The 57,671-nt window shown below is 72.4% G+C and carries 40 protein-coding genes and 1 pseudogene (1 of these 41 running past the window's edge); 22 read left to right on the top strand and 19 right to left on the bottom strand.

The window, feature by feature from the left end:
• From ABT053_RS18825 to ABT053_RS18800, 6 genes are all read right to left on the bottom strand, one after another.
• A protein-coding gene (locus ABT053_RS18825) for a hypothetical protein (protein ID WP_350970366.1) crosses the window boundary here: on the bottom strand, positions 1-611 show its beginning. Its footprint begins 1,702 nt before the window's first position; the window shows 611 of its 2,313 coding nt (coding positions 1-611); the start codon lies at positions 609-611; its stop codon lies off the left edge, out of view.
• A gap of 314 nt (positions 612-925) precedes the next feature.
• Positions 926-1,774 carry a class I SAM-dependent methyltransferase gene (locus ABT053_RS18820; RefSeq protein ID WP_350970365.1) on the bottom strand — a complete coding sequence of 283 codons (849 nt, stop codon included), beginning with the start codon at positions 1,772-1,774 and terminating at the stop codon, positions 926-928.
• 315 nt (positions 1,775-2,089) lie between these two features.
• Complete coding sequence (locus ABT053_RS18815; protein ID WP_350970364.1) at positions 2,090-2,794, bottom strand: class I SAM-dependent methyltransferase; 705 nt, start codon at positions 2,792-2,794, stop codon at positions 2,090-2,092.
• Positions 2,795-3,005: 211 nt separating this feature from the next.
• Positions 3,006-3,983, bottom strand: a complete 978-nt coding sequence (rfbB, locus tag ABT053_RS18810; RefSeq protein ID WP_350970363.1) for a dTDP-glucose 4,6-dehydratase — start codon at positions 3,981-3,983, stop codon at positions 3,006-3,008.
• Positions 3,980-5,047: a glucose-1-phosphate thymidylyltransferase gene (locus tag ABT053_RS18805; protein WP_350970362.1), complete on the bottom strand. Its 1,068-nt coding sequence runs from the start codon at positions 5,045-5,047 to the stop codon at positions 3,980-3,982. Before ABT053_RS18805 ends, rfbB begins: the two co-directional genes overlap by 4 nt.
• A gap of 120 nt (positions 5,048-5,167) precedes the next feature.
• Positions 5,168-5,542 (bottom strand): GtrA family protein, encoded by a 375-nt coding sequence (locus ABT053_RS18800; protein WP_350970361.1) that lies wholly within the window; start codon positions 5,540-5,542, stop codon positions 5,168-5,170.
• Positions 5,543-5,658: 116 nt separating this feature from the next.
• Here ABT053_RS18800 and ABT053_RS18795 point away from each other — a divergent pair, with 116 nt between their 5' ends.
• The gene (locus tag ABT053_RS18795; RefSeq protein WP_350970360.1) at positions 5,659-6,726 is read left to right on the top strand and encodes a glycosyltransferase family 2 protein; all 1,068 of its coding nucleotides are present in this window, start codon (positions 5,659-5,661) and stop codon (positions 6,724-6,726) included.
• On the opposite strand, the gene ABT053_RS18790 is transcribed toward ABT053_RS18795, so the two are convergent.
• Entirely contained in the window at positions 6,677-7,663 is a 987-nt protein-coding gene (locus ABT053_RS18790) for a GNAT family N-acetyltransferase (RefSeq protein ID WP_350970359.1), read from the bottom strand. The two genes, ABT053_RS18795 and ABT053_RS18790, sit on opposite strands and share 50 nt — an antisense overlap.
• Positions 7,645-8,820: a dTDP-4-amino-4,6-dideoxygalactose transaminase gene (gene rffA / locus ABT053_RS18785; RefSeq protein ID WP_350970358.1), complete on the bottom strand. Its 1,176-nt coding sequence runs from the start codon at positions 8,818-8,820 to the stop codon at positions 7,645-7,647. The genes ABT053_RS18790 and rffA overlap by 19 nt, the downstream gene beginning before the upstream one ends.
• Positions 8,821-9,298: 478 nt before the next feature.
• On the opposite strand from rffA, the gene ABT053_RS18780 reads away from it, so the two are divergent.
• Positions 9,299-10,558 (top strand): nucleotide sugar dehydrogenase, encoded by a 1,260-nt coding sequence (locus ABT053_RS18780; protein WP_350970357.1) that lies wholly within the window; start codon positions 9,299-9,301, stop codon positions 10,556-10,558.
• Positions 10,559-10,753: 195 nt separating this feature from the next.
• Here the strand turns inward: ABT053_RS18780 and ABT053_RS18775 are convergent, their stop codons facing one another.
• Positions 10,754-11,080 (bottom strand): carboxymuconolactone decarboxylase family protein, encoded by a 327-nt coding sequence (locus tag ABT053_RS18775; RefSeq protein WP_350970356.1) that lies wholly within the window; start codon positions 11,078-11,080, stop codon positions 10,754-10,756.
• 349 nt (positions 11,081-11,429) lie between these two features.
• Between ABT053_RS18775 and ABT053_RS18770 the strand changes: the two genes are divergently transcribed.
• From ABT053_RS18770 to ABT053_RS18750, 5 genes are all read left to right on the top strand, one after another.
• Complete coding sequence (locus tag ABT053_RS18770) at positions 11,430-14,846, top strand: AfsR/SARP family transcriptional regulator (RefSeq protein ID WP_350970355.1); 3,417 nt, start codon at positions 11,430-11,432, stop codon at positions 14,844-14,846.
• A gap of 303 nt (positions 14,847-15,149) precedes the next feature.
• Positions 15,150-16,727 (top strand): MFS transporter, encoded by a 1,578-nt coding sequence (locus ABT053_RS18765; RefSeq protein WP_350970354.1) that lies wholly within the window; start codon positions 15,150-15,152, stop codon positions 16,725-16,727.
• Between the two features lie 270 nt (positions 16,728-16,997).
• A complete protein-coding gene (locus tag ABT053_RS18760; RefSeq protein WP_350970353.1) occupies positions 16,998-19,280 on the top strand; it encodes a glycoside hydrolase family 3 protein in 2,283 nt (760 codons plus the stop codon).
• 581 nt (positions 19,281-19,861) lie between these two features.
• Complete coding sequence (locus ABT053_RS18755; protein WP_350970352.1) at positions 19,862-20,554, top strand: hypothetical protein; 693 nt, start codon at positions 19,862-19,864, stop codon at positions 20,552-20,554.
• A gap of 176 nt (positions 20,555-20,730) precedes the next feature.
• The gene (locus ABT053_RS18750; RefSeq protein ID WP_350970351.1) at positions 20,731-23,541 is read left to right on the top strand and encodes an AAA family ATPase; all 2,811 of its coding nucleotides are present in this window, start codon (positions 20,731-20,733) and stop codon (positions 23,539-23,541) included.
• Positions 23,542-23,770: 229 nt separating this feature from the next.
• Here the strand turns inward: ABT053_RS18750 and ABT053_RS18745 are convergent, their stop codons facing one another.
• Together ABT053_RS18745 and ABT053_RS18740 are read right to left on the bottom strand one after the other, a co-directional pair.
• Positions 23,771-24,001, bottom strand: coding sequence for a DUF397 domain-containing protein (locus ABT053_RS18745; RefSeq protein ID WP_350970350.1), 231 nt, complete (start codon positions 23,999-24,001; stop codon positions 23,771-23,773).
• Between the two features lie 33 nt (positions 24,002-24,034).
• Positions 24,035-24,859, bottom strand: a complete 825-nt coding sequence (locus tag ABT053_RS18740; RefSeq protein WP_350970349.1) for a helix-turn-helix domain-containing protein — start codon at positions 24,857-24,859, stop codon at positions 24,035-24,037.
• Between the two features lie 231 nt (positions 24,860-25,090).
• On the opposite strand from ABT053_RS18740, the gene ABT053_RS18735 reads away from it, so the two are divergent.
• On the top strand, positions 25,091-25,459 hold the full coding sequence (locus ABT053_RS18735; RefSeq protein WP_350970348.1) for an ATP-binding protein: 369 nt from the start codon (positions 25,091-25,093) through the stop codon (positions 25,457-25,459).
• A gap of 152 nt (positions 25,460-25,611) precedes the next feature.
• Complete coding sequence (locus ABT053_RS18730; RefSeq protein ID WP_350970347.1) at positions 25,612-27,441, top strand: M14 family metallopeptidase; 1,830 nt, start codon at positions 25,612-25,614, stop codon at positions 27,439-27,441.
• Positions 27,442-27,727: 286 nt separating this feature from the next.
• Here ABT053_RS18730 and ABT053_RS18725 read toward each other — a convergent pair whose 3' ends face one another.
• Positions 27,728-28,537, bottom strand: coding sequence for a class I SAM-dependent methyltransferase (locus ABT053_RS18725; protein WP_350970572.1), 810 nt, complete (start codon positions 28,535-28,537; stop codon positions 27,728-27,730).
• Positions 28,538-28,698: 161 nt separating this feature from the next.
• Between ABT053_RS18725 and ABT053_RS18720 the strand changes: the two genes are divergently transcribed.
• The gene (locus ABT053_RS18720) at positions 28,699-29,166 is read left to right on the top strand and encodes a hypothetical protein (RefSeq protein ID WP_350970346.1); all 468 of its coding nucleotides are present in this window, start codon (positions 28,699-28,701) and stop codon (positions 29,164-29,166) included.
• A 181-nt stretch (positions 29,167-29,347) separates the two neighbouring features.
• Here ABT053_RS18720 and ABT053_RS18715 read toward each other — a convergent pair whose 3' ends face one another.
• Positions 29,348-30,883 carry an aldehyde dehydrogenase family protein gene (locus tag ABT053_RS18715; protein WP_350970345.1) on the bottom strand — a complete coding sequence of 512 codons (1,536 nt, stop codon included), beginning with the start codon at positions 30,881-30,883 and terminating at the stop codon, positions 29,348-29,350.
• A gap of 190 nt (positions 30,884-31,073) precedes the next feature.
• Positions 31,074-31,505, bottom strand: coding sequence for a cupin domain-containing protein (locus tag ABT053_RS18710; RefSeq protein WP_350970344.1), 432 nt, complete (start codon positions 31,503-31,505; stop codon positions 31,074-31,076).
• A gap of 98 nt (positions 31,506-31,603) precedes the next feature.
• Here ABT053_RS18710 and ABT053_RS18705 point away from each other — a divergent pair, with 98 nt between their 5' ends.
• From ABT053_RS18705 to ABT053_RS18685, 6 genes and pseudogenes are all read left to right on the top strand, one after another.
• Positions 31,604-33,526, top strand: a complete 1,923-nt coding sequence (locus ABT053_RS18705) for an SWIM zinc finger family protein (RefSeq protein WP_350970343.1) — start codon at positions 31,604-31,606, stop codon at positions 33,524-33,526.
• Entirely contained in the window at positions 33,523-34,962 is a 1,440-nt protein-coding gene (locus ABT053_RS18700) for a DUF5691 domain-containing protein (protein WP_350970342.1), read from the top strand. Before ABT053_RS18705 ends, ABT053_RS18700 begins: the two co-directional genes overlap by 4 nt.
• Entirely contained in the window at positions 34,962-36,029 is a 1,068-nt protein-coding gene (locus tag ABT053_RS18695) for an ATP-binding protein (RefSeq protein WP_350970341.1), read from the top strand. The genes ABT053_RS18700 and ABT053_RS18695 overlap by 1 nt, the downstream gene beginning before the upstream one ends.
• A gap of 318 nt (positions 36,030-36,347) precedes the next feature.
• Positions 36,348-38,453 (top strand): annotated as a pseudogene (locus ABT053_RS18690) (DUF5682 family protein); the annotation flags it as partial.
• Between the two features lie 78 nt (positions 38,454-38,531).
• The gene (locus tag ABT053_RS43470; protein ID WP_502991807.1) at positions 38,532-39,416 is read left to right on the top strand and encodes a DUF5682 family protein; all 885 of its coding nucleotides are present in this window, start codon (positions 38,532-38,534) and stop codon (positions 39,414-39,416) included.
• Complete coding sequence (locus ABT053_RS18685; protein WP_350970339.1) at positions 39,409-40,560, top strand: VWA domain-containing protein; 1,152 nt, start codon at positions 39,409-39,411, stop codon at positions 40,558-40,560. The genes ABT053_RS43470 and ABT053_RS18685 overlap by 8 nt, the downstream gene beginning before the upstream one ends.
• A gap of 445 nt (positions 40,561-41,005) precedes the next feature.
• On the opposite strand, the gene ABT053_RS18680 is transcribed toward ABT053_RS18685, so the two are convergent.
• From ABT053_RS18680 to ABT053_RS18670, 3 genes are all read right to left on the bottom strand, one after another.
• Entirely contained in the window at positions 41,006-41,446 is a 441-nt protein-coding gene (locus ABT053_RS18680; protein WP_350970338.1) for an acyl-CoA thioesterase, read from the bottom strand.
• A gap of 1 nt (position 41,447) precedes the next feature.
• Complete coding sequence (locus ABT053_RS18675; protein WP_350970337.1) at positions 41,448-42,077, bottom strand: TetR/AcrR family transcriptional regulator; 630 nt, start codon at positions 42,075-42,077, stop codon at positions 41,448-41,450.
• A gap of 265 nt (positions 42,078-42,342) precedes the next feature.
• A complete protein-coding gene (locus ABT053_RS18670; RefSeq protein WP_350970336.1) occupies positions 42,343-43,800 on the bottom strand; it encodes an MFS transporter in 1,458 nt (485 codons plus the stop codon).
• A 172-nt stretch (positions 43,801-43,972) separates the two neighbouring features.
• Here ABT053_RS18670 and ABT053_RS18665 point away from each other — a divergent pair, with 172 nt between their 5' ends.
• The 3 genes from ABT053_RS18665 (at position 43,973) to ABT053_RS18655 (ending at position 47,558) form a co-directional block, all read left to right on the top strand.
• Positions 43,973-44,710 (top strand): TetR/AcrR family transcriptional regulator C-terminal domain-containing protein, encoded by a 738-nt coding sequence (locus ABT053_RS18665; RefSeq protein ID WP_350970335.1) that lies wholly within the window; start codon positions 43,973-43,975, stop codon positions 44,708-44,710.
• Between the two features lie 48 nt (positions 44,711-44,758).
• Positions 44,759-46,318 carry an MFS transporter gene (locus ABT053_RS18660; protein ID WP_350970334.1) on the top strand — a complete coding sequence of 520 codons (1,560 nt, stop codon included), beginning with the start codon at positions 44,759-44,761 and terminating at the stop codon, positions 46,316-46,318.
• A 226-nt stretch (positions 46,319-46,544) separates the two neighbouring features.
• On the top strand, positions 46,545-47,558 hold the full coding sequence (locus tag ABT053_RS18655) for an enolase C-terminal domain-like protein (RefSeq protein WP_350970333.1): 1,014 nt from the start codon (positions 46,545-46,547) through the stop codon (positions 47,556-47,558).
• Positions 47,559-47,643: 85 nt separating this feature from the next.
• On the opposite strand, the gene ABT053_RS18650 is transcribed toward ABT053_RS18655, so the two are convergent.
• Positions 47,644-49,116 carry an LCP family protein gene (locus ABT053_RS18650; protein WP_350970332.1) on the bottom strand — a complete coding sequence of 491 codons (1,473 nt, stop codon included), beginning with the start codon at positions 49,114-49,116 and terminating at the stop codon, positions 47,644-47,646.
• A gap of 200 nt (positions 49,117-49,316) precedes the next feature.
• Here ABT053_RS18650 and ABT053_RS18645 point away from each other — a divergent pair, with 200 nt between their 5' ends.
• Positions 49,317-50,255, top strand: coding sequence for an alpha/beta hydrolase (locus tag ABT053_RS18645; RefSeq protein WP_350970331.1), 939 nt, complete (start codon positions 49,317-49,319; stop codon positions 50,253-50,255).
• Positions 50,256-50,380: 125 nt separating this feature from the next.
• Here the strand turns inward: ABT053_RS18645 and ABT053_RS18640 are convergent, their stop codons facing one another.
• Positions 50,381-51,898 carry an alpha/beta hydrolase family protein gene (locus ABT053_RS18640; RefSeq protein WP_350970330.1) on the bottom strand — a complete coding sequence of 506 codons (1,518 nt, stop codon included), beginning with the start codon at positions 51,896-51,898 and terminating at the stop codon, positions 50,381-50,383.
• Positions 51,899-52,040: 142 nt separating this feature from the next.
• Between ABT053_RS18640 and ABT053_RS18635 the strand changes: the two genes are divergently transcribed.
• Both ABT053_RS18635 and ABT053_RS18630 read left to right on the top strand, forming a co-directional pair.
• Positions 52,041-53,168 (top strand): exonuclease SbcCD subunit D, encoded by a 1,128-nt coding sequence (locus ABT053_RS18635; protein ID WP_350970328.1) that lies wholly within the window; start codon positions 52,041-52,043, stop codon positions 53,166-53,168.
• On the top strand, positions 53,169-57,524 hold the full coding sequence (locus ABT053_RS18630) for an AAA family ATPase (RefSeq protein ID WP_350970327.1): 4,356 nt from the start codon (positions 53,169-53,171) through the stop codon (positions 57,522-57,524).
• The last annotated feature ends 147 nt before the right edge of the window (positions 57,525-57,671 follow it).

Below are 57,671 nucleotides of genomic sequence, written 5' to 3'. Positions count from 1 at the left end.
GCCGTGGGGGGCACGTGGTGCCTCAGCTCGCCGACCAGGGCCAGGTGGAACGGCATGTCGGGGGAGGACGTCCCGAACGCGGGCCAGGTCAGGCCGTTGAGCCCGAAGAACGCCCCCGCGCTCCAGGCGAGCAGGTACCCCAGCACCAGGGTGAGGGACCAGGACCACCACGCGGGTGCCTCGATCCTGCGGGACGGGGCACCCGTCCAGTGCCGGCGCAGCCGCGGGACGACGAGGAAGAGCAGGTAGGTGCATACCGGCCAGGCCAGGACGAGCAGCGGCAGGCCGAGGGCACGGGCGCCGACGTAGGCGAACACCTCCACGGCGTAGCCGAGCGCCGTCCCGAGCGCGACCTCCTCCGCGAGGGTGCGCCTGCCCCGGTACAGGGCCCTGAGCAGCAGCACGCCCGGCGCCCCCACGCCCAGCACGACGTAGAGGAAGAAAACGATCATGTCCGGTACGGAGACGCCGTAGCGGGCGAGCACGGTTCCGGTGAGGACGGCCGTCAGCACGGCGGGCGCCCACCGCCACAGGGCTCTCACCCCCCGGGAAGGGGCGGCGGGCACCTCACCGACCGGGAGGTCGTCCGTCGCGCCGTCTCCGGCGGTCATGAGCGAACCCAGTGCGGGAGATCGGCGGGGCGGGGTTTCTGCCATGCGCCCGAGCCTGATGAGACGAGCGACCCCGGCCGTCCCCGGCACTCACGCCCGGCGATGTCTTTCCCGGCCTTTTGCCAGGTGTTCGCGGTCGCCCGGGGGTCGTCGGGTCGCCCAGGGGCGTCAGGTCGTCCGGGAGGTCGGCCGGGGCATCTGGGTCGGCCGGGAGGTCCGCCGAGAGGGGCACCGCTACTCCTGGCCCCCCGGGGGCCACCGCTACTCTCGGGGCGTCGATGTGACGCTGTTACCCCGGGTCCCCGGGGATCCCGCTACCCCGGGTCGGCCGGGAGAGGGGCCGCCCCCGGGTCGCCGAGGGTGACGTCGTCGTCCCGGGCCGCCCGTTCGACGGCCGCAAGTCCCGGTCCCGTGACACCGATGAACTTTCCCCCGTACGGGAAGACGCGGTAAAGGTCCTGGGTCTCCGCGTACTCCTGGAAGACCAGGTTGTCCTGGATGTCGTCCATGACGACGACGTGGTTCCCGCTCAGGTGGGGGCTCACCCGCAGCAGGAAGGACTCCCGTCCCCGCCGGGTCTTGTCGGAGTCGTAGTGGACCAGGTCCACCCTCGTCCCGGGGAGCAGGATCTCCTCCAGGTTCCTGCGGTCACCCCTGACGCGCAGCGTCCAGGGACCCTTCAGCGCGTCGGGGACGACCCACCCGACGTACCGCTCGGGCTCCGGAAGCCGGAAGAAGGGGAAGTCGCTCGAATGGAGATGGCCGGTCCCGTTCGCGCGCACCGCCGCGAGCACGGCCGACGTGGACCACCCGGCGGCGACGCCCGTCTCCAGCACGGTGTCCGGCCGCAGGATCCTGGTGAGGAAGTACAGCAGCTCGACGCCGCCGGGACCGCCCAGGTCGACACCGGCCGCGACGAGCTCCTCGACCCTCGGCCGGGCCGACTCGGCGAGGGAACGGGCGGCGTCCGCGCTCTCCCGCCACAGAGCCCCGTCGACGCGGCAGCCCCAGGCGCCGATGTCCTCGGCCCGCGCCGCCGCCCACGCGTGGGCGGCCTCCCTCTCCCGGCCGTGCCCCGAGCCGACCCGCGACCACACCTTGCGCGCCATGACCGGGAGGTAGCCCGGCCGGACGGCGTTGCGCACGACAGCGGAGATCGTCATGGCAGGAATCGTACGGAGCCCGCCGGGCCGGGCCGGGGATCCTGCGGGCACGCGACGGGAATGTCTGCGAAAAGTTCGGCCATCCAGGTGACTGGCCATGCCACTTGGCACCGCCACGGCGCAGGTCACCGCCACGGCACAGGTCACCGCCACGGCGCAGGTCACCGCCACGGCACGGAGCACCGCCACGGCACGGAGCACCGCCACGGCACGGAGCACCGCCACGGCACGGGCCGGTGCCACGGCACGGAGCACCACCACGGCACAGGTCACCGCGACGGCACAGGTCACCGCCACGGCATCGAGTGCTGCGGATCAGGGACGATGCGCCCGTACGACCAGGGAGACCCCGGGTAGCGAGCCGACGGGCAGGTATCTCTCGGCCACGACCACGGCGGTGAGGGCCGCGTTCACCAGGCGCGGCGTCTCCGTGACGTCCGAGCCGGAGATGCGCCTCCTGCGGAGGGCGACGACCGGCCGCAGCAGGACGTTCCAGCTCCACAGGCGGTCGACGACCAGGCCCGCGCCGGTCAGCAGGGCGGACAGCCCCTCCCGCGTGTACCGGCGGACGTGGCCGGACGCCACGTCGTGCGCCGACCACAGCGCCATGTCGCAGGGGACCGTGATGAGCGCCGTCCCTCCCGGCCGGAGCACGCGCACCAGCTCGCCGGCCGCCCTGTCGTCCTCCCCGATGTGTTCCAGCACGTCGAACGCGGTGACGAGGTCGAAGCCCGCGTCCGGCAGGGGCAGGTCCCGCGCGTCGGCGTGGATCGCCCGCAGGCCGCGCTCCCTGGCGAGCTCCACCGCGGTCTCCGAGAAGTCCGCGACCAGCGCGTCCCACCCGTGCGCGACGAGTACGCGCGTGTTGCCGCCCCCGGCCGCGCCGATGTCGAGCGCCCTGCCGGGCGGCCCGATCCGGCGCAGCTCGCGGAGCTCGCGGGCGAGGAGGGCGCGCCGCTCGCGGTACCACCAGTGGCGGTCCTCCACCTCGACGGTGCGGAGAATCTCCGTGGCCTCCATGTGTCCTCCCAGACGTGTGCGCCCGTACGCGTGTGCGGACGCCCGCATGCGCGGATGCTCGTGCGTGTGGACGCCCGCGTGCGTGTGAACGCTCGTGCGTGTCCGTGCGCTCGTGGACGGGGGGACGTTTCGTGGCTTCGGGGAGCTTGGCGGATGGGAAACGCTCCCGGGTCCGGGACGCCCGCCGCGCGGCGGGCGTCCCGGACCACGGTCAGCGGCCGGTGCGTCTCACGGGGCGCCACCAGCTCTCGTGGTCGCGGTACCAGCGCACGACGCCCTCCAGCCCCTCGTCGAAGCCCACCCGGGGTTCGTACCCGATCGCGCGGATCTTGCCGCTGTCCACCGAGTAGCGCCGGTCGTGCCCCAGTCTGTCCGGCACGGTCTCCACCATGTCCCAGCCCGCGCCGAAGGCCGCCAGCAGCCGTCCGGTGAGCTCCCGGTTGGTCAGCTCGGCCCCGCCGCCGATGTTGTAGACCTCGCCGGGCCGCCCCTTGTCCAGTACGAGCTGGATGGCCGCGCAGTGGTCGTCGACGTGCAGCCACTCGCGGACGTGCTCGCCGTCCCCGTACAGGGGGACGCGGCGCCCGTCGATCAGGTTGGTGACGAAGAGCGGGATGATCTTCTCGGGGTGCTGGTACGGGCCGTAGTTGTTGGCGCAGCGGGTGACCCGCACGTCGAGCCCGTAGGTCTGGTGGTAGGCCCGGCACAGCAGGTCGGATCCCGCCTTGGCCGCAGAATAGGGTGAGTTGGGCAGCAGCGGACGCGACTCGTCCCACGAGCCCGTCTCGATGGACCCGTACACCTCGTCCGTCGACACCTGCACGACCGTGCGCACACCGGCCTCCAGCGCCGCCTGGAGCAGGCACTGCGTGCCGTGCACGTTCGTGAGGACGAAGTCCCCGGGGCCGGTGATCGAGCGGTCGACGTGCGTCTCGGCGGCGAAGTTCACCACGACGTCGTGGCCCGGCAGCAGGTCGGCGAGGAGCCGGGCGTCGGTGATGTCGCCCCTGACGAAGGTGTGCCGGGGATGGCCGGAGACCGGGCCGAGGTTGGCGATGTTGCCCGCGTAGGTGAGCTTGTCGAGCACCGTCACGCGGGCGTCCTCCCATCCGGGGTAGAGCCCGGACAGCAGCGAGCGCGCGTAGTGGGAACCGATGAAGCCGGCGCCGCCGGCGACCAGGACCCTCATGCGCGCACCTGGACCCTGCTGTGGTCACCGATCATGAGCTGATGCGTGTTGGGCAGTCCCACGGCCCTCGTCACCTCCACGTTCCGGCCGATCAGGGAGTACGTGAGCCCGGAGACACCTCTGATGGCGGAGTCGCCGAGGACGATGCTGTACTCGACCCCGGCCTCCTCCAGCACGCACCCCTCGCCGATCGAGGTGTAGGGGCCGATGTACGAGCCGTCGATCCTGGTGCCGGCGCCGATGATGGCCGGGCCCCGGATCACCGACCGCTCGACGGTCGCGCCCGGCCCGAGGTCGACGCGCCCGGTTATCTCGGAGTGCGTGTCCACCGTCCCCCTGACGTCGGGCTCAAGCGCCTCCAGGACCATACGGTTGCATTCCAGCATATCCTGCAGCCGTCCGGTGTCCCTCCAGTAGCCGGTGACCAGATGCGAGTGCACCCGGTGGCCGTTGCGGATGAGCCAGGTGATCGCGTCGGTGATCTCCAGCTCGCCGCGGGCGGAGGGCATGATCGACCGGACCGCCTCGTGGACGACGGGGGAGAAGGTGTAGACGCCGACGATCGCGAGGTCGCTGCGCGGGTTCCGCGGCTTCTCCTCCAGTCCGACGATCTCCCCGTCGGGTCCCAGCTCGGCGACCCCGTAGAACTGGGGTTCGGCGACCTTCGTGAGCAGGATCTGCGCGTCGTGACCGGCCCCGTGGAAAGCGTTCACCAGGTCGGCGATGCCGCCCAGCAGGAAGTTGTCGCCCAGGTACATCACGAACGGCTCGTCGCCCAGGAACTCGCGGGCGATCAGCACGCAGTGGGCCAGGCCGAGCGGGGCCTCCTGCCGGATGTAGGTGACGTCGAGGCCGAACCGCGAACCGTCGCCGACGGCCGCCCGGACCTCGGGGCCCGTGTCGCCGACGATGACGCCGACACTCGTGATCCCCGCGTCCCTGATCGCCTCCAGCCCGTAGTAGAGGACCGGTTTGTTGGCGACGGGGACGAGCTGTTTCGCGGACGTGTGGGTGAGCGGGCGCAGCCTCGTCCCTTTACCACCCGCCAGAACAAGTGCCTTCATCGCTCTATCCCTCCACGAGGAACGCGTGGTCACGGCGGCCGGTCGTCCGTTGAAAGCTATGGGGAGACCCGGCCGGCCGCCGTTCGCCGCCATCGTTTTGGCGGGGAAATGGAAAAGGCGTTACCGGGGCCGGGCGTTCGTGTTCTCCCGGAACGTCCAGGCCCGGTGTATCGCGTAGCTGACCGCCGGGCTGACGGCCAGCAGCAGCGCCTGAGCCGCCATGACGGGAAGGCCGAACAGCTCCACCAGCACCGGGAGCCCGGCGAGCGAGGTCGCGAGGAACCCGAGCCCGACCGCGTAGAACCGCAGGTAACCGGCGAGCCACGACCGGCCGCGCGCCCGGAAGACCACCAGCCTGTACCAGGGGTAGACGATCACCACGGTCGTCAGATGGGCCGCCATGGCGAGCAGAAGGTACGGGACCGCATCGTTGGCGGCGAGCAATCCCAGGCCCAGGAGAGAGCAATAGAGCAGGGCCGTCGTGGCGCTCGCCACCAGGTATGTGATGCGCTGTCCCCCAAGAGCGGGGATAAAACCTCGCCGCCGGTCATGTGTGTGCTTCCGGTGATTGTTCCGATTTCTGACGTACACCATGCCGGGCCTTTTTCGGAATGCGTCGCGCGATGATCAAATGGATTTTATCCCGCGGCGGGAAACAATTCGGGGGACTGATGTCCGTGTCGGTGGTCATTCCGTGTTACCGCTCCGCGCGGACCCTTCCGGTGCTGGTGACCAGGCTCACGGCGGTCCTCCGCGAGCTGTCCGTCCCCCACGAGGTGATCCTCGTCGTCGACGGGAGCCCGGACGACACCTGGAGGACGGCCGCCGAGCTCGCGCGGCGCGTCGACGGCGTGCGCGCCCTGCGCCTGTCCCGCAACTACGGCCAGCACAACGCGCTGGTCGCCGGGATCAGGGAGGCGGAGTTCGAGGTCGTCGTCACCATGGACGACGACCTGCAGCACCCGCCGGAGCAGATCCCCCTCCTGCTGGCCGCCCTGGAGGGCGACCGCCTCGACCTCGTGTACGGCGTCCCGCGCCGCGAGGAGCACGGGCTGGTCCGCAGCCTCGCCTCCCGGTCGGTCAAGGCCGCGATGGCCGGTGGGCTGGGCATCCGCGCCGCGCGGACGATCAGCGCCTTCCGCGCCTTCCGTACGCGCCTGCGCGACGGCTTCCAGGGACTGTCCGGCCCGCACACCTGCGTCGACGTGGCCCTGTCGTGGGTGACCACCCGGGTGGGGTCGGTCCCGGTGGACATGGACGAGCGCGACCACGGGCGTTCGAACTACACGCCGGGCCTGTTGCTGCGGCACGCGGCGAACATGCTTTTCGGCTACAGCACGGCCCCGCTCCGCGCGGCCAGCTATCTCGGGTTCCTCACCGGTGTCGTCGGCCTCCTGCTGGGCTGCGCCGTCCTGTGGCGCTTCGCCGCGGGCGACACCACGGTGGCCGGGTTCACCACCATCGCGTCGATGATCGCGATCTTCTCGTCCGCCCAGCTGCTGTCCGTCGGCGTGCTCGGCGAGTACGTCGGGCGCGTCCACGGCAACGGCATGGGGCGGCCCGCCTACGTCGTGTGCGAGCGCACCGGGTCCCCGGCCGCCCCGGGGGTGCCCCGGCAGCCGGGCGGCACTACCGTCGCCGTCCACGCAGCAGCCGGCTCCGGACCAGGTGAACGGTGAGGAAGGTGAGGGCGGGCTCGAACCCGTACCTCGCCCAGGCCCGCTGCACGCCGGTGTTGTGCCCCTGGGTGGAGATGACGACCTCCCGCGCGCCGCGCGCCAGGGCGCGTCCCTCCACGGCCGCGAGCAGGTGGGCGTACAGGCCGCGCCCCCGGGCCCTGGAGGCCACACCGGCGAGCAGGATCTCCGTCCGCTCGTCGTCGTCCGCGAGCGTGGCCAGCGCGAGGATCCCGTCCCCGGCCGTGGCGGGGTGAGGACCGCCTTCCGGGGACGTGGCAGGCGAAAACGCGGCGGACGGAAGCTCTTCCGCGGGTGCGGTGCGCGAGAGCGTTTCCAGAGGCGCGGCGGAACCGTAACCGGAGTCGGGGTCGGGGGCTGAATCGGAGCGAGAGCCGGAGTCGGGACCGGGGGCGGAGCTGGAGTCGGAGCCGGAGCGGGCAGGCGGGTTCCACTTCAGCAGTGCCACGCACCCTCCCTCCGAGGCCGACCGCAGCGCCCACTCCCGGTAGCCCGCCAGCGCCTCGGCGGTGCCGAACAGCGGGTTGGCCACGTAGTGGTTCCGGTAGGCGGCGAAGATGTCGGAGATCGACTCGCGTACCGCCGCCGGGGTGACCCGCTGCGTCGGCTGGAGGTCCCCCGGCGGCTCCGGCGCGCGCCCGCGGCCCGCGCGCAGGCGCCAGTACGCCAGCGAGTCCGCGAACACGGCGGTGCGGCCGAGCGCGGTCAGCTCGGCGAACCAGCCGACGTGCTCGGCCGGGTAGCGGAGCACGACGACGTCCGCCCGCGACCCCAGGACGGCCTCGCGGACCGCGGGGAACGGCGACCCGGCCCCCGCCGGGACGGTGAGGCGTTCCACCGGACGGCCGAACCTGGCCGAGTCGAGCGGGGACTCCGCGATGCGCGGGACCCCGCTCCCCGTCACCTCCCGCCAGGACATCGGTTCACCTCGTGGCTCAGGACGGCGTCGATCACGCGCGTCACGCCGGACGCGCCCAGGTCGGCGAAGAGCGGCAGCCGCACCAGGCGGTCGGCGACGCTCTCGGTGACCGGGCACCCGCCCGGGGCCACCCGGCCGTACCGCAGCCCGGCCGGGGCGGCGTGCAGGGGCTGGTAGTGGAACGTCGCCTGCACCCCCCTGTCGCCGAGGTGGGCGATGAGGGCGCGGCGGCTCTCCAGGTCGGGGAGCAGCAGGTAGTACAGGTGCGCGGGGTGCTCGCACCCGTCGGGGACCGTCGGCAGCGAGACGCCGTTCGCGGCAGCCCACCCGGCCAGGCCCTCGTGGTAGCTCCGCCAGACGGCGAGGCGCCGGGCCTGGGTCTCGGCGAACGACTCCAGCTGGGAGGTGAGCTGCGAGGCGAGGATGTCCGACAGCAGGTAGCTGGAGCCGATGTCGACCCACCGGTACTTGTCCACCTGGCCGCGGAAGAAGCGGCTGCGGTCGGTGCCCTTCTCCCTGACGACCTCGGCGCGCGCCATCAGGGCGGCGTCGTTGAGCAGCAGCGCGCCGCCCTCCCCGCACTGCACGTTCTTGGTCTCGTGGAAGCTCTGCGCGGCCAGGCCGCCGAACGCCCCCAGCGGACGCCCCCGGTAGGAGCCTCCCAGCCCGTGGGCGTTGTCCTCGACGAGGGGGAGGCCGTACCGGTCGCAGATCTCGCCGATCTCCTCCATCGCGCACGCGACCCCGGCGTAGTGGACGACCACCACGGCCCGCGTACGGGCGGTGATCGCGGCCTCGATCAGCCGTTCGTCCATGTTGAGGGTGTCGGGCCTGCAGTCGACGAAGACCGGCACCGCGCCGCGCAGGGCGTAGGCGTTCGCCGTCGAGACGAAGGTGAACGACGGCATGATCACCTCGTCGCCGGGCCGGAGGTCGAGCAGGATCGCCGACATCTCCAGGGCGTGCGTGCAGGAGGTGGTCAGCAGGACCTGCCCGGCCCCGGTCATCTCCTTGAGCAGCCCGGCCGCCCGCCTGGTGAACGGCCCGTCCCCGGAGGTGGACCCCCGGCGCACGGCCTCCGCGAGGTAGTCGAGCTCGTTCGCGGACAGATGCGTCCTGTTGAAGGGGATCCTCGCCGGGGCGTCCAAGGCGTCCAAGGTGTCCAAGGTCTCCAGGGCGTCCGCGGGGGTGCCGGGAGGAGCCGGGGGCGGGGCGGGGACGGGATTTCGCGGAAGGACGCGAGGACGCGTGCCGCCCGCCATCAACCGACCCTCTTCTCTGGTTCGGCATCGATGCCGCAGGTCGAATGCACGGATGAATGTTACTGATGATCCTTACCGCTCGCGCGGACCGACATGCGGGCGGACGGGCCTCTTCCGTTCGATGGCCGGATGCGCTCCGGAGGGCGCCCTGAGCTGGGAAGACGATTTAAGTATTAGAAATATGAGGTATTTTCCTCTTTGCTTGGAGATGTTACTGGATATTACGCTTTGAATGACGCTGGTCGCGGGCGTCTCGTTTCGGGGAAACCGGTTCGCGACACACCCGGATTGTCGTTGAATCGGCCTGGCGATACTACCTTCTCCTAAAGTCGGGTCGTATTCTCTTTTTTTCCGAGGTGGTGGAGGTCCTGCCGTGGGAGAGAAACTGGTCGTGGTCGGTCAGGGGTACGTCGGCCTGCCCCTGGCGATGCGGGCCGTCGCGGCGGGGTTCGACGTGGTGGGCGTCGACGTCGACCGCCGCAGGATCAAGCGGCTCGACGCCGCAGAGTCCTACGTCGAGGACGTCGGCGACGAGACGCTGGCCGCCGCCCACCGCACCGGCCGCTATCTGGCCGCCGCCGACTACGCCGCCGCCGAGGGGTTCGACGTCTGCGTGGTGACCGTGCCGACCCCGCTCCGCGAGGGCGTTCCCGACCTGCGCCACATCGGCGCGGCGGGGGAGTCGCTCGCTCCCATGCTGCGACGGGGCGCCGCGGTGGTGCTGGAGTCCACCACCTATCCGGGGACCACGGAGGAATACCTGCAGCCCCTGCTGGAGGAGGGGTCAGGGCTGTGCGCGCCGAGGGACTTCCACCTCGGCTACAGCCCGGAGCGGATCGACCCGGGCAACGGGCGCTGGCGCCTGGAGAACACCCCCAAGGTGGTCTCCGGCGTCGACGGGGCGTCCCTGGAGCGGATCCGGGCCTTCTACGCGCGGATCGTGGACGAGGTCGTGCCCGTCTCCTCGCCGAGGGTGGCCGAGCTGTGCAAGCTCCTGGAGAACACCTTCAGGCACGTCAACATCGCCCTGGTGAACGAGCTGTCGATCTTCGCGCAGCAGCTCGGCATCGACGTCTGGGAGGCCATCGACGCCGCCTCCACCAAGCCGTTCGGCTACATGCGCTTCACCCCGGGGCCCGGCGTCGGCGGGCACTGCCTGCCGATCGACCCGTCGTACCTGTCGTGGAAGGTCAAGCGCAGCCTGGGGCACAACTTCCAGTTCGTGGAGCTGGCCAACGACATCAACGACCACATGCCGGACCACGTCGTGCACCGGGTCGGTCTCGCGCTGAACCGGCTGCGCAAGCCGGTCAACGGCAGCCGGGTGCTCGCGCTCGGCCTCGCGTACAAGAAGAACGCCGGAGACTGCCGCGAGTCACCCGCGATCGACGTGGTCAGGGGCCTTCGCAAGCTGGGCGCGGACGTACGGGCCGCCGACCCGCACGTGGACTGCTTCCTGCTGCCGCAGGGCGTCGAGGTCGTCACCTTCTCGGAACGGGAGCTGGCGGCGGCGGACGTGGTGGTGGTCCTCGCCGACCACGACTGCTTCGACTACGAGCTGGTCCAGCGGGCGAGCGCCCTCGTCTTCGACACCAGGAACCGCTGCCGGGGCCCCAACGTCGAGAGACTCTGACCCCACATCACGATCGCCCGGCTGTGTACGCGGGACGCCACGACCTCGAAGGCGGACGGTAGGCCGGTCGCGTGGGGCGTCCTCGAAGGTGGACGGCCGTCGCGTGGGGCGTCAGGACCTCGGAGGCAGGCGGTAGGCCGGTCGTGTGGGACGTCACGACTTCGAAGGCGGACGATCGGCCGGTCGCGTGGGGTGTCAGGACCTCATGACGCGGGCGATCAGTTCCTCGACCTGGCCGTTGATCCTGGCGCCCCGGGGCCATCCGGCGTAGTGGGTGAGGAAGACGACGATCTCGCGGAGCTCGTCGGGGGTGAGGTCGCCGGTCCGCAGCGCCGCGTCCAGCTGGAGGCCGAGCTCCTCGTGCATGCCCTGTCCGAGGAGCAGGCCGACCAGCAGCACGCGCCGGTCGCGGTTCGAGATCCCCTCCCTGGACCACACCTCGGCGAACAGGTTCTCGACGGTCGCCCCGAAGAGGTCCCCGGGCTCGTTCTCGCCCTGGTCCCAGCCGTAGACCTGTTTCATCGAACACCTCCGTGTGGAGCCCCCCGGCAGCCGTTCCCTGGCGGGGACGGCCAGTGGAGTCCCTACCCCGCCTGCCCCCGCCCCTTCCGGCGCCAGGGAAAGATCTTTTTTCCCTAAAGTCCTGACATATAGATATATGTCGTACCAGAGATCATCCCGCGTTACACGCGCGGACCCCGATCGGCGGTGATCGGCGACGGACGGCGACGGTGAGCAAGAAGCAGCGAGCGAGAAGCGGCGAGCGGGAGGCGACGAGCGGGAGGCGACGAGCGGGAGGCGACGAGCGGGAGGCGGGGGGCCGCGAGCGGGAGGCGGGGGGCCGGAAGCGGGAAGCCACGATAATCGGGCTATGCGGTTCGACATCCTCGGTCCCACCCGGATCCGGCTCGACGGCGGGCGCGTGGTCGTCGTGGGCGGGCAGGGAATGCGCGCGCTGCTCGTGATGCTCCTCCTCGACGCGGGGAGGGTGGTGATCACCGAGCGGCTGATCGGCGGCCTGTACGGCGACGATCCCCCCGCGAGCGCCGCCAACGCCCTGCAGTCCCAGGTCTCGCGGCTGCGCAGGGCGCTCGGCGTCCAGGAGATGGTCGAGTTCCACCCGGCGGGGTACCGCCTCGCGGCCGATCCCGGCACCGTCGACGCCCACCGCTTCGAACGGCTCGCCGCCGAGGGCCGCCGGGCCGTGGCCTCCGGGGAGCACGGCCGGGCCGTCGAGCTGCTGGGCGAGGCCCTCTCCCTGTGGCGCGGGCCCGCGCTCGCCGACGTGGCGGAGGCGCCGTTCGCCCAGGCGCCCTCGGCCAGGCTGGAGAGGCTCAGGCTCGACTGCGTGGAGGACCGCGTCCAGGCGGAGCTGGAGCTGGGCCGCCACCGCGAGCTCGTCGCCGAGCTGCAGGAGCTGACCGCGGCCCACCCCTTCAGGGAGCGGCTGTACGGGCAGCTGATGCGCGCCCTGTACGGCTCGGGCAGGCAGGCCGAGGCCCTGGAGGTGTACGAGGGGGCCCGGCGGATCCTCGGCGAGGAGTTCGGCGTGGACCCGTCGGCGGAACTGGCCGCCGTGCACCTGGCGGTGCTCAGGGCCGACCCCGCCCTCACCGGAGCCCTCACCGGCGCCTCCACCGGCGTCGCGGCCGACGGTGCCGGGCCCGGACCGGTCAGGTCGGGACTGTGGGCCCCGCTGACCAGTTTCGTCGGCAGGGAGAGCGAGATGTCCAGGCTCCGCGCGCTGCTCGGCGAGGCGAGACTGGTCACCCTGGTCGGTCCCGGCGGCGCGGGCAAGACCCGGCTGGCCGGTGAGGTCGCCGCGAGGGAGCGGGGCGACGTGTGCTTCGTGGAACTCGCCCCCGTCCTTGGTGAGGGGGAGGCGGCCCAGGCCGTCCTCGGCGCGCTGGGCGCCCGCGACGCCGGTCTGCTCCCCGCCCGCGGACGCCCGGTGCCCGCGCCCCTGGACAGGCTGGTCGCCGTGCTGGCCGACCGGCCCGTGCTGCTCGTCCTGGACAACTGCGAGCACCTGGTCGCGGAGGTCGCCGAGCTCGCCGACCGCCTGCTCGCCGTCTGTCCGGGCCTGCGCGTCCTGGTCACCAGCAGGGAGGCGCTCGGCATCACCGGTGAGGTGCTCCACCCGGTCGCGCCGCTGCCGGTGCCGAGGACGGGCACCGCCGCGGGAGAGGCCCTGACCTACCCGGCCGTGCGCCTCTTCGCCGACAGGGCGGCGGCCGTACGCCCCGGTTTCCGCGTCGACGACGCCAACGTCGAACAGGTGCTGGGCATCTGCCACGCCTTGGACGGCCTGCCGCTCGCGCTGGAGCTGGCCGCGGCGCGCCTGCGGTCCCTGCCGGTGGCGGAGGTGGCCTCCCGGCTGGACGACCGGTTCCGGCTGCTGTCGCGCGGCAGCCGCACCGCGCTGCCCCGGCACCAGACGCTGCGCGCCGTGGTCGCCTGGAGCTGGGACCTGCTCGACGACGACGAGCGGTCGCTGGCCGGGCGGCTCACCGTCTTCGTGGGCGGCGCGACGCTGGAGGCGGCCGGACGGGTGTGCGGGCTGCGCGAGGACGAGGCCGTGGACCTGCTGAGCTCCCTGGCGGAGAAGTCGCTCGTCGAGCGGGTGGGCGAGCGCTACCGGATGCTGGAGACCATCCGCGCGTACTGCGCGGAACGGCTGGCCGAGACCGGCGAGACCGAGGCGCGCCGCGAGGCGCACGCCGCGTACTACGCGGACCTGGCGGCCACGGCGGACTCCCACCTGCGCGACGCCGGGCAGCTGGAGTGGCTGCGGCGGCTGGACGAGGAGCGCGACGACCTGCACGCCGCGCTGCGCTGGGCCGTCGACACCGGAAGGATCGCGCGGGGGCTGCGGCTGCTCGCCGGGCTCGCCATGTACTGGTGGCTGCGGGGCCGCCGCTCGGAGGGCGCGGCCCTCGCCGCCGACCTGCTCGCCGCGATCGGGCACCTGCCGACGGCGAACGCGGCCGGCTCTGTGGAGGGGACGGGACCTGCACCGGCCGGACACATGCCGGGAGAGAGCGCGCCCGGCTCCGTGGAGGGGACGGAACTCACAACCGCCGGATACATGCCGGCGGAGAGCGCGGCCGGCTCCGTCGAGGGAACGGAACTCACACCGGCCGAGGGACCGGCCGGATACCTGCCGGTGGGAAGCACGGCCGGCTCCGTGCCGGGGCCCTTTGAAAGGATGAGGGCACTCGCGCCGGTCGAGGGGATGGAGGAGGAGTACGCGATATGCGTGCTCGTGTCCTCCTCCGGCGAGTCGCGGTCGCCCCGGCATCCCACCCTGATGAAGACCATCGTCTCGATCATCCCGCCGCTCGACCGGCCGTACCGGTGGCCGTTCCTGGCCATGCTGTGGCCGATGTTCACCGGCCCGCCCGACTTCCTGCCGAAACTTCCGGTGCCCGCCATCGCCGATCCGTGGCTTCAGGCGCTGTCCCACTTCGGTTACGGCTACTTCTACCGGGACGGCGGTCACCCCGAGAGCGCCGCGCACGCCTTCGAGAAGGCGCTGGAGCTGTTCCGTTCCATCGGGGAGCGCTGGGGGAGCGCGCTCACCCTGGCCGAGCTGGCCGGGCTCGCCGACCTGCGGCGGGACAGGGCCGCGTCGCGCGCGCTGGGCGGCGAGGCGCTTCGCCTGGCGGAGGAGCTCGGGTCGGACGAGGACATCGCGGAGCTCGTCTGCCGCGAGGCCGCGGGGATCGTACGCGACGGCGACCTCGCGACCGCCCACGCCGAGTACCTCCGCGCGGCCGGTCACGCCCGCCGGGCGGGTGCCCCCGACGTGATGGCCAAGGTCCACTGCGGCCTCGCCGAGGTCGCCAGGCTCCGCGGGGACCTGGACGAGGCGCGCGCCATCGCCCTCAGAGCCCTGGAACTGTGCACGCAGGGGTGGTACACCATCGCGGAGATCCGCTTGCGCATCACCGTCGAGCTGGGCCGGATCGCCGTGTCCGGCGGAGACGGCCCCGGAGCGAGGACCTGGTACCTCAGGGCGCTGGAACCGTCGCTGCGGCGTTACTCGTCGGTGGCGGCCTCGGTGATCGAGGGCCTGGCGGAGGTCACGCTGCTGGAGGGCGACGCCGAGGGCGCGGCCCGGCTGCTGGGCGCGGCCACGGCTTTCGGCGGCACCGCGGCGGCGGCCCCCGACGCCGACGTGACGGCGGCCGTCCGCGCCCGGACCGGCGACGCCGCGTACGAGAAGGAATGGCACGCGGGCAACCGGATGTCACGGGGCGAGGTCCTCGCGATGCTCACCTCGTGACCTCGTGACCTCGTGACGTCGGCGGCCCCGCGACCCCGGCGGCCCGGATGGCATCGAGGCCCCGACAGGGCTGACGACGCCGACGACCCCGGGTCCCCACGACCCCGGGCCCCGATGACCCCGGACCCGACGACCCCGATGACCCCGGGCCCCGACGACCCTGACGAGGCCTTGTGGATCTGACGGTCCGGCCTGGTCCGGGCCGGATGGCCGGAGTGGAGGCACGCGGACGCACGCCCGCGTCGCGACGCGCGTCAGCGGGAGGTGCGTGGGCCGTCAGCGCCGCCGTTCACGATGGCGGGCATGAACGATCTTTCCCCGATCACGAGTCGCCGCAGGTGGGCGACCCTCGCCGTCGCCTGCCTGGCGGCGCTGCTCCTGTCCGTCGACGTCACCGTCCTGCACCTCGCCCTTCCCCAGCTGGTCGCGGACCTGCGGCCCTCGTCGACCCAGATTCTGTGGATCGGCGACGCGTACGGCTTCGCGCTCGCCGGGCTGCTGATCACGATGGGCAACGTCGGCGACCGGATCGGCCGCAAGCGGCTGCTCCTCGTCGGTGCCGTGGCCTTCGGCGCGGCCTCGGCGGTGACCGCCTACGCTCCCACTCCCGAGCTGCTCATCGCCGCCCGCGTGCTGCTCGGGGTGGCGGGCGCCACGATCATGCCCTCGACGCTGTCGATCATCCGCAACGTCTTCACCGACCCCAAGGAGCGGACCACGGCGGTCGGCCTGTGGAGCGGGATGGGCGCGGCGGGGTTCGCGCTGGGACCGGTCGTGGGCGGCCTGCTGCTCGGCCGTTTCTGGTGGGGGTCGGTGTTCCTGATCAACCTGCCGGTGATGCTGCTCATCCTGCTCGTGGGCCTCGTCGTGCTCCCGGAGTCGCGCAACCCCGCCGCCGGGCGGGTGGACCTCGTGAGCGTGCCGCTGTCCGTTATCGGGGTGATTGGTGTGATCTACGCTGTAAAGGAGGCTGCCGTGCACGGCCTCGTCACCGGCGGTGTCCTGGTGCCCGGGGTCGTCGGGATCGCCGCGCTGGCGCTGTTCGCCCGGCGGCAGACCCGGCTCGCCGAACCGCTGATCGACGTCCGTCTCTTCGGGCGCCGGGCCTTCACCGCCTCGGTCGGCGCGAACCTCGTCGCCATCTTCGGCATGTCCGCGCTCTCGCTGATCTTCGCCTGGTACTTCCAGCTCGTGCTGGGCTGGTCGCCCCTGCGGGCCGGTCTCGCGGGACTGCCCGGGGGCATGTCGGCGGCGGTCGGCGGGGTGCTGGCGGCGGGGCTGATCACCCGCTGGGGCCGGGCCAGGGTGGTGGCGCTCGGCCTGGCGCTCGCCGCCGCGGCCTTCGCCTGCTACAGCCAGATCGCCCTCGACACCCCCTACCTCTACTTCCTCGCCCCGATGATCGTCTGCGGGGTGGGCATCGGGCTGACGTTCACCGTCACCAACGACACCGTGCTCGCGAGCGTGCCCAGGGAACGGGCCGGAGCGGCCGCGGCGATCTCCGAGACCTCCTTCGAGCTGGGCGGCGCGCTGGGCATCGCCGTCCTGGGCAGCGTCCTCACCGGCGTCTACCGGGGCGAGCTCCGGCTTCCCGCCGGGCTGCCCGGTGAGGTGGCCGTTCCCGTCGGGGAGTCGCTGCCCACCGCCCTGGAGGCCGCCGCGACGCTTCCCGGACAGCTGGGGGAGGCCGTCGCCGAGGCCGCGAGGACGGCCTTCGTCACCGGGGTCGAGGTGACCGCGATCACCGCCGCGGTGACGATCGCCGTCCTCGCGGCGGTCTCGCTCGTCAGCCTGCGCGGCGTTCCCGACGTGATCCCCGAGGAACTCCTCGCCGAGCCGCACCGGAGTCCGGCCCCCGGCGAGGGTGCCCCCGCCTCCTGACCTCCGGCCGTCCGGAATCGCCTCGCAGCCAGGAGGGGAAGAGGTGCTGAGAGCGCTCTCACACAAATGTCGCGCCAACGGCACAGATGTGGGGGATGTCCCTGGTGGAAGTGGCCGGAGAGCCATGATCCACCTACAGGCCGCGTATCCACCCAAGAGAGCGCTCTCGCGCGAGTATTGACTCGGCCGTGTCGCAGCGTCAGGATCTGCGCAGCGCGGTCTCGGGGGGACCCGCCACGCCCGTCGCGGTGCCTGGAGAACGGATCCTCGATGACCAGACCCTTCGTCCGGCCGGGCGCCCTCCGGAGCGGACTCGCGGTGCTGGCGAGTCTCGCCCTCCTGTCAGGTGGGAGCGCCGGAGTGCCGGGCGTGGGTGCCGAGACCTCGGCGGGCGGCCGGCGGCCGGTGGTCGGCAATCCCGCCCTGGACTCCCGAGGCTGCGCCCGCATCGAGGGGAAACCGCCCGCCCTCTCCGAGTGGCCCGAGGTCAGGAGCGGGATCGAGAAGGACCGGTCCGGCGAGAAGCGGGTGGCGAGGATCCTCGCGGGCATGACGCTCGCCGAGAAGGTCGGCCAGATGACCCAGCCGGAGATCGCCGCGATCACCCCCGCCGAGGTCGGGCGGTACTTCATCGGCTCGGTGCTCAGCGGGGGCGGCTCCTGGCCGGGCCGGGACAAGCACGCCCCGCGGAAGGCCTGGCTCGACCTCGCCGACGCCTACTGGAACGCCTCCGTCGCCACCCGCGCGAAGATCCCCGTCATCTGGGGCATCGACGCCGTCCACGGCAACAACAACGTCCACGGCGCGACGGTCTTCCCGCACAACATCGGGCTGGGCGCCGCCCAGGACCCGTGTCTCGTACGCGACATCGGGGCGGCGACCGCCCGGCAGATGCGCGCCACCGGCCAGGAGTGGGCGTTCGCTCCCACCGTCGCCGTCCCCCTCGACGACCGGTGGGGCCGCACGTACGAGGGTTTCTCCGAGGACCCCCGGATCACCCGGGCGTACGGGTACGAGGCCGTCAGGGGCCTGCAGGGCGGGCACCCGCGCGGCATCGGCCAGGACGGCGTCATCGCCACCGCGAAGCACTTCGTCGGTGACGGCGGCACCCTCAAGGGCGTGGACCAGGGCGTCACCCCCGCGTCCGAGGCCGAGATGATCAACGTGCACGGCCAGGGCTACTACGGCGCCCTCGCGGCCGGGGCCCAGAGCGTGATGGTCTCGTTCAACAGCTGGAGGAACGCCGGCCTCGGCATCGACGAGGGCAAGTTGCACGGCAGCGGGCGGGTCGTCGACGAGATCCTCAAGCGGAAGATGGGCTTCGACGGCATCGTCGTCTCCGACTGGAACGGCATCGGCCAGGTCGCCGGGTGCGCCAACGGGAGCTGCGCCCAGGCGATCAACGCCGGTATCGACGTGGTGATGGTGCCCGACGACTGGAAGGCGTTCATCGCCAACACGATCGCCCAGGTCGAGAGCGGCGCGATCCCGGTGGCGCGCGTCGACGACGCGGTGACGCGCATCCTGCGCGTGAAGCTGCGCGCCGGGGTGCTCGACGGCCCCAGGCCCTCCAGGCGCGCCTTCGCCGGGTCGGCCGGCGCGATGGAGTCGAAGAGGCTCGCCAGGGAGGCGGTGCGCAGGTCGCAGGTCCTGCTCAAGAACAACGGCGGGGTGCTGCCGCTCGCCGCAGACTCCAAGGTCCTGGTGGTCGGCAAGAGCGCCGACAGCCTGCGGAACCAGACCGGCGGGTGGACCCTCACCTGGCAGGGCACCGGCAACGTCAACGCCGACTTCCCCGGCGGCACGACGATCCTCGGCGGCCTGCGCGAGACGCTCGGCGCGGCCGACGTCACCTTCAGCGAGACCGGTGACGGCGTCGACCCGTCGGCGTACGACGCGGTCGTCGCGGTGATCGGTGAGACGCCGTACGCCGAGGGCGTCGGCGACCTCGCGCGGCGCACGCTGGAGGCCGCCAAGCTCTACCCGGGTGACCTCGCGGTGCTCGACAAGGTCACCGGCAGGGGCGCGCCCGTCGTCACCGTCTACGTCGGCGGCCGGCCGCTCTGGGTCAACAAGGAGCTCAACCGCTCCGACGCGTTCGTCGCCGCGTGGCTGCCCGGCACCGAGGGCGGCGGCGTCGCCGACCTGCTCGTCCGGGGCGGGCACCGCGACGGCTACACGGGCAGGCTGCCGTACTCGTGGCCGAGGAGCGCCTGCCAGTCGCCGCTGAACCCGGGCGCCGAGGGCTACGACCCGCTGTTCCCGCTCGGGTACGGCCTGCGCGGCGGCCGGAGCGGGCCGGTCGGGACGCTCGACGAGACCGCGCCCCCGTTCGGCTGTGGCGAGCGGGGCGGCGGCGGTGAGGCGAGCGAGGAGATGGAGATCTTCAACCGGACCGGCGTCGCGCCGTACCGGAGTTTCATCGGCTCCCCGAGAACTGGGGCGGCATCGGGATCGGCCCCGGCGGCGAGGCGGCGCACGCCGAGATCGCCGACGTCCGCTGGGTGCCGCAGGCGGCCGACGACCCCGGCGCGAAGAAGTGCGAGGACCTGACCTAGAAGTCCGAGGGGCCTTCGGACTCTTCGGACTCTTCGGAGTCTTCAGGGTCCGAGGGTGCCGAGGGGTCCGAGGGGTCCGAGGGGTCCGAGGGGTCCGAGGGGTCCGAGGGGTCCGAGAGGGCAGAGGAGTTCTGGGAGTTCCGGGAGTTCCGGGACGACAATGGCCGGAGGGGGTGCCCCCTCCGGCCCTTCGTGTTCCGGGGTTTCGTTTTCCCGGTCCTTCGCTTTCCCGGCCCTTCGCTTTTCCGGTTACTCGCGCTTTCGGCCGGCCACGACGGGCCGCCCCGGCGAAGCGCGGCCGGGGACGGGCGTGCCGTCACTGGAAGCGTCATTGGGGACGTGCGTGTCGTTACCGGAAGAAATACGCGAAAGAAGGCTCGTCGGCCTCTGTTCTCCGGCGGAAGCCGAGGGTTCAATGACGTCGGGAATCCAACAGCGGCACTGTGTAACAAGTGAAGCCGGGTTCCCGGAAAGATTTGGTCAATTTTTCTCAGATGGGGGAGGCGAGAGAGGAGAGAGGTGTCTGGAAAACGGGCACAACCACCTCGTTAACCCGTAAAGCGGAGGTAAGCCCTGGTGAAAAGATCAAGGGCCGGGTTCGCCGTGGTAGCTGTGGCGGTCGTCTCCGCCATGGTCGGCGGGCTCACGGGATGTGCACGTGCCGAGTTCACCTACGTCCGCCACGACGACGGGCAGACGTACTTCAAGGTTCCGGCGGCCTGGCGGAAGGTCGACCAGGTGGCGCTGGACAAGGCGACCATCGGGGCCGACCCCGAATCGGCCACCGCGCGGCTGCGCAAGCAGCTCATCTGGTCGGCCGCCTACGACGCCCACGCCGAGCCGTCCGCCGACCACCTTCTCGGCTACGGCACCGGAGACGAGCCGTTCGTCTTCGCCCGGATCGCCAAGCTTCTCCCCGACGAGCAGGACTCGTTGTCCCTGAATACCATGCGCAACTCCGTCCTGCCCGTCACCGAGACGGTGCGCAAGGAGTACGCGCAGATCCCCGGTTACCCGCTGCAGGACTTCGAGCTGCTCGCCGACGAGGTGCTCCAGCCCGGAGACGGCCTGCGCGGGGTGCACGTGCGGTTCAACTACGCGATCCAGGGGGCCGGGACCGAGACCTTCGACCTCACCTCCTACCTGGCCGAGGACGGCAAGCAGATCTCCACCCTGCTGATCCGCTGCTCGGCCGCCTGCTACCGGAAGCGCGCCGGGGAATTCGAGAAGATCGCGCAATCGTTCAAGGTCAAGCGGCTCGCCGGGTGAGGAGAAGCCCGTCCATGAAGTCACCTCCACCGCCTCCCAACTTCGAAGGACTCCGGGCTCCCGGTTCCGGTCCGACGGATCCGCATCCGGACAAGCGCAAGAAGATGCCGTTCTGGGACCGGATCAAATTCCTGCTCATTCTTACGATCATCTATTTCATTCTGGTATGGAGTGAGATGGCCTCGTACGAGGGCATCATCACGTTCCAGGATGCGATGATCATCACCGCGGTCGCGGCGCCGTGGATCTTCTGGCTTCTCGGCGCCGAGTTCCTGCGGCAACTCCACTTCTTCGTCAGCGAGCGTTCCGCCGGATACAACCGGTTCTGGACGCGAAGCGTTTTCGGCGGTTTCGAGCGCTGGACCCATCGACGCTTCTCCGACTGGAACCGTTTCAGGATGGCGCGCGCCATCAAGTGGGTGTTCTGGATCGCGGTGCTCGCCCTCATTCTCGGCGAGGTGCTGGACACCTCCCCGGCACTCGCGCTGTTCCAGGCGCCCGCGCTGCTCTGGCAGGCGCTGCCGTACGTGGCGCAGCTCGCCTTCGCGTTCTTCTTCATCGCCTTCCAGTTCATCGGCCTGTTCTGGCTGCTGTCGCGGGGCGGCGTGGAGACGTACTTCCCCGACGACATCAAGACCCGCTTCACCGACGTCTGGGGCCAGGACCACGTCGTCGAGCGGGTGAAGGAGAACATCGTCTTCCTGGAGCGGCCGGACGCGATCGAGGAGCGCGGCGGCTACGTGCCCAGCGGCCTGCTGCTGTGGGGCCCGCCGGGCACCGGCAAGACCCTGATGGCCGAGGCCGTGGCGGGGGAGACCGGCAAGCCGTACGTGTTCGTTGACCCCGGCGCGTTCGTCAACATGTTCATGGGCATCGGCATCCTGAAGGTGAAGTCGCTGTTCAGGAAGCTGCGCAAGCTCTCGCTGCGCTACGGCGGCGTGATCGTCTTCTTCGACGAGGCCGACTCCCTCGGCAAGCGCGGCTCGCTGGCGCAGCAGGGGCCCAGGGGCGGTCCCGGGTTCTCCCCGCACACCGCGGGATGCCACGGCTTCGGCTACCTCAGCGAGGACACCCGGTGGCTGCTGACCCGCCAGGGCGCGAGGGGCGCGGGGGGCGCGGCCGGGCCGCAGGAACCCGACACCGGCCGCAGCCGCTTCATGATGGGCGGCATGGGCGGGGGCGGCGGCGACCCGGGCACGCTGCAGGCGCTGCTCACCGAGCTGTCCGGCCTGAAGAAGCCGAGGGGCATCGTCAACCGGCACGTGCGAAGGCTCTTCGGCATGCGGCCCAAGCCGCCGCCGAAGTACCGGATCCTGGTCATGATGGCCACCAACATGCCCAACTCGCTGGACGAGGCACTGTTGCGGCCGGGCCGTATCGACCGCATCTACAAGGTGGGCTACCCGTCGAAGGCGGGCCGGGTCCGCACCTACCGGGGTTACTTCGACAAGGTCGACCACGAGCTGACCGAGGCGCAGCTGGACAAGCTGGCGACGATCACGCCCTACGCCACCGGCGCCACGATCAAGGACCTGGTGAACGAGTCGCTGATCACCGCGATCCGCGACGGCCGGGAGGTCATCACCTGGTCGGACGTGACCCGCGCCAAGCGGCTCAAGCAGCTCGGGCCGCCCGAGGACGTGGAGTACATCGAGCGCGAGCGGCACGCGGTGGCCGTGCACGAGGCCTGCCACGCCGTGGCGGCGTACCGCACCCGCTACCACCTCGAGATCGACATCGCCACGATCGAGAAGGGCGCCGACTACCTCGGCATGGTCGCGAGCATCAAGCCCGAGGACCAGTTCACCCGCTGGAAGTCCGAGCACGAGGCAGACATCATGGTCTCGCTCGCCTCCCTGGCGGGGGAGCGGATGTTCTTCGGCGAGGACAACTCCTCCGGGGTCTCCGGCGACCTGTTCTCCGCGACGTACCTCACCGCGCTGATGGAAGCGCACTGGGGCATGGGCCGCGGGGTGACCTCGGTGCCCGCGCTTCAGGAGCTGGAGATCATGGGCGGCAAGTCGATGCCCAAGCCCGGCGGCGGGGGGATCGGCTTCACCAAGGCGCCGGGCGGCGGCCAGCCGCTCGCGCCCGACGTGCTGGGCGAGCGCATCGAGTTCAACCTGGTGGGCCTGCTCGACCGGACCGAGGAGCTGCTGCGCGAGCACCGGCGGGACGTCCTGTGCCTGGCGCACGCGCTGGAGGCGCACAAGACGCTCAACGGCGACGACGTGGTCGCGATCCTGGAACGCAGGCGGGGACCGCTGATCGACGGCTCCATCTACGTCTCGGACGACTTCTACGCCGAGATCGAGGAGTATCACCTGGAGGCGGCGCGGGCGCACCGCGAGCACAGCCACGTGGCGCGCGCCCTGCCCGTCCCTCCGGCCCTGCCCCGGCTCGAACCCGCCGCCGCGGTCATCCACGGCGCGGTGCTCACGGGCAACGGCCACGGTTCCGCGGTGTCGGGCACGGTGCAGAACACGATGCCGAGTACGGTGCCGGCGGCCGTGCCCCCGGCGTCCCCGGTGGCCGGGAGCGAACCCGACTTCGTGCCCTGGGGCGACGAGGCCCCGGTGCGCCGCCTGTCACCGGCGTCGCCCCCGCCACCTCCGCCGCCCGTCGCCCCCGCGACGCGCGGGGGGAGGTTGCGGACGGTGCTGGTGATCGCGGCCAGCCTGGCCGCGCTGGCGGCCTTCACGGCGGTGGGCACCTACGCGCTCAACGGCGGGACGGTCGCGATGGGCCGGACGGGCCCACCGGACTCCGGCACGCTCGCGGTGGTGTTCGTCGCCGTGCTGGCGGCGATCGTGGGGGCGGCGATCGTGGCGGCGGTCACCCGGGGGGCGCAGGCGGCCAAGACCAGGGCCGAGGCCCAGCGCGACAGCGCCGTGGAACGGGCCCAGCTGCTCGCCGCGGCGATGGACCCCGAGGTCGCCATGCGGATCCTCGGCTACAACGGCAACGACGAACGGCCCCCGCGGTGAGGTTTCCGGCGAGCGCGGGGCACCGGGAAACGAGACGGTGAGAAACGAGTGACGGGTGACAGATGACGGACGACGAGTGACGGATGACCCGTAGCGAGTAGCGGACGACGAGTGGCGGACGACGAGCACAGCCCGCCGGGCCGGGGCCGCGGGCGGGCTGTGGTCGGAGGTTCCGGGGAGACCGTGAGGCTGGTCTCCCCGGAGGTCCGTCAGCCGAACCGGAGGTCCGTCAGCCGAACTCGCCGTCCTTCACGCCGCCGACGAAGGCGTCCCACTCGCTCCGGGTGAACGCCAGCGCCGGGCCGCCCGGATCCTTGGAGTCGCGGACGAGATACAGCTGGTCGGCGTCCGCCTTGTGCCTGGCGACCACCGGGTCACCGGGGACGACCGCCACCTCCACGCAGTTGCCTCCGTTGGTGCTGCGGCCGCTCTTACGCCACTCGGCGCCTGACAGATCCATCGTGGACCCTCGCACTTTTTCTTCCTTCTACGGCTAGGGGGAGGAAAACCTTCTCGCCATCTGGGCGATGAAGGCTGCCGACGCCTCCTGACTGAGAGCCATGGCGCAGAGACTCTCGAACATGGAGGCGTATCGGCGGACTTGCTCGGGATCGTCCGGCACGTTCCCGCTCGCGGCCTGCTCCAGGTAGAGCAGGTCGGGATCCTCCGGTTCGGGGAAGCTGAGCAGGCAGAACTGGCCGTCCATCGCGGGGTGGGCCCCCGCGGAGAACGGGACGACCCGGATCTCCACGTTGGGCAGCCCGCCGAGGTGGACGAGATGCTCCAGCTGCTCCGACATGATGTCGCGACCGCCGATCCGGCGCCGGATCACCGCTTCGTCGAGCACGGCGACAAGGTGGATCGGGTCACCGGGCCCGTGCAGCAACCGCTGACGCGAGATGCGCACGGAGACCGTCTCCTCGACCTCTGAGGGGGTCTGAACTACTGAGGTCACCTCGATCACCGCGCGTGCGTACGGTTCGGTCTGCATCAGGCCGGGGACGACGAGCGGCTCGTACGAGCGCACGAGCGACGCCTCCGCCTCAAGCCCGATGTAGGAGTCGAAGCCGGGTTTCAGGGCCTGACGGTGGGGGTGCCACCAGCCCCGCCTCCTGGCTTCGACGGCCATCTGGATCAGGGAGTCTCGAGCCTCCCCGGTCACGCCGTACACATCGGTGAGGGCCGACACGTCCGAAGGGCGAGGCCGGGACAGGCCCGTCTCGTACCTCCAGACGGTGGTGTCGGTGGAGCCGATCCGCTCGGCCACCTCCACCCGGGTCAGCCCGCTGTCCTTTCGCAGACGGCTCAGCTCAGCCATCAGACGGCGATGACGGGCCGTGGGGCTGCGTCGAGAAGCCACGCATCTACCTCCCTCCGTCCTTTGATAGCAAATCTGCGGAATCCCAACATGAGGTATTGCAGTCCTTGATAGAACAGTTCACCGTGAGTGAGTGTGCCATCTCAGAGGGCGATGTGCATGGAATATGCGTGTCGGGGAGTGAGGTCAACCATGACGACCGGACGGCGGGCCGTCTCACCTCGATCAACGGTGACCCTCAAAGGGGTCCCGGAGTCGGTGTCGGTGGCGCGGAGCCGGGTCAGGGAGCTCCTCGGTGAGGGGCATCCCGCGTCCGACGACGTCGTCCTCCTGGTGAGCGAGGTGGTGACGAACTCGGTGCTCCACTCCGGTTCCGGAGGGGGCGGCGAGGTCGCGATGACGGTGGCGGTGGGATCGGCCGCGGTGCTGGTCGAGGTCTGCGACGCCGGGTCCGGGGCGTCGGCGCCGCACGTGCGCAACGACCCGGAGGGGGAGGGCGGGCGGGGCATGTTCCTGGTGGACCTGCTCGCCGACGACTGGGGCATCCAGGACGACGCCCCCGAGGGCTCCCGGACGCTCTGGTTCGAGGTCGGCTTCTGAATCCGGTCTCGTTCCCGCCCGGCTTCCGCCCGGTCGCGAGACCGAGTTTCCGCCCTTCCCAAAATTTGGGCCTTTGCTAATCAACGCCGCTGTTTGACTCTCGGTGGAGGCACGCGACAAAACCCTAGAGTGCGTGCCTGAGGAGGACGCAGGTGAGACGCCGTCTGATCGTGGTGTTCGCCGCCCTGGCGCTGTTGTGTCTCGGTGTGACCGGGGCGGGAGCCTCGGCCGAGCCACAACCGAACAGCCAGTACAAGGTCCAGGGGCCGAGCACCGCCCAGCAGCGAAGCGCGGTGGCCGCCACCGGTGCCGCGATCGACCAGGTCGACCCCGACTCGGTCGTGATCACCGCCAGCGCGGACGAGGTCGCCGAGATCAAGAAGCTCGGCTACGCCGTCACGAAGATCCCCAGGTCGTTATACCCGACCGGGCCAGAGCAGCGCGCCGACTTCCCGTCGGCGGACTCCGGCTACCACAACTACGCCGAGATGACCGCCGCGGTGAACCAGATCGTCGCCGACCACCCGACGATCGCCCGCAAGATCAGTTACGGCACCTCGTACGAGGGGCGCGACCTGATCGCCGTCAAGATCAGTGACAACGTCGCCACGGACGAGAACGAGCCCGAGGTGCTGTTCACCCACCACCAGCACGCCCGCGAGCACCTGACCGTCGAGATGGCGCTCTACCTGCTCAACCAGTTCACCGACGGGTACGGCACCGACAGCCGCATCACCAACCTGGTCAACGGCCGCGAGATCTGGATCATGCCGGACCTCAACCCCGACGGCGGCGAGTACGACATCGCCACGGGCTCCTACCGCTCCTGGCGCAAGAACCGCCAGCCCAACTCCGGCTCCTCGGCCGTGGGCACCGACATGAACCGCAACTGGGGCTACAACTGGGGCTGCTGCGGCGGCTCCTCCGGCACCACCTCCAGCGAGACCTACCGGGGTTCGGCGGCCGAGTCGGCCCCCGAGGTGAGGGCGGTGGCCAACTGGGTGCGCAGCCGGGTCGTCGGCGGCGTGCAGCAGATCAAGTCGCACATCGACTGGCACACCTACGGCGAGCTGATCCTGTGGCCGTACGGCTACACCTTCAACGACACCGGCCCCGGCCTGACCCAGGACGACCGCGACGCCCACGCGACCCTGGGCCAGAACATGGCCTCCACCAACAACTACACCCCCCAGCAGGCCAGCGACCTCTACATCACCGACGGCACGATCGACGACTGGCTGTGGGGCGTCTACAAGATCTTCAGCTACACCATCGAGATGTACCCGGTCAGCTCCTCGCCGGGCTTCTATCCTCCCGACGAGCAGATCGTCCCGCAGACCACCCGCAACCGGGAGGCCACGCTGCGCTTCCTGGAGTACTCCGACTGCGTCTACCGGATCATCGGCAAGGAGTCGCAGTACTGCGGCACCGGCACCCCGCCGGTGACGGTCTACTCCGACACCTTCGAGACGGCGACCGGCTGGACGGCCAACCCATCCGGGACCGACACCGCCACGCTCGGCCAGTGGGAGCGCGGCGACCCCGAGGCCACCACCTCCAGCGGCGCCAAGCAGCTCGGCACCACCGTCAGCGGCACCAACGACCTGGTCACCGGCAGGCTCGCGGGCGCCGCGGCCGGTGACTACGACATAGACGGAGGAATCACCAGCATCCGGTCACCGGCCATCACCCTGCCGTCCACCGGGACGCTGAACCTGTCGCTGTCGTGGTATCTGGCGCACGGTTCCAACGCCTCCAACGCCGATTTCTTCCGGGTGAAGGTCGTCGGCTCCACCACCACCCAGGTGTTCCAGCAGCTCGGCGCGGCCTCCAACCGCAACGGCGCCTGGGCCACGGCGACGGCCAACCTCTCCGCCTTCGCGGGGCAGAGCGTCCGGATCCTGATCGAGGCCGGTGACGCCTCGGGCGCCTCCCTGGTCGAGGCCGGGGTCGACGACGTGAAGATCACCCAGCAACCCTGACCCTCGCTCGGGGCGCCTCCACCGGAGGCGCCCCGAGCCCTTTTCGTATCCCCCTTTGACGGGAACGCCCAGGACGCCCGGGAACCTTGGGGCGTCAGGGATGCGCAGAAGCCCGGCGGAGAAGCGGGGCGACGCGGTCCCGAGGTTCCGAGGCCCCGAGGCCCCGAGGCCCCGAGGCCCCGAGGCCCCGAAGTCCTGAGGCCCCGAAGTCCCGAGGTCCTGAAGTGCCGAGGCACTGAGGCACTGAGGCCCTGAAGTGCCGAGAGCTCTGAGCTTCCCCCTGGCATCAGGCGCGGCAGATCAGCTCGCCGTGGAGCAGCGACAGCCAGCCGTCCGGCTCCCCGGCCCAGGCCAGCCAGCCCGCCGAGACGCGGCGCAGGTCCTCCTCGGTGGCGGCGCCCGAGGCGAGCGCCTGCCGGGCCATGTCGGACTTCAGGATCCGCTCGGCCCACATACCGCCCCACCACGCGCGGTCGTCGGGGGTGGCGAAGCACCAGGTCGAGGAGGTGGCCGAGACGTCGGTGAACCCCGCCGCGCGCGCCCACGACAGCAGCCGCCGCCCCGCGTCGGGCTCGCCGCCGTTGGCCCTCGCCACCCTCCGGTACAGGTCCAGCCACTCGTCCAGCTCGGGCGTCCCGGGGAACCAGGTGAACGCGGCGTAGTCGCTGTCGCGCACCGCGACGATCCCGCCAGGCCTGCAGACCCGCCGCATCTCGCGCAGCGCCCGGACCGGGTCGCCGACGTGCTGCAGCACCTGGTGGGCGTGGACGACGTCGAAGGTGTCGTCGGGGAACTCCAGCGCGTGCACGTCCGCCACGGCGAACGCGATGTCGGAGCGCCCGCGCCGCGCCGCCTCCGCGCGGGCCAGCCCCAGCGCCTCCTCGGTGATCTCGACGGCGGTGACCGCGCCGGGCGCGATCCGCTCCGCCAGGTCGGCGGTGATGGTGCCCGGCCCGCAGCCCACGTCCAGCAGCGTCATGCCCGGCCTCAGGTGCGGCAGGAGGTGACCGGCCGAGTTCTCCGCCGTACGCCACCTGTGGGATCTGAGCACGGACTCGTGGTGTCCGTGCGTGTAGACGGCGTCCTTGCCGGTCATGAGGTCCTCCCCGTTCTCGTCACGCTGGTCGGACCATAACACGAGTCTCATATTTCAAGAAGAATAGTCTCATCATGTGGTCGTAACAGATTTTGCACCTTTCCATCGCTTGTTGTGACGGTAGGCCAGGTTCACACTCAGGTCGGATATTCGCCGACACGATGGGGGTGGTCCTCGTGCACGAGGAGTTCAGTGCTCACGAGACCTGGCCGCTGGGGTGCGCGCACTGCGGGCACCTGTGGCGGGAGGAATACCTCGTCCGCCACCTGACCGACGGGCACGGGCACGACGTCGTGCTCTGGCTGCGGGCCGGTGTCATGGTCCAGCCGCCCTGGTCGGGGACGAACTGTCCCGCCTGCGGCTGCGACGGCGTCCGCGTCTTCCCCCCGAGCGCGCGGACCCGTCTCGCCGCCGTCCTTCCGGCGTTCCCCGAGGTCTCGCCGGTGATGCCCTCCGGCGCCGACGCCGGCCTCACCCCCGTTCCGGCCGCGGAGTCCGGAACCTCACCCGCCGGTCCCCGGCCCCGGCGCCACGCGCCGCAGTCCGTCCTGCTGTACGCCCTCCTCGCGGTCGCGGCCGTGCTCTTCATGAGCTTCGAGGTCTTCGAGTACGTGGTGACGCACCACTGAACCGGTGCGCCCGTGGCCCGGGGGTGTGAGCCCCCGGACCACGGCCGCCCCGGACGCGACCTCGTCGTCACGGACGTCCGGACATCCGGACGTCGGAGACACCGGAGTCGCGGAGGCGTCTTGCGCGTCGGGAGCCTCTTGGGTGTTGGGAGCGTCTCGGGTGTCAGAGCCGTCCTGGGTGTCAGAGGCGGAAGTCCAGGTCGGGGACGATCTCGGCGACGTCCATCTGGGCCTTCTGGAGCCTGCCCGAGTGGTCCCAGTTCATCGCCTGCCAGCGGGTGAACTGGTCGAGGACCCACATCCCCGACTGGCGGCTGCCGTTGCCCGACTTGCCGTTGCCGCCGAAGGGCAGGTGGGCCTCCGCGCCGGAGGTGGAGTTGTTGACGCTGACCATGCCCGCGCCGATGCCCTCGCGGAAGCGGAAGACCGACGCCGGGTCGGTGGTGTAGATGGACGAGGAGAGCCCGTACCCGGGGAGGTTGGCCAGGTCGACGGCCTCGTCCAGCGTGCCGAAGGGCGTCACGCCGACGATGGGGCCGAAGGTCTCCTCCAGGAAGAGCCGGTCGCCGGGGCGGACGCCGTCCACGACCACCGGGTGGTAATAGAGGCCGCCCTCCCCGGTGAAGCCGCCGCGCGGGTTGTCCGGCGTGATGCGGCCGGTGGGACCGGAGACGACCGTGTGGTGCGGCTGGATCCAGCCCAGATACTCCTCGTACCGTGAGGCGAACCTCCGGTCGAGCAGCGGCCCGCACAGCACGTCCTCCGCGGGGTCGCCGATCGCGGCCCCGGCGACGGCGTGGGCGTACCGGCGGAGGAACTCGTCGTGGACGCTCTCGTGCACGATCACCGTGCCGAGCGACGTGCACCGCTGCCCGGCGGTGCCGAAGCCCGCGAACAGCGCGCCCTCCACGGCGAGGTCGAGGTCGGCGTCGGGCATGACCACCATCGGGTTCTTGCCGCCCAGCTCCAGGCAGGGCGACTGCAGGTGCCGCCCGCACAGCTCGCCGACGCGGCGGCCCACCTCGGTGGATCCGGTGAACCCGACCTTGTGCACCGTGCCCTCGGCCAGCGCCGCCTCCAGGCCCTCGAACGTCGCGTCGCCGTCGGCGAGGACCAGGTTCAGCACGCCGTCGGGCAGCCCGGCCGCGACGAACAGCCGGTGGAGCGCGTGCGCGGAGGCCGCCGCGTACTCGGCGGGCTTCCACACCACCGCGTTGCCGCACAGCAGCGCCGGGACGAGGTACCACGACGGCACCGCGACCGGGAAGTTGCCCGCGGTGATCACCGCGGCCACCCCCACCGGGACCCGGAAGGTGAACAGGTTCTTGTCCGGCATCTCCGAGGGGACCGTCTGCCCGTACAGCCGCCTGCCCTCGCCGAGGAAGAAGTCGCAGGTGTCGACGATCTCGCGCACCTCGCCCAGCGCCTCGGCGTACGGCTTGCCGATCTCGCGGGTGACCAGGCGGGCCAGCTCCTCGGCGTTGGCCTCCACCAGGCGCCCGATCGAGGCGACCACCCGCCCCCGGACGGGCGCGGGGACCCGCGCCCACTCCCGCTGCGCGGCGGCGGCCGTGCGGCACGCGGAGGAGAACGTGCTCGCGTCCGCCAGCCGGACCCGCGCGACCACCTCGTCCACGCGAGCCGGGTTGACCGACTCGTAGGCCGCGCCGTTGGACGTTTCTTTTCCGCCGATGACGGAGACGATCTCGCTGGTCACCTTCGACCTCCCGGGTGTGGACCTGTGTCCGCATTCTCCCCACGCGGGGGAGGCCGTCACCTCGGCGGGGAGGGTGTTCGTGCCGTCTTCCCCGACGGCCCGTCCGTCGCGCCGTTCGTCGCGCCGTTCGTCGCGCCGTTCGTTGCGCCGTCCGTCGTGCTGTCTGTCGCGCCGTCCGTCGCGTTGTCCGTCAGAGCATGCGGAAGTCGGCGAAGTCGAAGCCGGGGGAGACGACGCAGCTCACCAGCACGCCCTCGTCACCGGCGGGGCGGGCGGCCTGCCAGGTGCCGCCGGGCACCAGCGCCTGGGGGACCTGGCCCTCCTCCACCAGCGGTCCCAGGGTCACGGTGCTCGAGGGCTGCCCCTCGTGACCGCCGAGGACCAGCGTCAGCGGGCCGCCCCGGTGCCAGAACCACACCTCGTCGGAGGCGACCACGTGCGGGCGCGACTCCTCGCCGGGCTCCAGCAGGAAGTAGATCCCGGTGGCGGTGGCCCGCGTGCCGGCGTACCCGGGCGGGGTGAGGTCGGCGGAGGTCCTCCAGGTCTCGCGGAACCAGCCGCCCTCGGGGTGCGGCAGCAGGTCGAGGGCCTCGGCGAGCGGAGGACGCGAAGGAGTCGTCATCGCACCGATTCTAGGGACCCGGCTCGGCGGGACGTGCCGTGGGACGGCCGTTGCGGGCGGGCCCGGATTTGTCGGCGGGGTTGGCTAAGTTCGGGTCCGTGATCGAACGGTGGAACCGGGATCAGGTGCTGGCGCTCGCGCCCGACGCCTCCTCCCAGAAAGCGGCCCGGGGCATCTCCGCCCCCGGCAAGTGGTCGGGGTCCGGAGCCACCGCCGACGCGGTGTGGGGCGAGTGCGCGGGCAGCGGCTCCAAACCCTACCGGGCGTGCGTCGACCTGTCCGAGCCCGCCTACCGGTGCAGCTGCCCCAGCAGGAAGTTCCCCTGCAAACACGCTCTCGGCCTGCTGCTCCTGTGGTCGGCCGACGGTGTCCCCGCCGCCGAGGAGCCCGCCGACTGGGTGGGCGAGTGGCTCGACGGGCGGCGCGGCCGCGCGGCCAGGGCCGCGGAGGCGGGGGCGGCCCGCGCGGCCAGGGCCGCCGAGCCCGGTGCCGCCGACGGCCGCAGGGCCGCGCTGCGCGAGCGGCGGGTGACCGCGGGGCTGTCGGACCTGGAGCGCTGGCTCGCCGACCAGGTCAGACAGGGCATCGCCGGGTCACGGCGCCACGACCAGTGGGACGACCTGGTCAAACGCCTGGTCGACGCCCAGGCGCCCGCCGTGGCGGGCTCACTGTCCCGCCTCGGCGCCGTGCTGGACGGCGACGACTGGCCCGCCCGCCTGCTCGGCGAGTACGCGCTGCTGCACCTGCTCTGCGTGGCCCACCGGCGTCTTTCCGTCCCGGCCGGTGCCGGTGACTCCGCCGATCCCGGTGACGCCACGGCTCCGGGTGACGCCACGGCTCCGGGTGACGCCACGGCTCCCGGTGATGCCACGGCTCCCGGTGACTCCGCCGCTTCCGAGGGCTCCGTCGCTTCCGAGGGCTCGGGAGAGGGGGCACCGGAGGGGGCCGCCGGGGGCGCCGGTCACCCGGCGGGAGGCAGGGAGGCGCCGGACGGCCGGGGAGCGCCGGACGAGGGGGCGTTCCGGGACACGGCTCCCGCCGGGCTTCTCGAAAGGGTGCGCGACCGGATCGGTTTCCCGGTGACGAAGGAGGAGGTGCTCGCCCGCGACGGCGTTCGCGACCTGTGGGACGTGCTGGGGCGGCGCGACGAGGAGCACGACCGGCTGATCGCGCGCCGGGTCTGGCTTCGCGGGCGCGCGACGGGCCGGGCGGCCCTGGTGCTCTCGTTCGCCCCGGTCGGGCAGGCCCTCGACGCCTCGCTCGTCACCGGCACGACCATCGACGCCGACCTGGCGTTCTATCCCGGCTCGGCCCCGCTGCGCGCGGTGGTCGCCACCCGTCACGATGCCGCTCGCGGCGGAGCCGTCCAGCCTGACGCCGCTCCTCACGACCCCGTTCCGGACGACCCCGCCGGGGATGGGGGTGCCGACGGCGACTCCGTCCGGGGTGGGCGTGTCAGCGCCGTCCGGGACGGACGCGCCGACGACGCCTGGGACGAACGTGTCAATGACGACGCCGTCCGGGACGAAGGTTCCGGCGACGACGCCGCCCGGGACGAACGTGTCGGTGACGACGCTGTTCGGGGCGAAGGTGTCGGTGACGACGCTGTCCAGGACAAACGTGCCAGTGACGACGCCGCCTGGGGCGAAGGTGTCAGTGACGACGCCGTCCGGGGTGGGCGCGTCGGTGACGACGTCGTCCGTCACCGTGTCGCTCCGGCCGGGCCGCCGCCAGGCGTGACTGTGGAGCAGGCTCTCGACGAGATCGCCGAGGCCCTGGCCGGTGACCCCTGGCTCGACTCCTGGCCGCTCGTGCTGGAGGGGGTGACTCCCGCGGGGAGCGGTTCGCGGCTTCTGACCGGGCCCTCCGGCGGGCTGCCGCTCCACCCGTCCGCGGGCACCCCGTGGCGGCTGGTCGCCACCTCGGGGGGCCACCCGCTGACCGTGGCCGCCGAATGGACCCCGAGGGGTCTGCGCCCCCTCACGACCTGGGACGAGGAAGGCCGGGTGATCGTCCTATGACCTCCTCCGCCGAATGGGAGGATCTGGTGTCCACCGCGCTCGTCGGGACCGACCGGCGTCCCCTGCCCGGTCAGGGGGCGAGCGAGGTCGAGCTGCTCGGGCGCGCGGCCGTGCACACGCTGCGGATGCGCGCGGGGCGGCGGCCGGTCGCGCCGGGGGAGCTCCCGGCCGTGGCCCCGCCCGAGGAGCGGCCCGCGGTCTCGCGCGCCGCGGGCGACCGGCTCGCCCGCATCCTCGGCGGCGAGCAGCCGAGACTGCTCGCCGAGTGGCTGGAGACCGCGGCCGCGCGCGGGCACCGCCTCTCACCGCACCTGCTGCCCGAGCTTCTCGACCACGCGGCCAAGGACCGGTCGATCCGCCCGCACCTCGGCGTCCTCGCCGGAAACCGGGGGCGCTGGCTGGCCGGGCTGAACCCGGCGTGGGGCTTCCTGCTGGAGGAGGTCACCGGGGTCGCCGGGATCGCCGGGATCGCCGGAGTCACAGCCACCGGTTCCGGCGGGGCCTCCGAGGTCTGGGAGTTCGGCACCTCCGGCGACCGCCGCGTCCACCTGGGGGCGCTGCGGGCGGCCGACCCGGCGAGGGCGAGGGAGCTGCTCGCCGCCACCTGGGAGAAGGAGACCCCCGACGACAGGGCGGCGTTCCTGGAGGCGCTCGGCACCGGGCTCTCACCCGACGACGAGCCGTTCCTGGAGGCCGCGCTCGACGACCGCCGCCGGGAGGTCCGCAACCAGGCCGCCGACCTGCTCACCCGGCTGCCCGGATCGCGGCTGGCCCTGCGGATGGCCGAGCGCGCCGCCCGGTACGTCACCGTCGTCGGCGGCGAGATCCACGTCGACCCGCCGGTGGCCTGCGACAGCGCGATGGAGCGCGACGGCGTACGGGCCAAGGCGCCCCGGGGGATCGGCGAGCGGAGCTGGTGGCTGCAGCAGACCGTGGCCCGCACCCCGCTCGGAGTCTGGTCCCGGCTGCTCGGACGGCCGCCTCGCGAGCTCGTCCGGATGAGGATCGTCGACTGGGGGCGAGAGGTCATGGCCGGCTGGGTGCGGGCCTCCGTCCTCCAGGGCGACCCGGAGTGGGCGCTGGAGCTCTTCGCCTGGGATCCGCTCGCCGACCTGCTGGCCGCGCTGCCCCGCGACAGGCAGGAGGTCGTCGCGGCCGACTTCGTCCGGCGGCACGGCCTGGACGGTCAGCTGATCATGGTTCTCGGCGGGGCCGCGGCCCCCTGGGGGCCCACCCTGGCCACGGCCGTCCTCCAGAAGATCATCGAGGTTTCCGGCTCCCAGCCGTGGAACCTCGGGGAGCTGGCGAGGCTCGCCGGCGAACGCATCGACCCCACCCTGCACGGCATGGCCGGGCGGCTCTCGCCGGAGCCGTCCATCCAGGAGGTCGCCGCCCTCCTGCGTTTCCGTGACGACATGTTGAAGGAGCTCACGTAGTGACAACGGTTCTGCGGGCCCATGCCGAAGACCAGTACGCCGAGGAGCTGGCGATCCTGGCCAAGGGCGACGACCGCGCCCGCCCGCCGGGCTGGAAGCTGTCGCCCTGGGCGGTGACCGCCTACGTCCTCGGCGACGGTGACCAGATCACCCCCAAGTACATCGGGCCTCGGCGCATCGTCGAGGTGGCCGTGGCGACGCTCGCCACCGACCGCGCGCTGCTGCTGCTCGGCGTGCCCGGCACCGCGAAGACCTGGCTGTCCGAGCACCTGGCCGCCGCGATCAGCGGTGACTCCACCCTCCTGGTGCAGGGAACGGCCGGCACCGCCGAGGAGGCCGTCCGCTACGGCTGGAACTACGCCAGGCTGCTGGCCGAGGGCCCGTCCATGGAGGCGCTCACGCCGAGCCCGGTGATGCGGGCGATGGCCGAGGGGCGGCTCGCCCGCGTGGAGGAGCTGACCCGCATGCCCTCCGACGTCCAGGACGCGCTGATCACCGTGCTGTCGGAGAAGACGCTGCCGATCCCCGAGCTCAACCGGGAGGTCCAGGCCGCGCGCGGTTTCAACATCATCGCCACCGCGAACGACCGCGACCGCGGCGTCAACGAGCTGTCGAGCGCGCTGCGCCGCCGGTTCAACACCGTCGTGCTGCCGGTCCCCGCCACCGCGGAGGAGGAGGTGGACATCGTCTCCCGGCGGGTCGGCCAGCTCGGCCGCTCCCTGGAGCTGCCCGAGACCCTCACCGGCCTGGAGGAGATCCGCCGCGTCGTCACGGTCTTCAGGGAGCTGCGCACCGGCGTCACCGAGGACGGCCGCACCAAGGTCAAGTCCCCCAGCGGGACGCTCAGCACCGCCGAGGCCATCTCCGTCCTCACCAACGGCATCGCCCTGGCCGCGCACTTCGGTGACGGGGTGCTCCGCCCCTCCGACGTGGCGGCGGGCATCGTCGGCGCCGTGATCCAGGACCCGGTCTCCGACCGCGTGGTCTGGCGCGAATACCTGGAGACCGTGGTGCGCGAGCGCCAGGACTGGCGCGACTTCTACCGGGCCTGCCGTGACGCGGGCTGAGGCGGCGGCCCCCGGGACGGGCACGCTCCCCGCTCCCGCGCTCCCGGTCCCTGCGCTCCCGGTCCCTGCGTTCCTGGTCCCTGCGCTCCCGGTCTCTGCGTCCCCGGCTCCCGCGCTTCCGGTTCCTCCGTCCTTGGTCCCCGCGTGCCCGGCTCTCGGGCTTTCGATTCCCGCGTTTCCGCTCTCCGTGCTCGGGGTCCCCGTGCTCCCGATCCCCGCACTCCCGGTTCCCGCGTTTCCGGTTTCCGTGCTCACGGCTCCCGCGTTCTCCGCTCCCGCTTCGCCGGTGGCGGTTTCCCGGCCGGGCGGGAGGCGCGGATGAGTGTCTCCGTGCTGGGCATCCGGCACCACGGCCCGGGGTCGGCGCGTTCCCTGCGCGACGCGCTCGAACGTCTCAAGCCGGACGTCGTGCTCATCGAGGGCCCGCCCGAGGCCGACGAGCTGGTCACGCTGGCCCGTGATCCTGACCTCCAGCCGCCGGTCGCGTTGCTCGCCCACGTGCCGGGCGAACCGTCCACGGCCGCGTTCTGGCCGTTCGCGGAGTTCTCGCCCGAGTGGCAGGCGATCCGCCACGCCGTCGCGGCGGGCGTCCCGGTCCGGTTCTGTGACCTGCCGGCCGTGCACAGCCTCGCCTCCCGGCCCGGCGCGAGCGGTCACACCGAGCCGGGGAAGCCCGGTGACGCCGGACCCACGGAACCTCAAGGGGGAGAGACACCGGGGGGTGCCGGGGAGCGGGGGCCGGACGCGAAGGTCCCCGGCTCTCCGGGTGAGACGACCGAGGGTGGTGACACGACCGGTGGTGAGGAAGACGACGACACGGACGACGTCGCCCCGGAGGCCGTACGCATCGATCCGATCGGGGCTCTCGCCCGCGCCGCCGGATACGACGACCCGGAGCGTTGGTGGGAGGACGCGGTCGAGCACCGTGGCGACACCCCGTTCCACATGATCGCCCAGGCGATGGAGGCCGTTCGCGAGGGGCACGTCGCCGACGAGTACGAGGCACGGCGCGAGGCCTTCATGCGGCGCACGATCCGCAGGGCGGTCAAGGACGGGTTCGAGCGGATCGCCGTGGTCTGCGGAGCTTGGCACGTCCCCGCGCTGGCGGGCACGGCGCGCGAGGGCGCGCCGTGGGGAGCCGGGCTGCCCACCGTGAAGGCCGACGACGCGCTGCTCAGGGGACTGCCCAAGGTCAAAGCCGAGATGACCTGGGTGCCGTGGACGTACGGGCGGCTCGCCGCCTGGAGCGGGTACGGCGCGGGAGTGGCCTCTCCGGGCTGGTACCACCACCTGTTCGCCTCCCCCGACCGGCCGGTCGAGCGGTGGCTGACCGGGGCGGCCGGGGTGCTGCGCGAGGAGGACCTGCCGGTCTCCTCCGCGCACGTCATCGAGGCGGTACGGCTCGCGGAGAGCCTGGCCGTGCTCAGGGGACGGCCGCTGGCCGGGCTGGCGGAGGTCACCGAGGCGGTCAGGGCGGTGCTGTGCGAGGGCGACGACCTGCCGGTGGAGCTGATCCAGCGGCGCATGGTCGTGGGGGAGCGGCTCGGCCAGGTGCCCGACGCCACCCCGATGGTCCCTCTCCAGCGCCACCTGCGCGAGGAGCAGCGGCGGGTGAAACTCAAACCCGAGGCGCTCGACCGGGAGTACGACCTCGACCTGCGCAAACCGCTCGACCTGGAGCGCAGCAGGCTGCTGCACCGGTTGCGCCTGCTCGGCGTCGGCTGGGGCACTCCCCAGGAGAGCCGGGGCAAGGGCACCTTCCGCGAGTCGTGGTCGCTCGCCTGGCGGCCCGAGTTCGACATCGACCTGATCGAGGCGGGTGCCTGGGGCACGACCGTCCCCGCGGCCGCCGCCGCCCGCGTCCGCGACCTCGCCGACGGGGGAGGGACGTCCGGCCAGGCCGTCCGGGGCCGAGCGTCCGGCGGTGCGTCCGGTCCCGGAGGAGGTCCTGGAGGAGGTCCTGGAACGGCCGGTCCCGGAGGAGCCGGGCCGGGGACGGCCGGTCCGGGAGGGAGCGGGCCGGGCAGGACCGGTGGGTCCGGTGGGTCCGGTGGGTCCGGAGGCATGTCCGGCGGCGGTGGGTCCGGCGGCGTCACGCTGGCCGGGCTCACCGGCCTGGTGGAGCGCTGCCTGCTCGCGGACCTGCCGGAGGCGCTGCCGTACGTGCTCGACGCCCTGTCGGAGCGGGCCGCGCTCGACGGAGACGTCACGCACCTGATGGCCGCGCTCCCCGCGATGGTCCGCGCCCAGCGCTACGGCGACGTGCGCGGCACCCCTGCCACCGGTCTGGCCACCATCGTCGAGGCCATGCTCACCAGGATCTGCGTCGGCCTCGGCGGGGCCGTCACCGGTCTCGACGACGACGCCGCCCGTGACCTGATCCGCCACATCGACGCCGTCCACACCGCCGTCGCCCTGCTCGGCACCGGGCCCGCCCGTCCGGGCGGTTCCCGCGCACCCGCTGCTTCCGGGGAGATCGACGACGGCTCCGGGGAAAGGGGCGTGTCCGAAGGAGCGGGCGCGGACGACTCGCGGGTCCTGGGAGGGGCGGGCGCGGACGACTCGCGGGTCCTGGGAGGGGCGGGCGCGGACGACTCGCGGGTCCTGGGAGGGGCGGGCGCGGACGACTCGCGGGTTCCGGAAGGGACGGGTGTGGACGGTTCGCGGTGCCCGGGAAGGGCGGACGTGGACGACTCGCGGGTCCTGGGAGGGGCGGGTGCGGACGACTCGCGGGTTCCGGAAGGGACGGGTGCGGACGGTTCGCGGGTTCCGGGGGGAGCGGGCGCGGACGGTTCGCGGGTTCCCCGGGGAGCGGGCTCGGATGACTCGCGGGGCTCGGGAGGTTCGGCCGGTTCCGGGGAGGAGACGCCGCAGGGGCGGTGGCTGGTGGCGCTGCGCGGGGCCTCCGGCCGCGCCGACCTGCACGGGCTCATCGAGGGGCGGCTCACCAGGATCCTGCTGGACGCCGCCGACCTCGACACGGCCGAGGTGGGGCGGCGGATGTCGCGGGCGATGTCGGCGGGGCACCCGCCGGCGAGGGCGGCCGCCTGGATCGAGGGGTTCCTGTCCGGGGGCGGGTTGCTGCTCGTGCACGACCCCCGGCTGCTCGGGCTGGTCGACGAGTGGCTCACCGGGCTCGCCCCGGAGACCTTCGTCGACGTGCTGCCCCTGCTCCGCAGGACGTTCGGCGCCTTCGCCGCCCCGGAGCGGCGCTCGATCGGCGCGCGCGTCCGTTCGCTGGGAGCGGGCACCGGCGGCCCGGCGCCGGACGCTGAGGACTTCGACGAGGAGCGCGCGGCGGCGGCCGTACGGACAGTGCTGGCGATTCTGGGGCCGACGATCGCGGAGCCGACGACTTCTGGAAGGACGGGCAGTGCCGATGGATGAGAGACTCCGCCGCTGGCGGATGGTCCTGGGCGGGGACGCCGACGGCACCGGGTGCTCGCTCACCGGGACCGACGCCCAGATGGACGGCGCGCTGGCCGCGCTGTACAACGGCGGCGAGGGTTCCGCCGAGCGGAGCGCGGGCCTGGGCGCCTCCGCGCCGAGGGTGGCGCGCTGGCTGGGCGACATCCGCTCCTACTTCCCCTCGACAGTCGTCCAGGTCATGCAGAAGGACGCCGTCGAGCGGTTGAACCTGACCCGGTTGCTGATGGAGCCGGAGATGCTGGACGCGGTCGAGCCGGACGTCCACATGGTCGGCACGCTCCTGTCGCTCAACCGGGTGATGCCCGAGAAGGCGCGCGAGTCGGCGAGGGCGCTGGTGCGCAAGGTCGTCTCCGAGCTGGAGCGGAAACTCGTACAGAAGACGAAGGCCGCCGTGACCGGTGCCCTGGACCGCTCGGCCAGGACCCACCGGCCCAAGCGGGCCGCCGACATCGACTGGGACCGCACGATCCGGGCCAACCTGAAGAACTACCTGCCCGAGCGCAACACGGTGATCCCGTCCAGGCTGGTCGGGTACGGCAGGCGGCAGCGGGCGGTCCAGCGCGAGGTCGTGCTCTGCATCGACCAGAGCGGGTCGATGGCCGCCTCCGTCGTCTACTCCAGCGTCTTTGGCGCGGTGCTCGCCTCGATGAGCTCGCTGAGGACCTCGCTGGTCGTCTTCGATACGGCGGTCGTCGACCTCACCGACCAGCTCCACGACCCGGTGGAGCTGCTGTTCGGCACCCAGCTCGGCGGCGGCACCGACATCAACCGGGCCATCGCCTACGGCCAGGGCCTCATCACCCGCCCCAACGACTCGATCTTCATCCTGATCAGCGACCTCTACGAGGGCGGCGTGCGGGAGGAGATGCTCCGCAGGGTCGCCCAGATGACCGCGGCCGGTGTCCAGGTGATCGTGCTGCTCGCGCTCTCCGACGAGGGCGCGCCCTTCTACGACCACGACAACGCCGCGGCGCTCGCGGCCATGGGGGTGCCCGCCTTCGCCTGCACTCCCGACGCCTTCCCCGACCTGATGGCCGCGGCGATCGAGCGCCGCGACATCGGCCGGTGGGCGGAGCGCAGGCTGGAGCGCACCGCCACCTGATCCCGTCCCGGCGAGGGCGGCAGGGCCACGGGGGCCCGCCCTCGCCGGGACGTCGGCGATCGCGTTCTCGGGTGTTCGGGTGTTCGGATGCTCGCCGATGCCGTCGGTGATCGGCCGCGGGTCACGGAGGCGGCGGTGCGTGTCAGGACGTCGGGGCAGGGCCCGCGCTGCCCTGGGGCCGAGTCGCACGGGCATGTCGCGGAGCCACGGCCCGGACCCGGACGTCCGCGAGGACATGATGGGGGTGGTCCGGTCCGTCGCGGTGCGCTCCGGGTGTGACGACCGGCGGTTGTTCGAGGGAGTCGCTCAGGGGGTGCTCATGCGCGCTCGCGGCATGCTCATTGCGTTCAAGGTGTGCTCAGCGCGCTCATGGGCTCAAGGTGCGCTCAATGTGCTCACGGCGTACTCATGGGCTCAAGGTGTGCTCACGGCCTGCTCAGTGCGCTCAGGGGGTGAGGGCCATCAGTTGTTTGAGGGAGTCGCGCAGGGGTTCGCTCATCGGGCTCGGCCGGAGTGTGGCAGGGTCGAGCCTGACCTGGACCCGGCGGCCCTCGGCGTGCACGACGGTGTGGTCGGCCGACAGCACGCGGAAGCCGTACACCACGCTGGTGGTGCCCATGTGGTCCAGCCAGAAGTGCACCGCGGCCTCGCCCACGGTGTTGATCGGCACGTGGTAGGTGATGGAGAACTCGCGTACGACGAAGAAGATCTCGGCGAAGTGGGGCAGGGTGGGGTCGAAGGGCCAGCCGCGCTCGGCCCAGTAGCCGGACAGGGCTCGTTCGAGAAGCAGGACGTATCGGGCGTTGTGCACGACGCCCATCGCGTCGAGGTCGTCGAAGTGGATCTGGACGGGCTGGACGTGCCCGCTCCGCAGGGTGGTCGTCACATCATTCCTTCGGGAGGACGCCGGGATCGGTCGAGAGGGAGCGGAGCCGTTCGAGGACGGCCGTGCGGGCGAACCGGTAGCTGTTCTCGCGTTTGAGCAGGTGGGCGTGGACGACCACGACCGAGCCGATCGCCTCGATCTCGAAGGCGAGCTGGGCGGGGTCGGTGCCGGGCCGCAGGTCGCCCACCTCGACGGCGATCTCGCTGAGCCTGGCCAGCAGGTTCATCCAGCTGCCGATGGCGTCGGCCACGGCGTCGCGGACCGGGCCGGGCCGGTCGTCGAGCTCACCGTCGACGGCACCGAAGAAGCAGCCGCCGGGCAGCTGTCCCGAGCGGTAGAAGTCGATGCGGCGCTCGTGCAGGGCCCACAGCCTGCGCACCCCGCGGGGGGCGCGGAAGGCGGGCTCGACGATGTATTCGGTCCACTGCCGCCGGGCGTGCTCCACGATCGCCAGTTGCAGCGCTTGTTTGTCGGGCCAATGAGTGAAAAGTCCGGACTTGCTCACGTTGAGTGTCGCGGTCAGCCGGGCGAGCGACAGGCCGTCGAGCCCCTCGACCGAGGCGAGCCGGACGGCGGCGTCGAGCACCGCCTGGCGAGTGCGCTCCCCGCGCTGGAGCCGTCCGTCGATCATGTCTGGAAACTCTAGCAAACAATATGAACGATCGGTCGTTAATATTGTTTCTCACGCATGGAAGCCCGGTCTCGTGCGACCAGACCTTCTCGTGCCCCCGGTTCTCTCGTGCGACTCGGCCCCTCCTGCTACCTGCTGTTTCTGCGCGGTCGTGCGGTCCGCTGTCCCTGTGCGGGCCGGGTTCTCGTACAAGCCGGAGGCCGTGGCGCTAGGGACGCCGCGAACGGGCGGGCCCGTTAGGAGTCCGCCCGTTCGCCGGTGGATGTCAGTGCGTGACCTCCTGCTCGGCTCGCGCCCGCCGGGGGAGGAGGAAGGCGGTTACGAAGGTGACGGCGAGCAGGCCCACCTCGACCCAGATCGTGAGCAGCATCGCGTCCTCCAGGCCCCGGCCCTGCTTGACCAGGCCGAAGAAGAGCGTCCCGATCGCCGCCGTGCCCAGGGCGCCGCCGAGTTGCTGGACGGCGGTGAGCGTGCCGGAGGCCGAGCCGGACTCGTGGGGCTCCACCCCGGCCAGCACGATGTCGAAGAACGGCGCCATGATCAGGCTCATCCCGGCGCCGGTGAGCAGCAGGGCGGGGGCGAGCTGCCAGGGGGTGACGCCCATGCCGGCGAGGTTCAGGGTGAGGGCGACCCCCGTGACGCCCCCGGCCATCGCGACCGCGCCGATGTGGATCAGCCTGCGCCCCACCTTCCGCGCCAGTCCCGAGGCGTTGACGAGGGTGAAGCCGACCAGGGTGCCGATGGCGTTCGGCAGGCCCGCGAGGCCCGCCTTCAGCGGGTCGTAGCCCAGGGCGATCTGGGTGTAGAGCCCGAACACCAGGGAGAAGCCGACCATCCCGGCGAAGAAGACGAGACCGGTCAGCAGGCCGCCGGTGAAGGACCGCTTGCGGAACAGGCTCATCACCACCAGCGGGTCGCCGCCCGCGCGCTCCTTGCGGGACTGGTGCAGGCAGAAGAGCGCGAAGACCGGGACCGAGGCGGCCATCAGGGCGAAGGTCCACGCGGGCCAGTCGAGGTCGCGGCCCTGGACCAGGGGGAAGATCAGCAGGAAGGAGGCGGCCGAGACGAGCCCGGTGCCGGTCAGGTCCAGGCGCGAGGCGCGCGAGGGCTTCGACGCGGGCAGGTAGCGGAGCGCGCCGAGGAGGGCGATCAGGCCGATCGGCAGGTTGATCAGGAAGATCATGCGCCACCCGGTGCCGAAGAAGTCGCCGTCGACGAGCCAGCCCGCGAGGACGGGCCCCGCCACCGTGGACAGCGCCATGACCGGCCCGAACGCGCCGAACGCGGCGGCCAGCTCCCTGGGCGGGAAGACCTCCTTGATGACGCCGAGGCCCTGTGGCACCATCACCGCCCCGGCCAGGCCCTGCAGCACCCGCGCGGCGATCAGCATCTCGGGGGAGGTGGCCAGGCCGCACAGCAGCGAGAACAGGGTGAAACCGAGGGCGCCGACGATGAACATGCGCCTGCGCCCGTAGAGGTCGCCGAGGCGGCCCCCGGTGACGAGGCCGACGGCCATCGCCAGGGTGTATCCGGCGCTGAGCCACTGGATCATGCTCGACGAGCCGCCCAGCTCCTTCTGGATGGACGGCGCCGCGATGATCGTGATCATCGCGTCCATCAGGTCCATCACCTCGGCGGCGAGGACCACGAAGAGGGCGGGCCAGCGCCATCGGTACGGCTCCGCGCCGGTGGGTGAGGAGCCGGTCTCGACCGTGTGTGTCATGGGGGATCCGATCCGGGAGCGTCGATGGCCGAAGAACAGTGTTCGTTGGTTGCGAACACTGTTTTATAAACGAACGCCGTTTGCGTCAAGTACGTCGTTCGTGATTAACGAACGATGTTCGCGGAAAGTACGGTGTTCGCGACCGTGATCCGCCCCGGTATAGGATCGGCGCGTGACCGAGATCCCCGCCCCGCCCTGGCGCAAGACCCGCAAGGTGAGCGCCCCGCGAACCGTCCTGAGCAGGGATCTCATCGTCGCCACCGGGCTGCGCGTCGTCGACGCCGAGGGGCTGGAGGCGCTGAGCATGCGCCGCGTCGCCCAGGAGCTCGGCACCGGCCCCGCCTCGCTCTACGCCCACGTGGCGAACAAGGAGGAGCTGCTCGACCTGATCTACGACAGGGTCATGAGCGAGATCCACGTGCCCGAGCCCGAGCCGGAGCGCTGGCTGGAACAGATCAGGGAGCTCGCCCTCGACGCCTACCGGGTGTTCGTCTCCCACGCCGACATCGCCAAGGTCGGCCTCGCCACCATCCCGACCGGGTTCAACGCGCTGCGGGTGGGCGAGGGGCAGCTGGCCATCATGCTCGCGGGCGGCGTGCCGCCCAGGACGGCCGCCCTGATGATCGACCGCCTCGGCCTGTACGTCTGCTCGGACGCCTACGAGAACTCTCTGTACATCAACCGGCAGCGCGAGAGCGGCATGGAGCCGGAGATCTTCATGAGCGACTTCTTCGGCCAGATCGGCGCGTTCTACCGTAGCCTGCCCGCCGACCGGTTCCCCAACATCATCGCCCAGGTCGACAACCTGATGGAGGGCGACGGGCTCGACCGGTTCGCGTTCGGGCTCGACCTGCTCCTGCGGGGCCTGGCCTCCCACGTCCTGGACGCCGGTCCTACGACCAAGGGCTGATCCGGAGGCCCGATGCGTGCCGCCGCGCGCGGCCCGTACCGTCGACCCATGACTACCGTGATGACCGACGAGCCTCCTGCCGGGATATTCGCCCGGAGTCACCGCGCCCTGACGGTCGGGATGGTGGCCCTCATCTCCCTGGCCGCCTTCGAGTACCTCGCGGTGGCGACGGCGATGCCGGTCGTGGCCGACGAGCTCGACGGCCACGCGCTGTACGGGCTGGCGTTCAGCGGGGCGCTGGCGGCCGGGGTGGTCGCGACGGTGCTGGGCGGGTGGTGGGGCGACCGGCGGGGGCCGGTCGCGCCGCTCTGGACCGGGGTGGCCGTCTTCGCCGCCGGGCTGGTCGTCGCCGGGGTGGCGCCGACGATGGACGTGTTCGTCGCGGGCCGGTTCGTCCAGGGCTTCGGCGCGGGCATCCTGCAGGTCTCGATGTACGTGCTGGTCTCGCGGTCCTACCCGGCGGACCTCCATCCCCGGGTGTTCTCGATCTTCGCGACCGCCTGGGTGGTGCCCTCGATGGTGGGGCCCGCGATCACCGGCGTCGTGGTGGAGAACGCGGGCTGGCGCTGGGTCTTCATCGGGGTGACGGCGATCCTCCTCCCGGCGGCGCTGCTGCTCTGGCGCGGGCTGGCCTCCGCGCCGATGGCGAAACCGGACGCGGAACCGATGGCGGAACCGGACGCGGGACCGATGCCGGGACTGAACGCGGGACCGAACGCGGGACCGGACGCGGGACCGGACGCGCAACCGATGACGAAGCCGAACACGGAACCGGTGCCGGGGGTGACGCCGGGGCCGGAGCGGTCGCCCGGCATCCGGTCCTCGATCGGGCGCAGGCTGGGCTGGGCGCTGCTCGTCGCGGCCGGGGCGGCGCTCATGCAGTACGGTGCGTCGGCGCTCACCGGGTCCGGTGGCACGCACTCGGGTGGCACGGCGCCGGACGGCATGGCCTCCGCCACCGGGTTCGTCCTGCTCGCCGCCGGTCTGGTCATGCTGGTCGCGGCGCTGCCCCGGCTGCTCCCCCCGGGAACCCTGCGCGCGGCGCGCGGCCTGCCCTCGGTGATCTCCCTGCGCGGGATCGCGGCGGGCGCGGCCATCGGCGGCGAGGCGTTCCTGCCGCTGATGCTCAACGAGGAACGCGGCCTGTCGCTGACCATGGCCGGGCTCACCCTGACCGGCGGCGCGCTGAGCTGGTCGTTCGCCTCCTGGGTGGTGGGCCGGTGGCGGTTCGACCGGGTCCTGGTGCTGCGCTCGGGCTCGGTGCTGATCGCCGTGGGCCTCGCGCTGATGGGCCTGACCGTCTTCGCCGCCGTCCCGGTCGCCACCGCCTTCATCGGCGAGATGTCCCTGGGGCTCGGCATGGGCATCGTGTACCCGACGCTGTCGGTGCTCATCCTGGAGCTGTCGCCCCCGGGCGAGGAGGGGGAGAACAGCGCGTCGCTCGGCGTCGCCGAGTCGGTCTACACGGTCGTCGCGGTGGCGATCACCGGAGCGCTCCTGGCGGCCCTCGGCGCCTCCGTCGCCGTCTACGTGCTCTGCTTCGGGCTGACGGCGCTGATGGCGGCCACCGGAGCCCTGGTCTCCGGCCGCGTCCTCCCCCGGGGCTGAGTCCCCCTCCCGCCCCCGGGAGGGAGGCCCGGGAGCGCGTTCCCCCTCCGCGCCGGAGGTGTTCACCGGCCACCGTGGCACCATGGGAAGAACGCCGTTCTTCGCGGTGTTGAGGGGGGAGTCCCGCCTCCGGGCGGGATTCGCGTTTCCAGAGCCCGGGTCGTCCGAGCCTGGGAAGTCGTCGGAGCCCGGCATTCTCCGGGCTCGGAGAGCTCCAGGGGGGTCCATGCCGCGCGTCCGTGAGCTTGAGGTGTTCCGGCTGATCCTGCCGTACGGCAGGCGGCCGGAGAGCATCCTCGTCCGGCTCACCGACTACGGCGGCATGACCGGGTGGGGAGAGGTCGTCGACGCCGACCCCAAGACCTGGGTCGCGCTGGAGGAGGGGCTCGGGCAGGCGCTGATCGGCGTCGACTGGGAGCACCCCGACGAGCTGGGAGCCGTCCCCGGCGGGTCCGCCGCCGACATGGCCTGCTGGGACCTGTGGACGAAGATGCGCGGGGTGCCGCTGGCCCACGCGCTCGGCGGCACCCGCACCTCCCTCATGGCCACCGTCAGGATCGGCGCCGACCGCAACCTGGAGAGCCTGGTCGCGCGGGTGAACCGGCACGTCTGCGCCGGATACGCCCACGTCACCCTGGACGTCCACCCCGGCTGGGACATCGAGCCGCTGCGCGCCGTCCGGCAGGCGTACCCCGCGCTGGGCATCGGCGTGGACGCCCGCGGCGCCTACACCGACGTCGACGCCCTCGAGGCGCTGGACGCCTACACGCTCTCCGTCATCGAACGCCCCTTCGCCGGTCTCGCGAGCCTCGGCGACCACGCCGACCTGCAGGAACGCGTCGCCGCCCCGGTGCTGCTAGAGGTCGCCTCGGCCGCCGAGCTGGACGAGGCGATCACCGCGAGGGCGGGCCGGGCGCTGCTGCTGCGTCCCGCGGCCCTGGGCTCCCTGCGCGAGGTGCGACGGGTGCACGACCGCGCGGTACGCGCCGGATGGGAGATCGCCTGCGCCGGGGGTACGGGCACCGGGCTGGCCCGCGCGGCCACCGTCGCCGCGGCGAGCCTGCCCGGCTGCGGCCTGCCCTGCGATGTGGCCGCGCCACCGCGCAGCGCGCAGATCGTCGACCCGCCGGTCGGCGCCTCGGGGGGCGTTATCGCCGTGCCGCTCACCCAGGCGGGGCTCGGCCACCGCATCGACGAGGACCGCGTCCGCCGCCTGGCCAGGGAGTCGTACTCGGTCTAGCGCGGCCGGCGGCCGCGGTGGTGATCCCGGTCGCCGCCACCTCCCACGGCGCGGCACCGCGCGGTGAGGCCGCGCGGTGGAGGTGTCAGCAGCCGTCCGTGATGCCCTTGGGAGCGCCGGGGTCCGGGGTCCGGGATCCGGCGGTGGCCTTGGGCGTGGCTTTCGGAGTGGCCTTGGGAGTGGCCTTGGGGGTGACGCTGGGGGCGGCGGTCGCGGTGAGGGGGCGCCGGGTGACGGCCGAGGCGCGCAGGGCCTTGGCGGTCACCGTACGGATCTTGCCCCAGTCGGGGTAGCCGGTGTTGATCAGCGGCGGGACGAACTGGACGCTGGTCACCTTCGCGTTCTTCACCTTCACCGCGAGCGGGACCAGATGCTCCAGCATCGGGCGCGGGATGTCGGTGCGCAGCAGCTCCTTGGTGGCCAGCGCGACCTGGTTGAACCGGGACAGCACGGTCGCCGGGTCCGACTGGGAGAGCAGGGCGCCCAGCACGCAGCGCTGGCGTCCCATCCGGGTGTAGTCGTCGCTGTTGGTGCGCGAGCGGGCGAACCACATCGCGTCGGCGCCGCGCAGCTTGCGGGTCCCGGCCTTGACCAGGCCCTCGTCGTACTTGCCGAAGACCACGTCCTGGGGAACCGTCAGCGTCACGCCCCCGATCGCGTCGATCAGCCGGGCGAAGCCCCACATGTTGACGAGGGCGTACCAGTCGATCTTCAGGCCCAGGGTGTAGCCGACGGTGTCGATGAGCGTCTTGGTGCCCTGGCCCTTGCGGCCCCCGAAGATCTCCGGGTGCGAGTCGGCGTACTCCCAGACCGCGAAGAGCAGGTCCTCGCGCGAGCCGTCGGGGTTGGCCGGGAGCCGGAAGCCGGTGGGGAAGCGCTTCGCCATGGGGGAGCCGGGGACGAAACGGACGTTCTCCAGGTTGCGCGGCAGGCTGAGCAGCACGGTGTTGCCGGTTTTGACGTCCACGCTGGCCACGTTGATGCTGTCGGTCCGCACGCCCACCCGGTGGGTGTCGGCGTCGCCGCCGAGCAGCAGGATGTTCACCCGGTTGCGGCCCGCCCACGGGTCCTCCTCGTCGCCCCCGCCCGTGCCGTTCGCGGGGCGCGGGGTGGACGGGGCGCTGAAGACGTCGTTCAGCGCCGACTGCGAGACCGCCGCGTACTGCCCGGCCAGGCCGAACGGCAGGAGCACGGCCACCGCGAGCGTTCCCGCCACGCCTCCGGCGAGCGCCTGCGCCGTACCGGGCAGGGTGCCGGGGTTCATCACCACGAACGAGTGCACGATCAGCGCGAACCAGGCGACACCGAGCACGAGGGAGGCGGCCACCGTGACGCCGGTCAGCTCGGAGGAGGCGATCAGCTGCCCGGCGAGGGCGGCGAGGTCGGAGGTGAGCCCGACCCAGAGCAGGGCCAGCAGCAGCGCCGCGTACGCGCACAGGAGCGCGAGTCCCGTCCTTCGCCATCCGGCGCGCAGGTGCGCGGCGCCCGGGGCGACGGCGGCCAGCGCCGTCCAGCCGATGACCGCACCGACGCCGGGCGGCCTTGATCTGTCCCGCAATTGCTCCCCGTTTCCTCGCGCTTGACCGCCGCACGGAGATGGTAGAGGGGCGAAACCAGGTCGCGGGCGACAAGTTGGTGAACAACTCGGGAAGCTAATGCGCCTATATCGCGTCATTTCTACAGCAACAAGGATCAATCCCGGCTCTACCGGGAGGTCCCCCTATAGCCGGACAATCCGTACGAACTACCCTGACCGTCATGCCCGACGTTCTCGGTCCCGACTACGAGCTCACCGTCCTGCCGATGGCCGATGACGACGAGGGCGCGGTGGTGGCCTCGCTGGTGCGGCGCCGCGCCGCGGAGCCCGCCCGCGGAGCCGTGCTCTACCTGCACGGCTTCACCGACTACTTCTTCCAGACCCACCTGGCCGACCACTTCGTCGCCAGGGGCTTCGACTTCTACGGGCTCGACCTGCGCAAGTACGGCCGCTCGCTGCTGCCGCACCAGACCCGTGGGTTCGTGCGCAGCGTCACCGAGTACTTCCCGGAGATCGACGAGGCGGTACGGATCATCCGCGAGCGCGACGAGCACGAGTACGTCGTCCTCAACGCCCACTCCACCGGGGGCCTGATCGCCCCGCTCTGGGCCGACCGGGTCCGCGGCCGGGGACTGGTCCAGGCGCTGGTGCTCAACAGCCCCTTCCTCGACCTCAACGTCCCCGCCCCCGTACGGGCCGCCGCCGACCTGCTACGGGGGCAGCTGTCCAGGCTGCCCACCCGCGCCGTCCTGCCCATGGTGACCGCCACCGCGTACGGCACGAGCCTGCACCGCAGCCACCACGGCGAGTGGGACTTCGACCTGGAGTGGAAGCCCATCGGCGGGTTCCCGATCCACGCGGCCTGGGTGGGGGCGATCCGCCGGGCGCAGCGCAGGCTGCACGACGGCCTCGGGGTGGACGTGCCGGTGCTGGTGCTCTGCGCGGAGAGGGGCCTGCGGCTGCGCGCCTTCGCGCCCGAGGCCCGGGGGGCCGACGTCGTGCTCGACCCGGGACGGATCGCCCGCTGGTCGACCAGCATCGGCTCGCACGTGACGTGCGTCCGGGTGCCGGGCGGCATCCACGACCTGGTGCTGTCACCGGAGCCGGTCCGCGAGCGCGTCTTCGCCGAGATGGACCGCTGGCTCGACGGCTGCCCCTGACGCCACACACCACGGCCACCGGACCGCCCCGGCGGTGGCGGCCCGCCAAGGGAAGACGGCAGGGCTGCCGGGGTGAGACGGCACGACCCGCCGACGTCCTACCAGTGGCCAAGTCAACCAGCGGCCTACCAGGGGAACGAGAACAGGCCGTAGTAGGCCGCGGCCACCAGCAGCAGGCCGGTGCTGCCCAGTACCCCGGCGATCGCGAAGCTCTGCGGGCGCGAGGGCTCCCAGCCCTCCCGCAGCCCCGACACGACGGCCGCCACGCCCGTGACCTCCTGCAGCAGCATCAGCAGCGCCAGGATCCTGATGACCAGCCACCCGGCGAGCACCGCGGGCCACGCCCCGGCCTGGTTGACAGAGAACAGCACGAGCAGCGTGATGAACGCCACCACCGAGACGAGCAGCCCGACCCCGGTCCACGCCATCCGCCGGAACCGCCGCCGGATCGGTGGCCAGATCAGGACACCGGCCTCCGCGGTCGCCGCCCGGCCGCGTAACCGCGCGGCCATCTCCGCCACCGGCCCGACCACGTAACCGACCACGGCCAGGCAGAGCGTCAGGCCGATCACCGTGCCCCCGGCGTACCAGGGCGCGGCGGGAACGTCGCTCGCCTCCAGGCGCTGCACCGGCGTGGCACCGGCGATGTGCACCGACGGCGTGGCCGTGCCCGGCAGGCCGAGCACCCAGTTGGCCAGCGTCCGCAGGTAGTCGGGGACGAGGGGGCCGCCGTGGAAGCGCATGCCGTGGTCGGCGCGGTCGAGGTAGCGGATCGTGTAGGCGCCGTTGCCGCCCTCGGCGAGCGCGCCGGTCAGCGCCTTGCTGCTCTCCACGAACGGGATCGAGGGGTCGCGCGTGCCGTACAGGGCCAGGACCGGCTGCCGCAGCTCGCGCAGCGCGGGCAGGCCGTCGTAGCGCAGGAACTCCGCGTCCACGGCGCCGATCGCGCGGATGAGCAGCTCGCGCACCCCGCTGGGCGCGTACAGCCGCTGGAGCTGCTCGCCCAGCGCCCACGTCACCTGCCGCATGGGGGAGACGTTGGGGGCCGACACCAGCACGGTGAACCCGACGGCGCCGCTCTCGTTGGCGGCGAGGGGCACCACCCAGCTGCCCTCGCTCACCCCCCACAGGCCCACCCTGGACGGGTCGACGTTGTCACGCGAGCGCAGCTCGTTCACGACGCGCAGGGCGTCGCGGGCGAGGAGGCCGAAGTCGCGCTTCATGAAGTCGTAGCCCACGGTCCGCTTGTCGTAGACGAGGGTGACGATCCCGGCCCTGGCCAGCCACTCGGCCTGGGTCGTGAACTCGCCCCGCACCCCGGGACCCGCGCCCTGCACGAAGATCAGCGCCGGGTGCCGTCCCGGGGTCGTCGGCGCGCGGATCGTCGCTCCCAGCGGCGTACCGTCCTCGGCGGTGACGGTGACGTCCCGCGTGGTGATCTGCCTGTCCGAGGGGACGTACCGGAGCTCGGAGGGCGGCTGGGGAGGGAGGGTCTGGAAGACCGGATCGACGTGCAGCGGGGTCGGGTCGAACGGCGGTGGCAGGGTGTAGCCGACCGTCGCGAGAACCACCAGGATCAGGCCGGAGGCGACGCTCAGGACACCGCGGCCCACCTGGACACTGACGCGATCCCCGATGGTCACTCGCCTCCGCGGTCGTCGATGGTCCGGTATCGTTCCCTACGATCTTCAAGCGTACTCACCACCGGAAGCCCCGGCCAGAGCGGGGGATTCGCGTGACGCGAGTGGCCACATTTATCGCTGAGTCCTGTTAGCTTCGTGCGACATGCGGGTGTTGCACACATCGGACTGGCACCTGGGCCGCTCGTTCCACCGGGAGAGTCTCCTGGCCGCCCAGGGCGTCTTCGTCGACCACCTGATCGAGACGGTCAGGTCGGAGCGTATCGACGTGGTCGCGGTCTCCGGTGACGTCTACGACCGGGCGCTGCCCTCGGTCGACGCGGTCGACCTGTGCAACCAGGCGCTGCGCAGGCTGGTCGACGCCCGGGTGCGCACCGTGCTGATCAGCGGCAACCACGACTCGGCCCGCCGCCTCGGCTTCGGCGCCGACCTCATCGACGCGGCGGGCGTCCACCTGCGCACCGACCCCGCGCGGGTCGGCGAGCCGGTCGTCGTCGGCGACGTCGCCTTCTACGGCATCCCCTACCTGGAGCCCGAGCTGGTACGCGTCCCCTGGGAGCTGCCCGAGCGCACCCACACCGCCGCGATCGGGCACGCCATGTCCCTGGTACGCGCCGACCTCGCGCGGCGCGGCCCCCGCTCGGTGGTCCTCGCCCACGCGTTCGTGACCGGCGGGCGGGGCAGCGACAGCGAGCGCGACATCAGCGTGGGAGGCGTCGCGCACGTCCCGGTGCACGCCTTCGACGGCGTCGACTACGTGGCGCTCGGCCACCTGCACGGCCGCCAGCGGATGAGCGAGACCGCCCGTTACTCCGGCTCCCCGATCGCCTACTCCTTCTCCGAGGCCGGTCAGACGAAGGGCTCCTGGGTGGTCGACCTCGGTCCCGGAGGGTACGAGGGCGCGGAGTTCGTCGAGGCCCCGGTGCCCCGGCCGGTCAGCCGCCTCATCGGCCGCATCGACGACCTGCTGACCGCGCCCGAGCACGCCCGCGTCGAGGAGCACTGGCTCCAGGTGACGCTCGTCGACCGGATCCGGCCCAAGGGCGCGATGGAGCGGCTCCGGGCCCGCTTCCCGCACACGCTCGCCCTGTCGTTCGAGCCCGAGGGCGGGGTCCACGAGACCGTGACCCGCGCCAGGGCGGCCGGGCGCCCCGAGATCGACGTCGCCCTCGACTTCGTCCGCGAGGTGCGCGGCGAGGCCGCCGATCCCGCCGAGACCCGGCTGCTGCGGGAGGCCGTGGAGTTCTCCCGGATGAAGGAGGCGAGGGCGTAGATGCGTCCGCACCGTCTGTGGATCACCGCTTTCGGCTCCTTCCCCGGTGAGGAGCAGGTCGACTTCGACGCCCTCGCCGAGGCGGGGCTGTTCCTGATCCACGGCCCCACCGGCGCGGGCAAGACCACCGTGCTCGACGCCCTCTGCTACGCCCTGTACGGCAGGGTGCCCGGCAGGCGCGACAGCGCCAAGAGCCTGCGCTGCGACCACGCGCCCCCGGGCCGGGGGCCCAGCGTGGCGCTGGAGGTCACGGTCAGGGGCCGCAGGCTGAAGATCACCCGGTCCCCGGCCTGGCAGCGCCCCAAGCTCAGGGGCACCGGCACGACCAGGGAGAACGAGAAGGCCCTGCTCCAGGAGCTCACGCCCTCCGGCGAGTGGGTGGGGCTGACGACCAGGGTCGACGAGGCGGGGGAGTTCGTCGGCACCCTGCTCGGCATGAACGCCGAGCAGTTCCTCCAGGTCGCGATGCTGCCCCAGGGAGACTTCGCCAAGTTCCTGCGCGCCGACGGCGAGGATCGCCGCAGGGTCCTGGAGCGCCTGTTCTCGGTGAAGATCTACGCCACCGCCGAGTCCTGGCTCGCCGACCAGCGCACCGAGGCGTACCGCGAGCAGCAGACCCTCCGCAAGGAGGTCGACTTCGCCGTCAAGCGCCTGGAGGAGGCCGCGGGCCCCGCCCTCCTGACCGCGCTGGCTGATCCCCTTGGGGCGCGGGCCTCCACGGAGTCGGCGGAGTCCGTGGAGCCCGCTGTGTCGGTGCAGTTCGAGCAGCCCGTGCAGTCGGTGGAGCCCGTAAGGTTCGTGGCGTCCGTGGAGCCAGTGGAGCCCGTGGAGCCCGTGGCGTCCGCGGAGGACGACCCGCTGGGGTGGGCCCACGCGCTTGAGGACCTCGCGCGCCTGGAGGCCGCGCGCCTGGGCGGGGCGGGAGCCGAGGGCGAGGCCGCCGTACGACGGGCGCGCGAGAGTTTGGAACGCGGCGCCGCGCTGGCCGACCGCAGGCGGCGGTACGCCGAGGCGCTGACCAGGAGCCGGGCGCTGGAGGAGACGGCCGAGGAACGTGCCGACCTGGAGACCATCCTGGAGGAGGCCGCCGCCGCCGCCCGGGTGCTGCCGCTGATCCAGGGCGCCGAGCAGCGCGCCGAGGCCGCGTCCAAGGCCCACCACCTCGCCGCCGACGCCGTCGCCCGCGCCCTCCCCCTCCTCGATGTCCCGCCCGGTGCCCCCCTCGACCGGTGGGAAGCCGCCCGCGATCGCGGCACCACACGCGGCGGCGCCTCTCGCGGCGGCGGTGACGGTACGGCAGGCGCGGCCTACGGCGACGACGCCCGTGACCACGCGGGTCATGACCACGCGGATGCCGACATCCACGACGACACCCACGACGATGTCCGTGACGACGCCCACGACGACGTCCGCGACCGTACGGACGCCGGTGCGGATCGCCGTCACGCCGTGCTCGGCCACCTGGCCGCGCTGGAGCGCGACCGCCAGAGCGAGATCACCCGCCTGGGCGAGCTGCGCGCCGAGGAGTCACGCCTGGCGGCGATCGTCCAGGAGCGGGAGAGGGCCGCGCGCGAGATCGTCGAGCTGGCCGCCGCGCAGGCGGAGGCCGACGCCCGCCTGGAGGTCCTGCCCGGTCTCCGCCGGGAGCTCGACGAACGTCTCACCGCCGCCCGCCTGGACGCGGCCCGCGTCCCCGCCGCCGAGTCGGCGGTGGAGGGCGCCGCCACCCGTCTCCGGGCGGCCGAGCACCGCGACCGCCTCGCCGCCGACCTCGCCGCCGCCCGCGCCGATCTCGTCACCAGCCTGGCCGCCCTCCCCCGGGAGGTCCGCGAGATCCTCCCCGGAGGGACGCGCGACGGGCTTCCCGGCCGGGCCCGTGACACGCTCGGGACCGGTTCGCACCGTGGCGATACCGATGCCGAGGCCGATACCGATACCGATGTCGATACCGATGCCGATGTCGAGGCCGATCGGATCGCCGGCCCTGCTGAGACCCGTGAGGACTTCGACCCCGAGAAGATCGGCGAGGCCCCCGATCTCAGGGAGATCGGTGAGGACCCCGACCCCGGGGAGATCCGCGAGGTCCTCACCGCCAGGGAGAGGGAGTGCGGGCGGGAGCTGGCCGGTCTGGAGGGGCTGCGGGTCGAGGAGGCCCGGCTGGCCGAGCTCGACGGGCTGATCGCCGCGCTCGACGCCGAGCTCCCGGAGGTGGTCCGCCAGGAGGCCGAGGTCCGCGAGATCCTGGAGGGGCTGCCCGCCGCGTCCGCGGAGGTGTCCGCCCGGCTCGGCGAGGCCAGGGCCGCCGCCGCGGCGATCCCGGCCGCGCGGTCGGGCGCCGAGACCGCCACCGCGGTGCTCGCCGCGGCCCGGCGCCGCGAGATACTCCGCGCCGAGCTGGAGTCGGCGCGCGTCGCGCAGACCGAGGCCACCGACCTCGCCCAGACGCTCCGCGACCGGCACCTGGACATCCGGCAGTCCAGGATCGACGGCATGGCCGCGGAACTCGCCGCCAAACTCGCCCCCGGCCACCCCTGCGCGGTCTGCGGCTCACCCGACCACCCCGCCCCCGCAGCCCCGGCCGACCGGGCGCCCACCGCCGACGACGAGCGCGCCGCCCAGGGCGCCTACGAGGCCGCCCTAGAACGGCGCCAGGCCGCGGGAACCACCGTCACGGCACTCGTCTCCCGCCTCGACGAGGCCCTCGCCGTCGCGGGAGAGGTGAGCGGGGAGGAGGCAGGTGAGGCCCTCGCCGAGGCGGGCCGGAGGCTGGAGGCGCTGACCTCCGCCGCGGGCGCCGAGGAGGACCTCGCCGCCGAGGTCGAGCGGATCGCCGCCGAGCTGGACCGCGCGAGGACCCGGGCCGCGGAGATCGCCCGGCGGCTCACCGAGGGCCACGCCCGCCGTACGGGCTGGCAATCCGAACGCGAGCGCCTCACCGCCCGCCTGGACGTGGCCCGGGGCGCCGACCCCACGGTGCGGGCCCGCCGCGACCGCCTGACGGGGGAGGCCGCGCGCCTGTCCGCCGCGCTCACCGCCGCGACCCGCGCCATCGAGGCCGCCGCGGCCCACCGCGAGGCGAGCGACCGGACCGACCTGGCCGTACGGGAGGCCGCGGGCGAGCTCACCGAGGCGGAGCGGGCACTGGCCGCGCTCCGCGAGTCGGCCGGGGCCGAGCCGGTGCTGGCTGCCGAGGCCGGGCGGATCGCCGCCGAGTCCGAGCGGCTCGGGGAGCGTTCACGCGAGCTCGCGGTCGGGCTCGCCTCCCGCCGTACGAACGTCGAGAGGCTCGGCGCCGACGCCGAGCGGCTGGCCGGGCGCCTCGACGAGGCCCGCGGACAGGACCCGACGCTCGCCGCCAGGCTGGAGCGGCTGGCCGACGAGGCCGAGCTGCTGCGGGAGGCCGTCGAGGCGGTCAGGGACGAGCGGGTCACCGCCGCCGAGCTCGTGACGGCCCGCGACCGGGCGCTGGGCGCCGTCGTCGAGGCGGGCTTCCTCGGGCTCGACGACGCCCGCGCCGCCGTCCGCTCTCCCGCCGAACGGGAGGAGAAGACGACCCGGCTCCGCGAGCTCGCCCAGGAGAGCGCCGCGGTCGCCGCGATGCTCGCCGACCCCGAGCTGGTCGCCGCCGCGGCCGAGCCGGAGCCCGACCTCGCGGGGCTGCGCGACGCGCGGGACGCCGCCGACGCCGCCCACGCCCGCGTGCTGTCCGAGCGTGACCGGGGCGAGGCCCGCCTGGCCCGGCTGGCCGCGCTCCGCACCGAGCTCGCCGCCTGCCTGCGCCGCTGGGAGCCCGCCGACGAGCGGCACCGGCTCACCGAACGGCTCGCCGCCCTGACCGGCGGAAACTCCACCGACAACCGGTGGAAGATGCGGCTGTCGTCGTACGTGCTCGGCGAGCGGCTCGGCCAGGTGGTCGATTCGGCCAACGAGCGGCTCGACCACATGTCGGGCGGACGTTACCTCCTGGAGCACAACCGCGACCGCTCCGCAGGAGACCGGAGCAGGTCCGGTGGCGGGCTCGGCCTGCACATCCTCGACAGCTGGACCGGCGTGGGCCGCGACCCGGCGACCCTCTCCGGCGGCGAGAGCTTCATCACCTCGCTCGCCCTCGCCCTCGGCCTCGCCGACGTGGTCAGCGCCGAGGCCGGGGGAGTGGACATCGGCACGCTCTTCGTCGACGAGGGCTTCGGCACCCTGGACGAGGACACCCTCGACGGGGTCCTCGACATCCTCGACGGCCTGCGCGACGGCGGCCGGGCGGTCGGCATCGTCAGCCACGTCGCCGAGCTGCGCACCCGGGTGCCCGCCCAGCTGCACATCCGCAAGGAACGCCGGGGCTCGACCGTCCGCCAGTGACCCGCTTGCCCCGGACCCTTTGACGCCTCGGGGATGGACGCGTGGTCGGGCAGGGCGCCGGACGCCGGTGCCCTGCCGGTCCCGAGCGGGCCGGCGGCCGGAGCCGAAGCCGCGGCAGGCGCGGGGGGGGCGGCCGCCCCCGCCAGA

This window comes from Streptosporangium sp. NPDC002524 (assembly GCF_040295985.1).
Taxonomy (GTDB): domain Bacteria; phylum Actinomycetota; class Actinomycetes; order Streptosporangiales; family Streptosporangiaceae; genus Streptosporangium.
The sequence above is the reverse complement of the archived record's forward strand: the minus strand, read 5'-3'. Positions and strand labels throughout refer to the sequence as shown.

What these genes read in the sequence shown, in the direction of transcription:
- ABT053_RS18820 (WP_350970365.1), bottom strand. Translation starts at nt 1,774, where the DNA reads ATGACGATCTCCGCTGTCGTGCGCAACGCCGTCCGGCCGGGCTACCTC.
- ABT053_RS18815 (WP_350970364.1), bottom strand. Translation starts at nt 2,794, where the DNA reads ATGGAGGCCACGGAGATTCTCCGCACCGTCGAGGTGGAGGACCGCCAC.
- rfbB (WP_350970363.1), bottom strand. Translation starts at nt 3,983, where the DNA reads ATGAGGGTCCTGGTCGCCGGCGGCGCCGGCTTCATCGGTTCCCACTAC.
- ABT053_RS18805 (WP_350970362.1), bottom strand. Translation starts at nt 5,047, where the DNA reads ATGAAGGCACTTGTTCTGGCGGGTGGTAAAGGGACGAGGCTGCGCCCG.
- ABT053_RS18795 (WP_350970360.1), top strand. Translation starts at nt 5,659, where the DNA reads ATGCGTCGCGCGATGATCAAATGGATTTTATCCCGCGGCGGGAAACAA.
- ABT053_RS18790 (WP_350970359.1), bottom strand. Translation starts at nt 7,663, where the DNA reads ATGTCCTGGCGGGAGGTGACGGGGAGCGGGGTCCCGCGCATCGCGGAG.
- ABT053_RS18775 (WP_350970356.1), bottom strand. Translation starts at nt 11,080, where the DNA reads ATGAAACAGGTCTACGGCTGGGACCAGGGCGAGAACGAGCCCGGGGAC.
- ABT053_RS18770 (WP_350970355.1), top strand. Translation starts at nt 11,430, where the DNA reads ATGCGGTTCGACATCCTCGGTCCCACCCGGATCCGGCTCGACGGCGGG.
- ABT053_RS18765 (WP_350970354.1), top strand. Translation starts at nt 15,150, where the DNA reads ATGAACGATCTTTCCCCGATCACGAGTCGCCGCAGGTGGGCGACCCTC.
- ABT053_RS18760 (WP_350970353.1), top strand. Translation starts at nt 16,998, where the DNA reads ATGACCAGACCCTTCGTCCGGCCGGGCGCCCTCCGGAGCGGACTCGCG.
- ABT053_RS18750 (WP_350970351.1), top strand. Translation starts at nt 20,731, where the DNA reads ATGGCCTCGTACGAGGGCATCATCACGTTCCAGGATGCGATGATCATC.
- ABT053_RS18745 (WP_350970350.1), bottom strand. Translation starts at nt 24,001, where the DNA reads ATGGATCTGTCAGGCGCCGAGTGGCGTAAGAGCGGCCGCAGCACCAAC.
- ABT053_RS18740 (WP_350970349.1), bottom strand. Translation starts at nt 24,859, where the DNA reads ATGGCTGAGCTGAGCCGTCTGCGAAAGGACAGCGGGCTGACCCGGGTG.
- ABT053_RS18725 (WP_350970572.1), bottom strand. Translation starts at nt 28,537, where the DNA reads ATGACCGGCAAGGACGCCGTCTACACGCACGGACACCACGAGTCCGTG.
- ABT053_RS18720 (WP_350970346.1), top strand. Translation starts at nt 28,699, where the DNA reads ATGGGGGTGGTCCTCGTGCACGAGGAGTTCAGTGCTCACGAGACCTGG.
- ABT053_RS18710 (WP_350970344.1), bottom strand. Translation starts at nt 31,505, where the DNA reads ATGACGACTCCTTCGCGTCCTCCGCTCGCCGAGGCCCTCGACCTGCTG.
- ABT053_RS18700 (WP_350970342.1), top strand. Translation starts at nt 33,523, where the DNA reads ATGACCTCCTCCGCCGAATGGGAGGATCTGGTGTCCACCGCGCTCGTC.
- ABT053_RS18685 (WP_350970339.1), top strand. Translation starts at nt 39,409, where the DNA reads ATGGATGAGAGACTCCGCCGCTGGCGGATGGTCCTGGGCGGGGACGCC.
- ABT053_RS18675 (WP_350970337.1), bottom strand. Translation starts at nt 42,077, where the DNA reads ATGATCGACGGACGGCTCCAGCGCGGGGAGCGCACTCGCCAGGCGGTG.
- ABT053_RS18670 (WP_350970336.1), bottom strand. Translation starts at nt 43,800, where the DNA reads ATGACACACACGGTCGAGACCGGCTCCTCACCCACCGGCGCGGAGCCG.
- ABT053_RS18660 (WP_350970334.1), top strand. Translation starts at nt 44,759, where the DNA reads ATGACTACCGTGATGACCGACGAGCCTCCTGCCGGGATATTCGCCCGG.
- ABT053_RS18655 (WP_350970333.1), top strand. Translation starts at nt 46,545, where the DNA reads ATGCCGCGCGTCCGTGAGCTTGAGGTGTTCCGGCTGATCCTGCCGTAC.
- ABT053_RS18645 (WP_350970331.1), top strand. Translation starts at nt 49,317, where the DNA reads ATGCCCGACGTTCTCGGTCCCGACTACGAGCTCACCGTCCTGCCGATG.
- ABT053_RS18635 (WP_350970328.1), top strand. Translation starts at nt 52,041, where the DNA reads ATGCGGGTGTTGCACACATCGGACTGGCACCTGGGCCGCTCGTTCCAC.
- ABT053_RS18630 (WP_350970327.1), top strand. Translation starts at nt 53,169, where the DNA reads ATGCGTCCGCACCGTCTGTGGATCACCGCTTTCGGCTCCTTCCCCGGT.